The organism is Streptomyces sp. NPDC048481 (genome assembly GCF_043200075.1).
Taxonomy (GTDB): domain Bacteria; phylum Actinomycetota; class Actinomycetes; order Streptomycetales; family Streptomycetaceae; genus Streptomyces.
The window spans coordinates 740568-795425 of record NZ_JBICXC010000002.1 but is presented as its reverse complement, the minus strand read 5'-3'; the positions used below and the strand labels follow the sequence as shown (position 1 = coordinate 795425).

Below are 54858 nucleotides of genomic sequence, written 5' to 3'. Positions count from 1 at the left end.
GAGATCATCCGCACCGGCAAGGGCCAGAAGAAGACCCGCGCGCTCAAGCGCCTCAAGGTCGTCTCCGCGTTCCTGCAGACCAGCAACAGCCCCAAGGGCATGGTGCTCGACTGCGTGCCGGTCATCCCGCCGGACCTCCGCCCGATGGTGCAGCTGGACGGTGGCCGCTTCGCGACCTCCGACCTGAACGACCTGTACCGCCGTGTGATCAACCGCAACAACCGCCTGAAGCGGCTTCTCGACCTCGGCGCGCCCGAGATCATCGTGAACAACGAGAAGCGCATGCTCCAGGAGGCCGTCGACGCGCTCTTCGACAACGGCCGTCGCGGCCGCCCGGTCACGGGCCCCGGCAACCGTCCGCTGAAGTCGCTGTCCGACATGCTCAAGGGCAAGCAGGGCCGCTTCCGTCAGAACCTGCTCGGCAAGCGTGTGGACTACTCCGCGCGTTCCGTGATCGTCGTCGGTCCGCAGCTGAAGCTGCACCAGTGCGGTCTGCCGAAGGCGATGGCGCTGGAGCTGTTCAAGCCGTTCGTGATGAAGCGCCTGGTCGACCTGAACCACGCGCAGAACATCAAGAGCGCCAAGCGCATGGTGGAGCGCGGCCGCACCGTCGTGTACGACGTCCTCGAAGAGGTCATCGCCGAGCACCCGGTGCTGCTGAACCGTGCTCCCACGCTGCACCGCCTCGGCATCCAGGCCTTCGAGCCGCAGCTGGTCGAGGGCAAGGCCATCCAGATCCACCCGCTCGTCTGCACCGCGTTCAACGCGGACTTCGACGGTGACCAGATGGCCGTCCACCTGCCGCTCTCCGCGGAGGCGCAGGCCGAGGCCCGCATCCTGATGCTGTCCTCGAACAACATCCTCAAGCCCGCCGACGGCCGTCCGGTGACGATGCCGACCCAGGACATGGTCCTCGGTCTGTTCTTCCTCACCACCGACGGCGAGCTGCGTGACACCAAGGGCGAGGGCCGGTCCTTCGGCTCCACGGCCGAGGCGATCATGGCGTTCGACGCCGGTGAGCTGGCGCTTCAGTCGCCGATCGACATCCGCTTCCCGGTGGGCACCATCCCGCCGCGTGGCTGGATGCCGCCGGCGCGCGAGGAGGGCGAGCCCGAGTGGCAGCAGGGTGACACCTTCCGGCTGCGCACGACCCTGGGCCGCGCGCTCTTCAACGAGCTGCTGCCCGAGGACTACCCGTTCGTCGACTACTCGGTGGGCAAGAAGCAGCTCTCCGAGATCGTCAACGACCTGGCCGAGCGCTACCCCAAGGTCATCGTGGCGGCGACGCTCGACAACCTGAAGGCGGCCGGCTTCTACTGGGCGACCCGTTCCGGCGTCACCGTGGCCATCTCCGACGTCGTCGTTCCCGAGGCGAAGAAGGAGATCGTCAAGGGCTACGAGGCGCAGGACGAGAAGGTCCAGAAGCAGTACGAGCGCGGTCTGATCACCAAGGAAGAGCGCACGCAGGAGCTCATCGCGATCTGGACCAAGGCGACCAACGAGGTCGCCGAGGCGATGAACGCGAACTTCCCCAAGACCAACCCCATCTTCATGATGGTCGACTCGGGCGCCCGAGGAAACATGATGCAGATGCGGCAGATCGCGGGTATGCGCGGTCTGGTGTCGAACGCGAAGAACGAGACCATCCCGCGTCCGATCAAGGCGTCCTTCCGTGAGGGCCTGTCCGTGCTGGAGTACTTCATCTCCACGCACGGCGCCCGTAAGGGTCTGGCGGACACCGCCCTGCGTACCGCCGACTCGGGTTACCTGACCCGTCGTCTGGTGGACGTCTCGCAGGACGTCATCATCCGCGAGGAGGACTGCGGCACCGAGCGCGGTCTGAAGCTGAAGATCGCCGTCCGCGGCGAGGACGGCGCCCTGCGCAAGACGGACGACGTCGAGACCAGCGTCTACGCCCGCATGCTCGCCGAGGACGTCGTCATCGACGGCAAGGTGATCGCGCCGGCCAACGTGGACCTGGGCGACGTGCTCATCGACCAGCTCGTGCGCCACGGCGTCGAGGAGGTCAAGACCCGCTCGATCCTGACCTGTGAGTCGCAGGTCGGCACGTGCGCCATGTGCTACGGCCGCTCGCTGGCCACCGGCAAGCTGGTCGACATCGGTGAGGCGGTCGGCATCATCGCCGCCCAGTCCATCGGTGAGCCCGGCACCCAGCTGACGATGCGTACCTTCCACACCGGTGGTGTGGCCGGTGACGACATCACGCAGGGTCTGCCGCGTGTCGTCGAGCTCTTCGAGGCCCGTACCCCGAAGGGTGTCGCCCCGATCTCCGAGGCCTCCGGCCGCGTGCGGATCGAGGAGACCGAGAAGACGAAGAAGATCGTCATCACGCCGGACGACGGCAGCGACGAGACGGCGTTCCCGATCTCGAAGCGCGCCCGTCTGCTGGTCAGCGAGGGCGAGCACGTCGAGGTGGGCCAGAAGCTCACCGTGGGCGCCACCAACCCGCACGACGTGCTGCGCATCCTGGGTCAGCGTGCCGTCCAGGTCCACCTGGTCGGCGAGGTCCAGAAGGTCTACAACTCGCAGGGCGTGTCGATCCACGACAAGCACATCGAGATCATCATCCGGCAGATGCTGCGCCGTGTGACGATCATCGAGTCCGGCGACGCCGAGCTGCTGCCCGGCGAGCTCGTCGAGCGCTCGAAGTTCGAGGTCGAGAACCGTCGTGTGGTCCAGGAGGGCGGTCACCCGGCCTCCGGTCGTCCGCAGCTGATGGGTATCACCAAGGCCTCGCTGGCGACGGAATCCTGGCTGTCGGCCGCCTCCTTCCAGGAGACGACCCGAGTCCTGACGGACGCGGCGATCAACGCCAAGTCCGACAGCCTCATCGGCCTGAAGGAGAACGTCATCATCGGTAAGCTCATCCCGGCCGGTACGGGCCTGTCCCGCTACCGCAACATCCGGGTCGAGCCGACCGAGGAGGCCAAGGCCGCGATGTACTCGGCCGTCGGCTACGACGACATCGACTACTCGCCGTTCGGCACGGGCTCCGGCCAGGCCGTTCCGCTGGAGGACTACGACTACGGTCCGTACAACCAGTAAGGCGCAGGTCTGAACCACTGAAGGGCGGTCACCCCGTTGAGCACGGGGTGACCGCCCTTCGGCGTGCCCGGGACGCCCCCTGCCCGGCTCGCTGCGGGACCACGGCCCCGTACCCGCCGCAGAACCCGCGCGCGTGCCCCGGCGGCTACGGGATGCCCAGTTCGAAGATGACGAAGTGGGCGTACCAGCCCGAGGCGACGGCCGCCGTGGCGAAGAACACCGTCAGGCTCGGCCACTTCAGGCGGCTCATCGCCGCGGCCGGGGCCAGGAGGAGGGGGAACACGGGGAGCAGGTAGCGGCCGGTGTTGCCGAACATCTGCTGGGTCCCCAGGACGGCGACGACGCTCGCCAGGGTGTACGCGACCAGCACCAACGGCGGCTTCCTGCGCAGCATCAGGGCGATCAGGAAGGGCAGCGCCAGGACGAGCTGGACGGCCAGCAGGTCGGGCACGGAGAACGCGAACAGGTAGTCGTTGTGCCCGATCGCCGTGTTGCCCAGCACGTCCAGGGTGTAGGCGCCGAAGTCGAAGTAGTGCGCCCAGCCCTCGCGCTGGAGGGTGAAGTAGGCGGTGAGGTCGCCCGCCTTGAGGCCGACCCAGGCGACGTAGGTGAGCAGGCCCAGCGGTGCGGCGATCATGGCGTACACGGGTCCGGCGACCCCGTGCTCGCGTCTGCTCTGCGGCCGGGCGAGCGTGACGATCGCGGCCAGCCCGACCGCGCCGATGAGGGCCGCGGACGTCGGCCGGTTGAGGCCGGCGAGGAAGGCCAGCAGCCCCGCGGCCACCCAGTGCCGCTTCATCACGCAGTAGCAGCACCAGGCGGCGATGGCGACGAACACCGACTCCGAGTAGACCGCCCACTCCACGCCGGCGCCGGGTGCCAGCGCCCACAGACCGGCCGCGATCGTGCCCGCCCGTGCGCCGGCCAGCGTCGAGACCACCGCGTACACGCCCGCGGCCGCGACGAACGAGGCCAGGACCGAGACCGTGATCGCCGATCCGTACAGGCCGAGGCCGGTGATCTCCGACACGCCCCGGATCAGGCCCGGGTAGAGGGGGAAGAACGCCACGGAGTTCTGCTTGACGGTGAACAGCCCGCCGGGAGCCAGCTTCACCAGCGGACCGGGCTCGTACCCCTTCTCGGCGACCTGGAGGTACCACCAGCCGTCCCAGGTGGCGAGGACGTCCCACCAGTGCGCGCCGCCCCCGAAGCGCGGGTTCTTCTTCTGGTACTCGTCCGCCGCCGCCAGCAGCCGCACGAAGACGATCAGTCCGACGAGCTTCGTCACACCGTAGAGGAGCAGCGGGGCGAGGTACGGTCGTACCCCGTCGGGCAGAGCGAGGCGGCGCTGTCGCCGCGACGTCCGTGCCGGCCCGTCCGGCACGGCGGGATCCGTCGCCGTGTCGCTGGAAGCCGTGCTCATGGGCGGGATCCCCCCTCGGCCGATCGCCGGACGGCCAGGGGCGGTGCCGTGTCCGGATGATCGTGACGTTTGGTCATAAGAGTGCGGTCATAAGATCGCAACAGAGTCGCACATGTGCGCCACAGGTGGGGGGAGGACGGGTGTCCGAAGCGCCGACGACCACGGCCGCGGCGACCGTCTTGTCGGTCGTCATACCCATGTACAACGAGGAAGAGGTCCTTCCCGCGCTGGTCAGCCGCCTGCGCCCGGTTCTGGCCGGCCTCGGCGTCCCGTACGAGGTCGTCGCCGTGGACGACGGCTCCACGGACCGCACGGCCGCGCTCCTGGACGCCTTCCGGCTCGGCTGGCCGGAACTGCGCGTGATCGGGCTGCGCCGCAACTCCGGACACCAGGCAGCTCTCACCGCGGGCCTCGACCGTGCCGCGGGCGCCTATGTGGTCAGTATCGACGCCGACCTCCAGGACCCGCCCGAGAAGATCCCCGACATGCTCGCGCTGGCCCGCGCCGAGAACCTCGACATCGTCTACGGCATCCGGGCCGACCGGGCCAGCGACACCGGCTTCAAGCGGTGGACGGCGGGCCTGTACTACCGCCTGGTGCGCCGTCTCGCGGGACCGTCGGTGCCGGCCCAGGCGGGAGACTTCCGGCTGCTCAGCAGGGCCGCGGTGGACGCCCTGAAGGCGTTGCCGGACCAGCAGCGCGTCTACCGTCTCCTCGTGCCCTGGCTGGGCTTCCCCAGCGGCGAGGTCGCCTACGAGCGCGCCCCGCGGCCGGCGGGCCAGAGCAAGTACCCCCTGGGCCGGATGATCCGGCTGGCCGTGGACAGCGTCACCGGCTTCTCGGCAGCGCCCCTGCGCATCGCCACCTGGCTGGGCGGCTTCGCCTTCCTGGTCTGCCTCGGCCTGATGGTCTACACGCTGAGCGCCCACGCCTTCCAGCACACCGTGCCCGGCTGGACGTCGCTGTTCATCGGCGTGCTGTTCATCGGGGCCGTCCAGCTGGTCTGCGTCGGGCTGCTCGGCGAGTACGTGGGCCGTATCTACACGGCCGTGCAGAACCGGCCGACGTACTTCGTGGGCCGTGACACGGCGGCCGCGGGGGAGCCGGGCGGGCCGTCCGCGGAGACCGTGCCGACGGGTGACGCGGACCGGGCGGCTCCGCCCGCGCAGCGGCTGGGGCAGCCTTCCTGAACCCCGGCGTGTCGGCGGCCGGGCTTTCTGTTTTGACCGAAGTCAGTGCGCTAGGTACGCTCAGACCTTGTGCCTGGGGTGTGCCCTGGCCCTCGTGCGTGTCTTCAGCCGCATGCGGGTCTCAAGCAGTGGCCACCGCGATCCGCGCCTTCTTCTGCCTAGCGGCGGAAGTCCGCGGGTCCGACACACCCGACCGCGTGGGTCGGCGAAGTTCCAGGTTAGCTTCACCATTCGGCACACAGAAACCGGAGAAGTAGTGCCTACGATCCAGCAGCTGGTCCGTAAGGGCCGGCAGGACAAGGTCGAGAAGAACAAGACGCCCGCACTCGAGGGTTCGCCTCAGCGTCGCGGCGTCTGCACGCGCGTGTTCACGACCACCCCGAAGAAGCCGAACTCGGCCCTGCGTAAGGTCGCGCGTGTGCGTCTGACCAGCGGGATCGAGGTCACCGCTTACATTCCGGGTGAGGGACACAACCTGCAGGAGCACTCCATCGTGCTCGTGCGTGGTGGCCGTGTGAAGGACCTGCCGGGTGTTCGCTACAAGATCATCCGCGGCTCCCTCGACACCCAGGGTGTCAAGAACCGCAAGCAGGCCCGCAGCCGCTACGGCGCCAAGAAGGAGAAGTAAACAATGCCTCGTAAGGGCCCTGCCCCGAAGCGCCCGGTCATCATCGACCCGGTCTACGGTTCTCCTCTTGTCACGTCGCTCATCAACAAGGTGCTGCTGAACGGCAAGCGCTCCACCGCCGAGCGCATCGTCTACGGCGCCATGGAGGGCCTCAAGGAGAAGACCGGCAACGACCCGGTCATCACCCTGAAGCGCGCTCTCGAGAACATCAAGCCGACCATCGAGGTCAAGTCCCGCCGTGTCGGTGGCGCGACCTACCAGGTCCCGGTCGAGGTCAAGCCCGGCCGCGCGAGCACCCTGGCGCTGCGCTGGCTCGTCGGCTACTCCCGCGCCCGTCGCGAGAAGACCATGACCGAGCGCCTGCTCAACGAGCTTCTCGACGCGTCCAACGGCCTCGGCGCCGCTGTGAAGAAGCGCGAGGACACCCACAAGATGGCCGAGTCCAACAAGGCCTTCGCGCACTACCGCTGGTAGTCGCTACCCACATCGAGACCGAGAGAAGACTGAAGCCTTATGGCTACCACTTCACTTGACCTGGCCAAGGTCCGCAACATCGGGATCATGGCCCACATCGACGCGGGCAAGACGACCACCACCGAGCGGATCCTGTTCTACACCGGTGTGTCTTACAAGATCGGTGAGGTCCACGACGGCGCTGCCACGATGGACTGGATGGAGCAGGAGCAGGAGCGTGGCATCACGATCACGTCTGCTGCCACCACCTGTCACTGGCCGCTGGCCGACGTCGACCACACCATCAACATCATCGACACCCCGGGCCACGTCGACTTCACCGTCGAGGTGGAGCGTTCCCTTCGTGTGCTCGACGGTGCCGTGACGGTGTTCGACGGCGTCGCCGGCGTCGAGCCCCAGTCCGAGACGGTCTGGCGTCAGGCGGACCGTTACGGCGTCCCGCGCATCTGCTTCGTCAACAAGCTCGACCGGACCGGTGCCGAGTTCCACCGCTGCGTCGACATGATCTCTGACCGCCTCGGCGCTCAGCCGATCGTCATGCAGCTCCCGATCGGTGCCGAGGCCGACTTCAAGGGCGTCGTCGACCTGGTCACGATGAAGGCGTTCGTGTGGTCCGCCGAGGCCACCAAGGGCGAGATGTACGACATCGTCGACATCCCGGCCACGCACACCGAGGCTGCCGAGGAGTACCGCGGCAAGCTCATCGAGGCCGTCGCCGAGAACGACGAAGAGATCATGGAGCTGTACCTGGAGGGCGAGGAGCCTTCCGAGGAGCAGCTGTACGCCGCGATCCGTCGTGTCACCATCGCGTCCGGCAAGTCCAAGGACACCACCGTCACCCCGGTGTTCTGCGGCACCGCGTTCAAGAACAAGGGCGTCCAGCCCCTGCTCGACGCGGTCGTGCGCTACCTCCCCTCCCCGCTCGACGTCGAGGCCATCGAGGGCCACGCCGTGAACGACCCGGAGGAGGTCGTCAAGCGCAAGCCGTCCGACGACGAGCCGCTGTCGGCGCTGGCGTTCAAGATCATGAGCGACCCGCACCTCGGCAAGCTCACCTTCGTCCGGGTCTACTCGGGCCGCCTGGAGTCCGGCACCGCGGTGCTGAACTCCGTCAAGGGCAAGAAGGAGCGCATCGGCAAGATCTACCGCATGCACGCGAACAAGCGTGAGGAGATCGCGGCGGTCGGCGCCGGCGACATCGTCGCCGTCATGGGTCTGAAGCAGACCACGACCGGCGAGACGCTGTGCGACGACAAGGCGCCCGTGATCCTGGAGTCCATGGACTTCCCGGCTCCGGTCATCCAGGTCGCCATCGAGCCCAAGTCGAAGGGCGACCAGGAGAAGCTGGGCATCGCGATCCAGCGCCTGGCCGAGGAGGACCCGTCGTTCCAGGTCCACTCGGACGAGGAGACCGGCCAGACCATCATCGGCGGCATGGGCGAACTGCACCTCGAGGTGCTGGTCGACCGCATGCGCCGTGAGTTCAAGGTCGAGGCCAACGTCGGCAAGCCGCAGGTCGCCTACCGCGAGACCATCCGCAAGGCGGTCGACCGGGTCGACTACACGCACAAGAAGCAGACCGGCGGTACCGGCCAGTTCGCCAAGGTGCAGATCGCGATCGAGCCGATCGAGGGCGGCGACGCCTCGTACGAGTTCGTGAACAAGGTGACCGGTGGTCGCATCCCGAAGGAGTACATCCCTTCGGTCGACGCCGGTGCGCAGGAGGCCATGCAGTTCGGCATCCTCGCCGGTTACGAGATGACCGGCGTGCGCGTCACCCTGCTCGACGGTGGCTACCACGAGGTGGACTCCTCCGAGCTCGCGTTCAAGATCGCCGGCTCGCAGGCCTTCAAGGAGGCCGCGCGCAAGGCCAGCCCCGTGCTGCTCGAGCCGATGATGGCCGTCGAGGTCACCACGCCCGAGGACTACATGGGCGAGGTCATCGGCGACATCAACTCCCGCCGTGGCCAGATCCAGGCCATGGAGGAGCGGGCCGGTGCCCGCGTCGTCAAGGGCCTGGTGCCCCTGTCGGAGATGTTCGGCTACGTCGGCGACCTCCGCAGCAAGACGTCGGGTCGCGCGAGCTACTCGATGCAGTTCGACTCCTACGCCGAGGTTCCCAGGAACGTCGCCGAGGAGATCATCGCGAAGGCCAAGGGCGAGTAACGCACCGCGTTCACACGCTTTAGGCTTGACTCCGGAGCCTCTGGGGCAACCACCCGCATTCGTCAAGGATCGTGGGTGTTTGCCCCGGGCCCGGGATTTGACAGCAAAGATCACCTGGCGCCGATGAAGCAAGGCGTTCCAGAACCACTCCCAGGAGGACCCCCGTGGCGAAGGCGAAGTTCGAGCGGACTAAGCCGCACGTCAACATCGGCACCATCGGTCACATCGACCACGGTAAGACGACCCTCACGGCCGCCATTACCAAGGTGCTGCACGACAAGTACCCGGACCTGAACGAGGCCTCGGCCTTCGACCAGATCGACAAGGCTCCCGAAGAGCGTCAGCGCGGTATCACCATCTCCATCGCGCACGTCGAGTACCAGACGGAGACGCGTCACTACGCGCACGTCGACTGCCCGGGTCACGCGGACTACATCAAGAACATGATCACCGGTGCGGCCCAGATGGACGGCGCCATCCTCGTGGTCGCCGCCACCGACGGCCCGATGCCGCAGACCAAGGAGCACGTGCTCCTGGCCCGCCAGGTCGGCGTTCCGTACATCGTCGTCGCCCTGAACAAGGCCGACATGGTGGACGACGAGGAGATCCTGGAGCTCGTCGAGCTCGAGGTGCGCGAGCTCCTCTCCGAGTACGAGTTCCCGGGCGACGACCTGCCGGTCGTCAAGGTCTCGGCGCTCAAGGCGCTCGAGGGCGACCCGGAGTGGGCGAACACGGTCCTGGAGCTCATGCAGGCCGTCGACGAGTCGATCCCGGAGCCGGAGCGCGACGTCGACAAGCCGTTCCTCATGCCGATCGAGGACGTCTTCACGATCACCGGTCGCGGTACGGTCGTCACCGGCCGTATCGAGCGTGGTGTCCTGAAGGTCAACGAGACCGTCGACATCATCGGCATCAAGACCGAGAAGACCACCACCACGGTCACCGGTATCGAGATGTTCCGCAAGCTGCTCGACGAGGGCCAGGCCGGTGAGAACGTCGGTCTGCTGCTCCGCGGCATCAAGCGCGAGGACGTCGAGCGCGGCCAGGTCATCATCAAGCCGGGCTCGGTCACCCCGCACACCGAGTTCGAGGCCCAGGCCTACATCCTGTCGAAGGACGAGGGTGGCCGTCACACCCCCTTCTTCAACAACTACCGTCCGCAGTTCTACTTCCGTACGACGGACGTGACCGGCGTCGTGACCCTCCCCGAGGGCACCGAGATGGTCATGCCGGGTGACAACACCGAGATGAAGGTGGAGCTCATCCAGCCCGTCGCCATGGAAGAGGGCCTGAAGTTCGCCATCCGTGAGGGTGGCCGGACGGTCGGCGCCGGCCAGGTCACCAAGATCAACAAGTAAGTCCTGTTGATCGGCCTGGTAGCTCCAGCCTGAGCTGAGCACCTGAGAGGGCCCGTACGACTCCGGTCGTACGGGCCCTTTCGCGTGCCGGGGCGGGGGCGAGGCGGGCATGCGTGCGGCAGAAGGAGAGGCGGAGCACCTCCTCCTCGTACGACCTGAACGCGACACACCCCCTACGACGGTGGGGCGGCCGGCCGGACACCTGCCGTCCCCTCCTCCGATCACCTCAACCGCGCGCGGCCGCCCGCACCTACGCGGTCAGGCGGAGACCATCGCGCCCAGCAGTACCAGGAGCCCCACGGGGAACAGCGTGACCAGCAGCGCCGCGCCGGCCGCCAGGATGCGGGGCGTCCGGAGCGAGAGACGGTGGGGCAGGACCCAGGCGAGGGCGTACAGGGCCACAGCCGTGCAGATCATGCCGCCGTACTGCCCCATGCCGTCGTGGTCGCGAACGGCGGCGTACTCCATGGCGAGCACCGGCAGTCCGAACCCGGAGGCCACGAATGGGGCTCTCCACCACGTCGTGTGGGCCTCGGGGAGGCGGGTCGGCAGGGACTCGCTCTGGATCTCGGTCATGGCTCCACTCCACCAGCGCCACGCGCCCGATGCATCCGAACACGTACGCCCGCGACGTAGGCACGGGTACTCAACCGGCTCTGCGAGGAACGCACTACAGGGCATGCCACTGGGACGTCATGGACCTCGCGACACTCAAGGTTCTCAAGCAGGCGGGGGCCGGGTGGCGCGCGGTGCCGCCGGCGCCGTTCCCCGGTGGGGTGGCGACGACCGTCCCCTTCGTCACGAACGAGCCTCCGGCCGCCTTGCCGCCCACGTAGTGGTCCATGTCGGCCACCCAACGAACACCCCGGTGGGCGAAGGTCTCCGGGTCGAGAAGTACCTACCTGTTGCGCTCCACCGAGCAGTCGCGGAATTTGCCGTCGACGCCGATCGCCAGGGCCTTCCGGCCCGCGCCGTCGGACGCCTCGACGGGCTGGGCCGCCCCTGCCAGACCCGGGTCGAGGATCAGCCGCAGCGCGTCGCCGGGGTCGTCGGGAAGGTCGGCGAACACGGCGTCGGCGGCCCGGGGCGCGAGGAAGTTCGCGCCGGGCCGGACCACTCGTGTACGCCCGTTGCCGTCGGAGTTCCCGACCTCCTGCCTCTTGCCGTCGTACCGGTTCCACACCTCGTCGGTCACGGAGCGGTCGGGCTCCTCGGCGCACGGGCCCGGTCCGGGACTCAAGTCGAACCCGCCGGGTTCGCCGAACGCCCCGCGAGGTCATGTGACCCCGGCACCGCCAGGTGTCGATACGGCTCTTCAGGTACACCCACTGGTGCGCCCCGGCCGGTGGCGCCGGCTTCGTCGGCGACGCGTGGTCCCCCCACAGCGTCTGCAGGGAGGGCAGGGCCGCGCAAACACCACGGCGGCTACCGCGCCTGGCGCCCTGACCTGCCAGCCGCCGTACCGGCGGCGGGACGGCGCGGTGATCCCGTCCAGCAGCCGCCGGCGGGCCGGGGCGAGCAGGGCGTGGTCGGGCACCGGGACGCCGGCACGCAGCTGCCTGAGCGCCGTCATCCCGTCCATCGCCTGTTCAGCCATGGCTGATCACCTCCGGGGCGTCGCGTACGAACGTGGGATCCACGTCACCGAGTGATAGGCGGACCTTCCTGCGGGCGCGGTTGCACCGGGAGCGCACCGTTCCCACCGGGATGGACAGCGCCTCGGTGACCTCCTGGTGGCCGAGGTCCGCCCAGGCGACCAACAGCAGGACGTCCCGGTCGCCGCGCGAGAGACCGGCCGGCGCGTCGGCCCGGTGGCCCTGGGCGGCCTGGGCGGCGATCCGGCTGTCGCTGCGGTCGGTCCAGGAGTCGGCGACGGGGGCGTGGCCGGTGCGGGCCAGGGCCCTGCGCGCCCGCACCTCGGCGCGGCGCTGCTTGCCGATGAGGTCGGCGGCGATGCCGTACAGCCAGGGCCGGGCGTCGGCGCGTGAGACGTCGTACGCCCCCGTGCGTGGGAACCAGTCGGTCGGTCGCACCCGCTGTCACCCGAAGACTTCGAACGGGTTGACGGCGATCGACCTCATGCCCGGCTCCGGACAGGCGCGCCACGACCGGCCCCGCGTTTGACCTGCGTCACGTCCGGGGTATTGTCTCCGGCTCGATTGGCCAGGTGCCTGCCCCATATGGCAGACTGTTGGGGTTGCTCGGTCGAGTGTTGATGCTGCGCGCCTCCCGCCGGGAGGACCGGAAGCGAGTCCCACAGTACTCGTCGCCCCAACTGCCTCTTGGCAGCGCTGGGGCGGACGTACGGGAATCTTTCGGGAAGTGTCAGTGCGGCGCCGACCAGGCACCCGGTGGACCTTTCGTCCTCGGCTTGCGGTTCCGGAAGGGCCGTGCTTTCCCAGCAGGGATGTTCGAACAAGGGGCATCTGTGTCGGTGACAGCGCGACACACCCGACCGCGTGGGTCGGAGGATCGAAGTGAACGGACCATCTGGTTCCAGAGCGTTAGAAGAGACAGGACTACTGAGTAGCCATGGCGGGACAGAAGATCCGCATCCGGCTCAAGGCCTACGACCACGAGGTCATCGACAGCTCGGCGAAGAAGATCGTCGAGACGGTGACGCGTACTGGTGCGTCGGTCGCGGGCCCGGTGCCGCTGCCCACTGAGAAGAACGTGTACTGCGTCATCAAGTCGCCGCACAAGTACAAGGACTCGCGCGAGCACTTCGAGATGCGCACGCACAAGCGCCTGATCGACATCCTCGACCCGACCCCCAAGACCGTTGACTCTCTGATGCGACTCGACCTTCCGGCCGGTGTCGACATCGAGATCAAGCTCTGAGGGCTGGTGATCTGAGAATGGCTAAGCAGATCAAGGGCATCCTGGGCGAGAAGCTCGGCATGACGCAGGTGTGGGACGAGAACAACCGTGTTGTTCCGGTCACCGTCGTCAAGGCCGGCCCCAACGTCGTGACCCAGGTCCGTACGAACGACAGTGACGGCTACGAGTCGGTCCAGATCGCCTTCGGCGAGATCGACCCGCGCAAGGTGAACAAGCCCCTCAAGGGCCACTTCGCCAAGGCCGACGTCACGCCCCGTCGCCACCTCGTCGAGATCCGGACGGCCGATGCCGCCGAGTACACGCTCGGTCAGGAAATCACCGCCGAGGTCTTCGAGGCCGGCGTGAAGGTCGACGTGACCGGCAAGAGCAAGGGCAAGGGCTTCGCCGGTGTCATGAAGCGTCACAACTTCAAGGGCCTCGGCGCCGGTCACGGCACCCAGCGCAAGCACCGCTCGCCCGGTTCCATCGGTGGCTGCGCCACCCCGGGCCGCGTGTTCAAGGGCCTCCGCATGGCGGGTCGCATGGGCAACGAGCGTGTCACCACCCAGAACCTGACCGTCCACGCCGTTGACGCGGAGAAGGGTCTGCTGCTCATCAAGGGCGCTGTCCCCGGTCCGAACGGCGGCCTCGTCCTGGTCCGCACCGCGGCCAAGGGGGCCTGAGGTAACCGATGAGCACTGTTGACATCCTTTCGCCTGCAGGCGAGAAGACCGGTAGCGTCGAGCTCCCCGCGGAGATCTTCGGCGTGGAGAAGATCAGCATCCCGCTGATCCACCAGGTCGTCGTCGCGCAGAACGCGGCTGCCCGTCAGGGCACGCACAAGACCAAGACCCGCGGCGAGGTTCGCGGTGGCGGTAAGAAGCCTTACCGCCAGAAGGGCACCGGCCGCGCGCGCCAGGGCTCGACCCGCGCGCCGCAGTTCGCCGGCGGTGGCGTCGTCCACGGCCCGCAGCCGCGTGACTACTCGCAGCGGACCCCGAAGAAGATGAAGGCTGCCGCTCTGCGCCACGCCCTCACCGACCGGGCCCGCCACAACCGCATTCACGTCGTCTCCGGCGTGATCGAGGGCGAGACCCCCTCCACGAAGGCCGCTCGCTCGTTGTTCGGCAAGATCTCGGAGCGCAAGAACCTGCTCCTGGTCGTCGACCGCGCCGACGAGGCCGCGTGGCTGTCCGCCCGCAACCTGCCCCAGGTGCACATCCTGGAGCCGGGCCAGCTGAACACGTACGACGTGATCGTCTCGGACGACGTGGTCTTCACCCAGGCCGCTCTTGAGTCCTTCGTGTCCGGCCCGAACAAGGCCAACGACACCGAAGGGAGTGACGCCTGATGGCTACGCGTCACCCGAGCATCGCCTCCAAGGCGGCCAAGGCCGCCAAGGCCGCGCGCGTCGCCAAGGCGAAGCGCCACGAGGCCGAGGGCAAGAACACCGTCGTCACCGCGCCCAGCAAGGCGTACACGGACCCCCGTGACGTCCTGCTGAAGCCGGTCGTGTCGGAGAAGAGCTACGCGCTCCTCGACGAGAACAAGTACACGTTCATCGTCGACCCGAACGCCAACAAGACCCAGATCAAGCAGGCCGTCCAGGCGGTCTTCTCGGTCAAGGTCACCGGGGTCAACACGATCAACCGCATCGGCAAGCGCAAGCGCACCAAGACCGGTTTCGGTCAGCGCGCCGGCACGAAGCGAGCGATCGTGACCCTTGCTGAGGGCGACCGTATCGACATCTTCGGCGGTCCGACCGCCTGAGGGCGGTCCGGATCGTCCGATATCGGACGAGGACTGAATAATGGGAATCCGCAAGTACAAGCCGACTACGCCGGGCCGTCGTGGCTCCAGCGTCGCCGACTTCGTCGAGGTCACGCGGTCCACGCCGGAGAAGTCGCTGGTCCGCCCGCTGCACAGCAAGGGCGGCCGTAACAACGCCGGTCGTGTGACCGTTCGCCACCAGGGTGGCGGACACAAGCGCGCCTACCGAGTGATCGACTTCCGTCGTCACGACAAGGACGGCGTGCCGGCGAAGGTCGCGCACATCGAGTACGACCCCAACCGCACCGCGCGCATCGCGCTGCTGCACTACGCGGACGGCGAGAAGCGCTACATCCTCGCCCCGCGCAACCTGCAGCAGGGCGACCGCGTCGAGAACGGTCCCGGGGCCGACATCAAGCCGGGCAACAACCTGGCGCTCCGCAACATCCCGGTCGGTACCACGATCCACGCGATCGAGCTCCGTCCCGGTGGCGGCGCCAAGTTCGCCCGCTCCGCCGGTGCCTCCGTGCAGCTGCTCGCGAAGGAGGGCTCGATGGCCCACCTCCGCATGCCGTCCGGTGAGATCCGCCTGGTCGACCAGCGCTGCCGCGCCACGGTCGGCGAGGTCGGCAACGCCGAGCAGAGCAACATCAACTGGGGCAAGGCCGGCCGCAAGCGCTGGCTGGGCGTCCGCCCGACCGTTCGCGGTGTGGCGATGAACCCGGTTGACCACCCCCACGGTGGTGGTGAGGGCAAGACCTCCGGTGGTCGCCACCCGGTCAGCCCCTGGGGTCAGAAGGAAGGTCGTACTCGTTCGCCGAAGAAGGCTTCGAACAAGTACATCGTCCGCCGCCGCAAGACGAACAAGAAGCGCTAGGAGCGGGTTTAGATGCCGCGCAGTCTCAAGAAGGGGCCCTTCGTCGACGGACACCTCGTAAAGAAGGTGGACGCCCAGAACGAAGCCGGTTCCAAGAACGTCATCAAGACCTGGTCCCGTCGCTCGATGATCATTCCCAGCATGCTGGGCCACACGATCGCGGTGCACAACGGCAAGACCCACATTCCGGTGTTTGTCACCGAGTCGATGGTCGGCCACAAGCTCGGCGAGTTCTCGCCGACGCGCACCTTCCGGGGTCACGTCAAGGACGACCGGAAGTCGAAGCGCCGCTAACGCGGGGTGGAATGACCATGACAGACACTGGAAGGACAACCATGGAAGCCAGGGCCCAGGCGCGGTACATCCGCGTCACGCCCATGAAGGCCCGCCGGGTGGTGGACCTTATCCGTGGCATGGACGCCACGGAGGCTCAGGCGGTCCTGCGTTTCGCCCCGCAGGCCGCGAGCGTGCCGGTCGGCAAGGTGCTTGACAGCGCCATCGCCAACGCCGCGCACAACTACGACCACACTGACGCCGACAGCCTCTTCGTCTCCGAGGCCTATGTCGACGAGGGCCCGACCCTGAAGCGGTTCCGTCCGCGCGCCCAGGGCCGCGCCTACCGGATCCGCAAGCGGACCAGCCACATCACCGTGGTCGTCAGCAGCAAGGAAGGGACCCGGTAATGGGCCAGAAGGTTAACCCGCATGGGTTCCGGCTCGGCATCACCACGGACTTCAAGTCCCGCTGGTACGCCGACAAGTCGTACAAGGAATACGTCAAGGAAGACGTCGCCATCCGTCGGATGATGACGTCCGGCATGGAGCGCGCCGGCATCTCGAAGGTGGAGATCGAGCGCACCCGTGACCGTGTCCGCGTCGACATCCACACCGCGCGTCCGGGCATCGTCATCGGCCGCCGCGGCGCCGAGGCCGACCGTATCCGCGGCGACCTGGAGAAGCTGACCAAGAAGCAGGTCCAGCTGAACATCCTCGAGGTCAAGAACCCCGAGGTCGACGCTCAGCTGGTGGCCCAGGCCGTCGCCGAGCAGCTCTCCTCCCGCGTCTCCTTCCGTCGCGCCATGCGTAAGAGCATGCAGTCGGCGATGAAGGCGGGCGCCAAGGGCATCAAGATCCAGTGCGGTGGCCGCCTCGGTGGCGCCGAGATGTCCCGCTCGGAGTTCTACCGCGAGGGCCGTGTGCCCCTGCACACGCTCCGCGCGAACGTGGACTACGGCTTCTTCGAGGCCAAGACGACCTTCGGCCGCATCGGCGTGAAGGTCTGGATCTACAAGGGCGACGTCAAGAACATCGCCGAGGTCCGCGCCGAGAACGCTGCTGCCCGCGCGGGCAACCGCCCGGCCCGTGGCGGCGCCGACCGCCCGGCCGGCCGTGGTGGCCGCGGTGGCGAGCGTGGCGGTCGCGGTCGTAAGCCGCAGCAGGCTCCCGCCGCCGAGGCCCCCAAGGCCGAGGCTCCGGCGGCTGCCGCTCCGGCTGAGAGCACCGGAACGGAGGCCTGACCGACATGCTGATCCCCCGTAGGGTCAAGCACCGCAAGCAGCACCACCCGAAGCGCCGTGGTCAGGCCAAGGGCGGTACGACGGTCTCGTTCGGCGAGTACGGCATTCAGGCCCTCACGCCGGCATACGTGACCAACCGCCAGATCGAGGCGGCCCGTATCGCGATGACCCGCCACATCAAGCGTGGCGGCAAGGTCTGGATCAACATCTACCCGGACCGCCCGCTCACGAAGAAGCCTGCCGAGACCCGCATGGGTTCCGGTAAGGGTTCTCCCGAGTGGTGGATCGCGAACGTGCACCCGGGCCGGGTCATGTTCGAGCTGTCCTACCCCAACGAGAAGATCGCCCGTGAGGCCCTGACTCGCGCCGCTCACAAGCTGCCGATGAAGTGCCGGATCGTCAAGCGCGAGGCAGGTGAAGCGTGATGTCGGCCGGTACCAAGGCGTCCGAGCTGCGCGAACTGGGTGACGAGGAGCTTCTGGCGAAGCTCCGCGAAGCCAAGGAAGAGCTGTTCAACCTCCGCTTCCAGGCGGCGACGGGTCAGCTCGAGAACCACGGTCGGCTCAAGGCCGTCCGTAAGGACATCGCGCGGATCTACACCCTGATGCGTGAGCGCGAGCTGGGCATCGAGACGGTGGAGAGCGCCTGATGAGCGAGAGCAACGTGACCGAGAACACCACGACCGAGGCCCGCGGCTTCCGTAAGACCCGTGAGGGTCTGGTCGTCAGCGACAAGATGGACAAGACCGTCGTCGTCGCCGTCGAGGACCGTGTGAAGCACGCGCTGTACGGCAAGGTCATCCGCCGTACGAACAAGCTCAAGGCTCACGACGAGCAGAACGCCGCGGGTGTCGGCGACCGTGTCCTCCTCGCGGAGACCCGGCCGCTGTCCGCGACGAAGCGCTGGCGCGTCGTCGAGATCCTCGAGAAGGCCAAGTAATCCTCCTGCGGGCAAACTCGCAGGACAGTTCCGCCAGGCTCCGGGAGCCGCTCGCTGAGCGGCTCCCGGGGAACCGGCAGACAAACAGGAGATAGACGTGATCCAGCAGGAGTCGCGACTGCGTGTCGCCGACAACACTGGTGCGAAGGAAATCCTTTGCATCCGTGTGCTCGGTGGCTCCGGTCGCCGCTACGCGGGCATCGGTGACGTCATCGTCGCCACCGTCAAGGACGCGATCCCCGGTGGCAACGTGAAGAAGGGTGACGTCGTCAAGGCGGTCATCGTTCGCACCGTCAAGGAGCGCCGCCGTCCGGACGGCTCGTACATCCGCTTCGACGAGAACGCCGCCGTCATTCTGAAGAACGACGGCGACCCTCGCGGCACCCGCATCTTCGGCCCGGTCGGGCGCGAGCTGCGCGAGAAGAAGTTCATGAAGATCATCTCGCTGGCTCCGGAGGTGCTGTAAGCATGAAGATCAAGAAGGGCGACCTGGTCCAGGTCATCACCGGTAAGGACAAGGGCAAGCAGGGCAAGGTCATCGCGGCCTTCCCCCGTGAGGACCGCGTCCTGGTCGAGGGTGTCAACCGGGTCAAGAAGCACACGAAGGCCGGTCCGACCGCCAAGGGCTCGCAGGCCGGCGGCATCGTGACCACCGAGGCCCCGATCCACGTGTCCAACGTTCAGCTGGTCGTGGAGAAGGACGGCAACAAGGTCGTCACGCGCGTCGGTTACCGCTTCGACGACGAGGGCAACAAGATCCGCGTTGCCAAGCGGACGGGTGAGGACATCTGATGGCTACCACCACCACTCCGCGTCTGAAGACGAAGTACCGCGAGGAGATCGCGGGCAAGCTGCGTGAGGAGTTCTCCTACGAGAACGTCATGCAGATCCCCGGTCTCGTCAAGATCGTGGTCAACATGGGTGTGGGCGACGCCGCCCGCGACTCCAAGCTGATCGAGGGCGCCATCCGCGACCTCACCACGATCACCGGTCAGAAGCCGGCCGTCACCAAGGCCCGCAAGTCCATCGCGCAGTTCAAGCTGCGCGAGGGTCAGCCGATCGGCGCGCACGTCACGCTCCGTGGCGACCGCATGTGGGAGTTCCTGGACCGCACCCTGTCGCTCGCGCTCCCGCGCATCCGCGACTTCCGCGGTCTGTCCCCCAAGCAGTTCGACGGCCGTGGCAACTACACCTTCGGTCTCACGGAGCAGGTCATGTTCCACGAGATCGACCAGGACAAGATCGACCGTGTCCGGGGTATGGACATCACCGTGGTCACCACGGCGACCAACGACGCTGAGGGCCGCGCGCTCCTTCGTCACCTCGGCTTCCCCTTCAAGGAGGCGTGAGCGAGATGGCGAAGAAGGCTCTGATCGCAAAGGCTGCTCGCAAGCCCAAGTTCGCTGTGCGCGCTTACAACCGCTGCCAGCGCTGCGGTCGTCCGCACTCCGTGTACCGCAAGTTCGGCCTGTGCCGTGTGTGCCTTCGTGAGATGGCTCACCGCGGCGAGCTGCCGGGCGTGACCAAGAGCTCCTGGTAAACCCCCTAATCAGGGTTCCAGAGGCTCTCGGTAAGCAATGGGCGTGTCAGGTGCCCGTCCTCCCATGCCGTAGGCTGGGAGGGTTGGGCGCCTGACGCCCGTACGACTTACTACGCCGTAGGTCCACCGCGCCGCACCCGTCCCGTCTCGGATCGGGGAGAGGGATGGCGCACCAGGAAACCCCGGCGAGAGAGGCCACAGGCCAATTCATGACCATGACTGATCCGATCGCAGACATGCTTACGCGTCTGCGGAACGCGAACTCGGCGTACCACGACTCCGTGACGATGCCGGCATCGAAGATCAAGTCTCACATCGCGGAGATCCTCCAGCAGGAGGGCTTCATCACGGGCTGGAAGGTCGAGGACGCCGAGGTCGGCAAGAACCTCGTTCTCGAGCTGAAGTTCGGCCCGAACCGTGAGCGCTCCATCGCGGGCATCAAGCGGATCTCCAAGCCCGGTCTCCGGGTTTACGCGAAGTCCACCTCCCTGCCCAAGGTGCTCGGTGGCCTCGGCGTGGCGATCATCTCCACGTCGCACGGTCTCCTCACCGACAAGCAGGCCGGCAAGAAGGGCGTAGGCGGAGAAGTTCTCGCCTACGTCTGGTAGCGGAAGGGAACGGAGGAAACAGCTATGTCGCGCATTGGCAAGCTCCCCATCACGGTTCCCGCCGGCGTGGACGTCACCATCGACGGCCAGACGGTTTCGGTCAAGGGCCCCAAGGGCTCGCTGACCCACACCGTCGTAGCGCCGATCGAGATCGCCAAGGGTGAGGACGGCGTTCTGAACGTCACCCGCCCCAACGACGAGCGTCAGAGCAAGGCCCTGCACGGCCTGTCCCGCACGCTGGTGGCGAACATGATCACCGGCGTGACCCAGGGTTACGTGAAGAAGCTCGAGATCAGTGGTGTCGGTTACCGCGTGACCGCGAAGGGCTCGAACCTCGAGTTCGCGCTCGGTTACAGCCACCCGATCACCGTCGAGGCGCCCGAGGGAATCACCTTCAAGGTGGAGACCCCGACCCGCTTCCAGGTCGAGGGCATCGACAAGCAGAAGGTCGGCGAGGTTGCGGCCAACATCCGCAAGCTGCGCAAGCCCGACCCGTACAAGGCCAAGGGTGTCAAGTACGAGGGCGAAGTCATCCGCCGCAAGGTCGGAAAGGCGGGTAAGTAAGCCATGGCATACGGACAGAAGATCCTCAAGGGCGACGCTTACAAGCGTGCCGCGATCAAGCGTCGCCACATCCGGATCCGTAAGCACATCTCGGGTACGGCGGAGCGTCCGCGCCTGGTCGTGACGCGCTCCAACCGCCACATCGTGGCTCAGGTCATCGACGACATCAAGGGTCACACCCTGGCGTCGGCGTCGACCCTGGACACCACGATCCGCGGCGGTGAGGCCGACAAGTCCTCGCAGGCCAAGCAGGTCGGCGCCCTGGTCGCCGAGCGCGCCAAGGCCGCCGGTGTCGAGGCTGTCGTGTTCGACCGTGGTGGTAACCAGTACGCCGGGCGCATCGCCGCCCTGGCGGACGCCGCCCGCGAGGCCGGACTCAAGTTCTGAGTCGGTTCCGTAGCTAGCGGAAACAGAGAGAGGTAATTCCAATGGCTGGACCCCAGCGCCGCGGTGGCGGTGCCGGTGGCGGCGAGCGGCGGGACCGGAAGGGCCGTGACGGCGGCGCTGCTGCCGCCGAGAAGACCGCGTACGTTGAGCGCGTCGTCGCGATCAACCGTGTCGCCAAGGTTGTGAAGGGTGGTCGTCGCTTCAGCTTCACCGCGCTGGTCGTGGTGGGCGACGGTGACGGCACCGTGGGTGTCGGTTACGGCAAGGCCAAGGAGGTGCCGGCCGCCATCGCCAAGGGTGTTGAGGAGGCCAAGAAGCACTTCTTCAAGGTCCCCCGTATCCAGGGCACCATCCCGCACCCGATCACGGGCGAGAAGGCCGCGGGCGTCGTCCTGCTCAAGCCTGCTTCCCCCGGTACCGGCGTCATCGCCGGTGGCCCGGTGCGTGCGGTGCTCGAGTGCGCCGGCGTTCACGACATCCTGTCGAAGTCGCTCGGCTCGTCGAACGCGATCAACATCGTGCACGCGACCGTGGAGGCCCTGAAGGGCCTGCAGCGTCCCGAGGAGATCGCGGCCCGCCGCGGTCTGCCCCTCGAGGACGTCGCTCCCGCGGCTCTGCTTCGTGCGCGTGCCGGGGCTGGTGCTGCGTAATGGCACAGCTCAGGATCACGCAGACGAAGTCGTACATCGGCAGCAAGCAGAACCACCGTGACACCCTGCGTTCGCTCGGGCTCAAGCGCCTGAACGACGTGGTCGTCAAGGAGGACCGCCCCGAGTTCCGCGGAATGGTGCACACCGTCCGCCACCTCGTGACGGTCGAGGAGGTCGACTGATCATGGCGGAGAACAACCCGCTCAAGATCCACAACCTCCGTCCCGCCCCGGGCGCCAAGACCGCGAAGACCCGTGTGGGCCGTGGTGAGGCGTCGAAGGGTAAGACGGCCGGTCGTGGTACCAAGGGCACGAAGGCCCGTTACCAGGTTCCGGAGCGCTTCGAGGGTGGGCAGATGCCCCTCCACATGCGTCTCCCGAAGCTCAAGGGCTTCCGGAACCCGTTCAAGACCGAGTTCCAGGTCGTGAACCTCGACAAGCTGGGCGCGCTGTACCCGGAGGGTGGCGAGGTCACCGTCGAGGGGCTCGTCGCCAAGGGCGCCGTTCGCAAGAACAGCCTCGTCAAGGTCCTCGGCCAGGGCGAGATCTCCGTGGCGCTGCAGGTGACGGTCGACGCCGTCTCCGGCTCCGCCAAGGAGAAGATCACCGCCGCCGGCGGTACCGTCACCGAGCTCATCTGAACATCTCAGGTGTCTCGATGACTTGAGCGATCCCGACCGGGGATACCCCACAAATGGGGTATCCCCGGTTGGTCGTTCCTAGGGCAGGTGTGTCGCGGGTATGGTGACCAGCACTGCCCACTTTTCACAAGGTTCTCCCAAGGGGGCACCTTGAGCGGCAGTCGACCGTTACTCATGTCGTTGTCGTAAGTCGTTGTTTTTATTGGCCCCTCAAGACCGTCACCCTTGACGCAGATGCGCGGGGGTCGCAGGAGGCACCGTGCTCACCGCGTTCGCCCGGGCGTTCAGGACGCCCGACCTGCGCAAGAAGCTCCTCTTCACGCTCGGGATCATCGTGATCTACCGGGTCGGGACGCACATCCCGATCCCCGGTGTCGACTACACGTCCGTTCAGCGGTGTGTGGACGAGGCGTCCGGCAACCAGGGCCTCTTCGGTCTGGTGAACATGTTCAGCGGCGGTGCGCTGCTGCAGATCACCATCTTCGCGCTGGGCATCATGCCGTACATCACGGCGAGCATCATCCTTCAGCTGCTCACCGTGGTCATCCCGCGCCTGGAGGCCCTGAAGAAGGAGGGTCAGGCCGGTACCGCGAAGATCACGCAGTACACCCGTTACCTGACCGTGGCGCTCGCCATCCTGCAGGGCACCGGCCTGGTGGCCACCGCCCGCAGCGGCGCCCTGTTCTCCGGTTGCTCGGTCGCGTCCAGCATCGTCCCGGACCAGGCGATCTTCACGACCATCACCATGGTCATCTGCATGACCGCCGGCACGGCCATGGTCATGTGGCTCGGTGAGCTGATCACCGACCGCGGCATCGGCAACGGCATGTCGATCCTGATGTTCATCTCGATCGCCGCGACGTTCCCCTCCGCGCTGTGGGCCATCAAGAAGCAGGGCACGCTGGCGGACGGCTGGATCGAGTTCGGCACCGTCATCCTGGTGGGCCTCGTCATGGTCGGCCTGGTGGTCTTCGTCGAGCAGGCCCAGCGCCGGATCCCCGTGCAGTACGCGAAGCGCATGATCGGCCGCCGGTCCTACGGCGGCACCTCGACGTACATCCCGCTGAAGGTGAACCAGGCCGGTGTGATCCCGGTCATCTTCGCCTCGTCGCTGCTCTACATCCCCGCCCTGGTCGCCCAGTTCTCCAGCGGACAGTCCGGCTGGAAGACCTGGATCGAGACCAACCTGACCAAGGGCGACCACCCGATCTACATCAGCATGTACTTCCTGCTGATCGTTTTCTTCGCGTTCTTCTACGTGGCGATCTCCTTCAACCCCGAGGAAGTCGCCGACAACATGAAGAAGTATGGTGGCTTCATCCCGGGCATCCGGGCTGGCCGACCGACCGCTGAGTACCTGTCGTACGTGCTCAACCGGATCACCTGGCCGGGTTCGCTGTATCTGGGTCTTATCGCTCTTGTACCGACGATGGCGTTGGTTGGCTTCGGGGCAAGCCAGAACTTCCCGTTCGGTGGCACCAGCATCCTGATCATCGTGGGTGTCGGTCTCGAAACGGTGAAGCAGATCGAGAGCCAGCTCCAGCAGCGCAATTACGAAGGGTTCCTCCGCTGATGCGTATCGTCCTCGTCGGGCCGCCGGGCGCCGGAAAGGGAACGCAGGCCACGAAACTGGCCGAGAAGCTCCGCGTTCCGCACATCTCCACGGGCGACCTGTTCCGCGCCAACATCAGCCGGCAGACGGAACTCGGGAAGCTCGCGAAGTCCTACATGGACGCCGGCAACCTCGTCCCCGACGAGGTCACCATCGCCATGGCCAAGGACCGCATGGAGCAGCCGGACGCCGAGCGAGGCTTCCTGCTGGACGGCTTCCCGCGCAACGTCTCGCAGGCCGAGGCGCTCGACGAGCTCCTCACCACCGAGGGCATCAAGCTGGACGCGGTACTGGACCTGGAGGCCCCGGAGGAGGAGGTCGTCAAGCGGATCGCCGGCCGGCGCATCTGCCGCAACGACTCCGCGCACGTCTTCCACGTCTCGTACAAGAAGCCGGTCAAGGACGGCGTCTGCGACGTCTGCGGCGGCGAGCTGTACCAGCGGGACGACGACTCCGAGGAAACCGTCCGCACGCGGCTCGAGGTCTACCACACGCAGACCGAGCCGATCATCGACTACTACAAGGCGCAGGGCCTGGTCGTGACCATCGAGGCCATGGGCCCGGTGGACGAGGTCACCAGCCGTGCGCTGGCGGCGCTGAAGCGCGAGGGCGACGACCAGTAGTCGTCGCCCCGGATACGGCCGTGGAGTCCTCCGGGACGCCACGGCCGTACTGTTGTGTACGTACGTGACCGACCTGAGTGACGGAGAGCGCAGGCCCCCCATGGTGCAGATCAAGAGCCCCGAGCAGATCGCCAGGATGCGTGCGGCGGGGCTGGTCGTCGCCGCCATCCACGCGGCCACACGGGAAGCGGCCGTGCCGGGCGCGACGACGATGGACCTGGACCTCGTCGCGCGCAAGGTCCTCGCGGAGCACGGCGCGAAGTCGAACTTCCTGGGGTACGGCGGCTTCCCCGCGACGATCTGCACCTCGGTGAACGACGTGGTGGTCCACGGCATCCCCTCCGGTGAGGTCGTCCTGAAGGACGGCGACATCATCTCGATCGACTGCGGCGCGATCGTGGACGGCTGGCACGGCGACGCGGCGTACACCGCCTTCGTCGGCTCCGGTCACGCCCCGGAACTGATCGAGCTCTCCCGGGTCACGGAGGAGTCGATGTGGGCCGGCATCGCGGCCATGAAGCTCGGCAACCGGCTGGTGGACGTCTCGCGGGCCATCGAGACGTACATCCGCCGTCAGCCGAAGCCGGGCGGCGGCCGCTACGGGATCATCGAGGACTACGGCGGTCACGGCATCGGCACCGAGATGCACATGGACCCGCACCTGCTGAACTACGTCGACCGCCGTCGGGGCAAGGGTCCCAAGCTGGTCCCCGGCTTCTGCCTCGCCATCGAGCCGATGGTCTCGCTCGGCACTCCGCGGACCGAGGTCCTGGAGGACGACTGGACGGTCATCACGACCGACGGGACCTGGTCGTCGCACTGGGAGCACTCGGTGGCGCTGACCGAGGAGGGGCCGCTGGTGCTGACGTCTCCCGACGGCGGCAGGGCGAAGCTGGCCGAGCACGGCATCGAGGCGGCGCCGGACCCGCTGGCCTAGGTCCCGTCCTGGCGGGCGGGAACGCGGCCCTCGGCGGGGCTCGGTTAAGGATCTCCCCCGTGGGGCAGACTTCTCGATTCGTGTTTCGGTCAGGGCTGACGTAGACTGACTCGTCGGCTCTCGTGCACCCGCATGTCCGCATGCGCCCGTAAGGGAAAAGGCGGGGGAGCCGATCAAGGTAGTCGATTCGAAGGGCGAAGCGTGGCCAAGAAGCAAGGTGCCATCGAGATCGAGGGCACTGTCGTCGAGTCTCTGCCGAACGCCATGTTCAAGGTCGAGCTCCAGAACGGCCACCAGGTCCTGGCACACATCAGCGGCAAGATGCGTATGCACTACATCCGTATCCTCCCTGACGACCGGGTCGTGGTGGAGCTGTCTCCGTACGACCTGACGCGTGGCCGGATCGTCTACCGGTACAAGTAGATCTTGCCCGTACCTTCGTGCGCCCCTCACCGGGCGCACGGGGCTGTTGGCAACTGACCCGGAGAACCTCACCCAATGAAGGTCAAGCCGAGCGTCAAGAAGATCTGCGACAAGTGCAGGGTGATCCGCCGTCACGGCCGGGTCATGATCATTTGCGAGAACCCGCGCCACAAGCAGCGCCAGGGCTGATCGCACAAGGTCACACCCTCTGCACCGACATCGCAGAGACTTCGCGCGACGCGAGCTGAATTGTTCATACGCAGGACCCGGACGGGCATCCCGTCCGACACCCCCGGTTCGGAGGCCGGGGACCCAGTCCGTACCAAATCTTCTGCGCGTCAGAAGAGGACGGCGGCTGGGGGTCGGTGCTGCGGAAGACCTCCGAGGATCAACTGGAGCCATTGAATGGCACGCGTTTCCGGTGTCGACATCCCGCGCGAAAAGCGTGTGGAGGTCGCCCTCACCTACGTGTTCGGCATCGGCCGGACCCTTTCCCAGGAGACGCTGGCCGCGACCGGCGTCGACCCCAACACCCGCGTTCGCGACCTCTCCGAGGAGCAGCTCGTCGCGATCCGCGAGTACGTGGACGCCAACATCAAGACCGAGGGTGACCTTCGTCGCGAGATCCAGGCCGACATCCGCCGCAAGGTGGAGATCGGCTGCTACCAGGGTCTCCGTCACCGTCGTGGTCTGCCGGTCCGCGGTCAGCGCACCAGCACGAACGCCCGTACCCGCAAGGGCCCGCGTCGCGCCATCGCCGGCAAGAAGAAGCCGGGCAAGAAGTAGTCCTCAGCGGACAACGCTTCATCAGCGGTCTTCGCTGTAGGACCGACCACCTCCCCGTAGGAGTTTGTAGATGCCCCCCAAGGGTCGTCAGGGCGCTGCCAAGAAGGTGCGCCGCAAGGAAAAGAAGAACGTCGCGCACGGTCAGGCGCACATCAAGAGCACGTTCAACAACACGATCGTGTCCATCACGGACCCGGCCGGAAACGTGATCTCGTGGGCCTCCGCCGGCCACGTCGGTTTCAAGGGCTCGCGCAAGTCCACGCCGTTCGCCGCGCAGATGGCCGCCGAGTCGGCTGCCCGTCGCGCGCAGGAGCACGGCATGCGCAAGGTCGACGTCTTCGTCAAGGGCCCGGGCGCCGGTCGTGAGACCGCCATCCGTTCCCTGCAGGCCACCGGCCTCGAGGTCGGCTCGATCCAGGACGTCACGCCGACCCCGCACAACGGCTGCCGTCCGCCCAAGCGCCGCCGCGTCTGATCCGACGCACGGCTGCTTGGACTGAGGATTTCGGGCGGTACGGGCCTTCGGGGCCGTATCGCCCGTACCCTTGCAGGTACCACCATCAGGCTCCGCCTGGTGCATCAGGGCATCAAATAGTGGGTGCCCCTGACTGAAGGAATCTCCACATGCTGATCGCTCAGCGTCCCTCGTTGACCGAAGAGGTCGTCGACGAGTTCCGCTCCCGGTTCGTCATCGAGCCGCTGGAGCCGGGCTTCGGCTACACCCTCGGCAACTCCCTCCGCCGCACCCTCCTGTCGTCGATCCCCGGCGCTGCTGTCACCAGCATCCGCATCGACGGCGTCCTGCACGAGTTCACCACCGTGCCGGGCGTCAAGGAGGACGTCACCGACCTCATCCTCAACATCAAGCAGCTGGTCGTCTCCTCGGAGCACGACGAGCCGGTCGTGATGTACCTGCGCAAGCAGGGCCCGGGTCTGGTCACCGCCGCCGACATCGCGCCCCCGGCCGGTGTCGAGGTGCACAACCCCGACCTCGTCCTCGCCACGCTCAACGGCAAGGGCAAGCTGGAGATGGAGCTGACCGTCGAGCGCGGTCGCGGTTACGTCTCCGCCGTTCAGAACAAGCAGCTGGGCCAGGAGATCGGCCGTATCCCGGTCGACTCCATCTACTCGCCGGTTCTGAAGGTCACGTACAAGGTCGAGGCCACGCGTGTCGAGCAGCGCACCGACTTCGACAAGCTGATCGTCGACGTCGAGACCAAGCAGGCGATGCGTCCCCGTGACGCCATGGCCTCCGCGGGCAAGACGCTGGTCGAGCTGTTCGGTCTCGCCCGCGAGCTGAACATCGACGCCGAGGGCATCGACATGGGTCCGTCCCCGACGGACGCCGCCCTGGCCGCCGATCTGGCCCTGCCGATCGAGGAGCTGGAGCTCACCGTTCGGTCGTACAACTGCCTCAAGCGCGAGGGCATCCACTCCGTGGGTGAGCTCGTGGCGCGTTCCGAGGCCGACCTGCTCGACATCCGCAACTTCGGTGCGAAGTCGATCGACGAGGTCAAGGCGAAGCTGGCCGGCATGGGCCTGGCCCTCAAGGACAGCCCGCCCGGATTCGACCCGACCGCCGCCGCGGACGCCTTCGGCGCGGACGACGACGCGGACGCCGGGTTCGTCGAGACCGAGCAGTACTGAGCACTCCGTGAGGAGGCCGGTTCTGTGACTGCGGGTCCGCTTCGGCTGGTCGCGCAGTTCCCCGCGCCCCTTCGGGGGCGTGGATCCTCCGGGCGCCGAAAGGCGCCCGGATCTTCGACGGGCATCCGCCCGCTCGGATACTGACCCCGGTACCTGATACGGCCGGGGCAGACACCTAGGAGAAACACCATGCCGAAGCCCACCAAGGGTGCCCGTATGGGCGGCAGCGCCGCGCACGAGAAGATCATTCTCGCGAACCTCGCCAAGGCGCTGTTCGAGCACGGCCGCATCACCACCACCGAGGCGAAGGCGCGCAAGCTGCGCCCGTACGCCGAGCGTCTGGTCACCAAGGCGAAGAAGGGCGACCTTCACAACCGCCGTCAGGTGCTCCAGGTGATCACGGACAAGAGCATCGTGCACACGCTCTTCACCGAGATCGGCCCGCGCTACGAGAACCGTCCCGGTGGCTACACCCGCATCACCAAGATCGGTAACCGCCGTGGCGACAACGCGCCCATGGCCGTCATCGAGCTGGTCGAGGCGCTGACGGTCGCGCAGCAGGCGACCGGCGAGGCCGAGGCCGCGACGAAGCGTGCGGTCAAGGAGACCGAGGAGGCCAAGGTCGAGGAGACCAAGGCCGACGAGGCTCCCGCCGAGGAGTCGAAGGACGCGTAAGCGTTCTGCCGGGGGCTGTGCGTGTGCGGCTGCGTGTTCGTGGTGGCCCGTCGCGCGGCTCCCGCGCCCCCTGGGGCGATCGCGGGTCCGTTCCCTTCGGGGGGGCGGGCCCGCTTTGTGCTGCTGAGAGGATCCAGGAGTGAGTGACGAAGTACAGCCCGGGTTCGTCCGGGTGCGGCTGGACCTGTCCTACGACGGCGCGGAGTTCTCCGGGTGGGCCAAGCAGGCCGGGGGACGCCGGACCGTGCAGGGGGAGATCGAGGACGCACTGCGGACCGTCACGCGGTCCGGCGCGACGACGTACGAGCTGACCGTGGCCGGGCGCACCGACGCCGGGGTGCACGCGCGCGGCCAGGTGGCCCACGTCGATCTGCCGGAGGACGTCTGGCGCGAGCACCACGCGAAGCTGCTGAAGCGGCTCGCCGGGCGGCTGCCGCGCGATGTGCGGGTCTGGGCGCTGCGGGAGGCCCCCAAGGGTTTCAACGCACGGTTCTCGGCCGTGTGGCGGCGGTACGCCTACCGGGTCACCGACAACCCGGGCGGGGTCGATCCGCTGCTGCGGGGGCACGTGCTGTGGCACGACTGGCCGCTCGACGTGGACGCCATGAACGAGGCCGCCGAGCGGCTCCTCGGGGAGCACGACTTCGCCGCGTACTGCAAGAAGCGGGAGGGCGCGACCACCATCCGCACGCTCCAGGAGCTGAGTCTGGTCCGGGGCGCCGACGGGATCATCACGGCGACCGTCCGGGCGGACGCGTTCTGCCACAACATGGTGCGCTCGCTGATCGGGGCGCTGCTGTTCGTGGGGGACGGGCACCGCGGGTCCGAGTGGCCGGGGAAGGTGCTCGCGGCGGGTGTGCGGGACTCGGCGGTGCACGTCGTGCGCCCCCACGGGCTGACGCTGGAGGAGGTCGGCTACCCGGCCGACGAGCTGCTCGCCGCGCGCAGCAGGGAGGCGCGCAACAGGCGGACGCTGCCCGGGGCCGGGTGCTGCTGACCTCGTCGGTCCCGCGGCGGCGCGGGGGCCCGGGCGGTCAGCCGGCGGCGGCCGACGCCTGGGCCTCGCCGCGGCGGCGGATCTGCTGGAACGCGAACTTGGACAGGTCGTCGCCGGCGGTGAAGACGGCGGTGTCCTTGGTCGTCACGTTCTTGCCGTTGGTGAAGCCGGTGAGCGTGAAGTAGGCGTACCGGCCGTAGGAGTTGGTGGTGGAGCGGCAGATCGCGCCGTTGCAGAACGCCTTGACGCCTCCGCCGGAGAGGGCCTTGACGATGCTCTTGTTGTCGGCGGCCTGGCTCTTGACCTTCAGGGCCTGTGCCTCGGAGTCGAAGACGGCCACGCCGACCGTGACCGCGATGCCGTCCTTGGTGTAGGTGACGCGCATCACGCGGGTGCAGCCGTTGGAGGTGAGGATCTTGGGCAGTGTGCCCGCGGCGCCGGTGGCGCAGGTGGCGCTGTCGGCCTTGGGGCCCTTCTTGTACACGGCCGAGCCCATGGTCAGCTGGGTGCCGGGGAAGAGCAGGTCGGGGCCGTTGGGGGCGGTGTCCTTGGCCTTGCTGGAGATGAACTCCTTGGGGTCCAGCGGCGGCGGTGCGCTGGTGGGCGCGAAGGACGGGGTGCCCGACGCGCTCGGCAGTCCGGCGGTGCCGGGCAGTGAGGAGGTCGGCTTGTTCGCCTCGTCGCTGCCGTCGGCGGACACCACGGCCATGGCCACGGCGGTGCCCACGGCGACGGTGGCGAGCACGCCGCCGCCTATGAGCAGCAGCCTGCGGCGCCTGTTGCGCGTCTCGGACGCCTCGGCGAGCGCGGCCCAGTCCGGGGTCCGCCCGTCATCGCCGGTGGCCCACGGCTGCTGGGAGTTCGGTTTCCACGGATCCCACTGGGACTGAGGTCCCCCCTGCCCATAGCTCATGGGGCGCATCTTAGACGGGAGGCGGGGGGTGCTGTTCCGCCTCAACGGGCGGGAGAGGCCGCGGGATTCGGGGTGTGAGGGAGGGCAAAGGCGACATCTGTGGGTGGTTGGTACGGCGTTCTCCCAGGCGGACGCCCGGGATGTGGCGCGGGCCACTCCGAGGGAAGGTTTCCGGCCGTCTTCCCCTGGCGAGGCTGACATGTTCACGTGAGTGGTCGGCCCCGTTTTGACCCGGCACCCGGGGCACGGGTATTCTGCTTCTTCGTTGTGTATTGGCTTGCTCTTCTCACGGGACGGGCCCTTACACCGGTCCACCGGGCCGATGACCAGCGACCAGCACGCGGTTTGCGTCACCGCAGTGCGGTCAGGGCTGTCGTGATCGTCTTCGGTGACCTTGTCAGGACCAATTCACTGAAGAAGCGAAGGCTACGAACCGTGCGTACGTACAGCCCCAAGCCCGGCGATGTGACGCGCCAGTGGCACGTCATCGACGCTCAGGACATCGTCCTGGGCCGTCTCGCCACCACTGCCGCGTCCCTTCTGCGGGGCAAGCACAAGCCGATCTACGCGCCCCACGTCGACACCGGTGACTTCGTCATCATCATCAACGCCGACAAGGTGCACCTCTCCGGCAACAAGCGGACCCAGAAGATGGCCTACCGCCACTCCGGGTACCCGGGCGGTCTGCGCTCCGTGCGCTACGACGACCTCCTCGCGAACAACCCGGAGAAGGCCGTCGAGAAGGCCGTCAAGGGCATGCTCCCCAAGAACACGCTCGGCCGTCAGATGCTCTCGAAGCTGAAGGTCTACAAGGGTGACGTGCACCCGCACGCGGCGCAGCAGCCCGTGCCGTTCGAAATCACCCAGGTCGCGCAGTAAGTCCGGCCACACCACCCCAAGCTGAAGAGAATCTGAGGAGAACCGTGGCCGAGACCACTGCCGAGCAGCCGCTCGAAGAGACCGAGCTCGTCGACATCGACAGCTACACCACCGAGTCCGAGGTCCCCGTCGAGGGCGAGTACACCTCGGAGTCCCTGGCGTCCCGCTTCGGCGAGGCCCAGCCCGCGGCCGGCCTGGGCCGCCGCAAGAACGCCATCGCCCGCGTCCGGATCGTTCCGGGCTCCGGGAAGTGGAAGATCAACGGTCGCACCCTCGAGGACTACTTCCCGAACAAGGTGCACCAGCAGGAAGTCAACGAGCCCTTCAAGGTGCTCGAGCTCGACAACCGCTACGACGTCATCGCCCGCATCTCGGGTGGCGGCGTCTCCGGTCAGGCCGGTGCGCTCCGTCTCGGTGTCGCCCGCGCGCTGAACGAGGCCGACGTCGACAACAACCGCGGCGCCCTCAAGAAGGCCGGCTTCCTCACGCGTGACGACCGCGCGGTCGAGCGCAAGAAGGCCGGTCTCAAGAAGGCCCGCAAGGCCCCGCAGTACAGCAAGCGCTAAGCTTCGCTGCCTGCTCGTACGTATCCCGGGTCGGGCCGGGTCTCCGGTCCGCCCGCACGTACTCCGAACGCCCCGGCGGCACGCCACAGTGTCGCCGGGGCGTTCGTTTTCTCGCAGCTCTGGGCGTATAACGGCACAAGGTGCTCAAAGGCTTGTGTGATCGGATGTGCAGGGCATCAAATGCCTGCATGCGGTGCCGTGACGCGGCTCCCGGACACGGCGCCCGAAGCGCGGCGCCGTCCCGCGGGAGCCCGTGGACCGGCCGGCCCGTCCGGCGCGCCCGCAAGGCTTTCGCAACTGACGCTTCCTCAGGAGGACAAGTGGGACGACTCTTCGGCACGGACGGCGTGCGCGGTGTCGCCAACGCGGATCTGACGGCGGAGATGGCCCTCGGCCTCTCGGTCGCGGCCGCGCACGTGCTGGCCGAGGCGGGGACGTTCGAGGGGCACCGACCGGTGGCCGTCGTCGGACGGGACCCGCGTGCGTCCGGGGAGTTCCTGGAGGCCGCCGTGGTGGCCGGTCTGGCGAGCGCGGGCGTGGACGTGCTGAAGGTCGGCGTGCTGCCGACGCCCGCCGTCGCGTACCTCACCGGTGTGCTCGGCGCGGACCTCGGCGTGATGCTCTCCGCCAGCCACAACGCCATGCCCGACAACGGCGTCAAGTTCTTCGCCCGCGGCGGCCACAAGCTCGCCGATCAGCTGGAGGACCGGATCGAGTCCGTCTACGAGGAGCACCGCACCGGCGCTCCCTGGGACCGTCCGACCGGCAGCGGCGTCGGTCGCGTGCGTTCGTACAGCGAGGGCTTCGACCGCTACGTCGCCCACCTCATCGCCGTCCTGCCGAACCGGCTCGACGGGCTGAAGATCGTCCTGGACGAGGCGCACGGCGCGGCCGCGCGGGTCTCGCCCGAGGCGTTCACGCGGGCCGGCGCCGAGATCGTGACCATCGGGGCCGAGCCGGACGGGCTCAACATCAACGACGGGTGCGGCTCGACCCACCTGGACAAGCTCAAGGCCGCCGTCATCGAGCACGGGGCCGACCTCGGCATCGCGCACGACGGGGACGCGGACCGGTGCCTCGCCGTGGACCACACGGGCGAGGAGATCGACGGCGACCAGATCCTCGCCGTGCTGGCCCTGTCGATGCGGGAGCGGGGCGTGCTGCGCTCGGACACCGTTGTCGCGACCGTCATGTCCAACCTGGGCTTCAAGCTCGCCATGGAGCGCGAGGGGATCCAGCTGGTGCAGGCCGCCGTCGGCGACCGGTACGTCCTGGAGGAGATGAAGCAGCACGGCTACGCGCTGGGCGGCGAGCAGTCCGGGCACGTGATCATCCTCGACCACGCGACGACCGGCGACGGCACGCTGACCGGGCTGATGCTGGCGGCCCGCGTCGCCCAGAGCGGGCGCTCGCTGCGGGATCTGGCCTCGGTGATGGAGCGGCTGCCGCAGGTGCTGATCAACGTTCCGGACGTCGACAGGTCCCGGGTCGGGCAGTCGGCCGAGCTGGCGGCCGCCGTCGGCGAGGCGGAGCGGGAGCTGGGGTCCACCGGCCGGGTGCTGCTGCGGCCCTCCGGGACCGAGCCGCTGGTGCGGGTGATGGTCGAGGCGGCCGACATCGACCAGGCCCGCACCGTCGCCGGCCGGCTCGCGGACGCCGTGAAGTCGGCGCTGGGCTAGGGCGGAGGCCGGGTTCGGGGTGGGGGTGCTGTGCGTCGCGGGCCGCGGGTTCGTCGTGGCTTGTCGCGCAGGTCCCCGCGCCCCTAGGGCCAGTTGCCTTGTCCGGCGTCGTCAGGACGCCCTGGTCAGCGGGCCTCGTCGCGACCAGAGCCATTTCTGGGCCAGCAGGGTCAGGGTGCCCGCCAGGACGATGCCCAGGAGGTTCAGCAGAAGCTGTTGCGTGGAGCCCCAGGTCTGGCGGGTGTCGCCGTAGCTGAGGGCCACGGCCGCGTTCGCCGCCGCCGGGACCGTCGTCACCGAGATGGCGACGCCCACCAGCGCGCCGGACTTCGCCGACGTCAGGGAGAGGGTGCCGGCGACGCCCGCCAGCAGGGCGACGATGAAGGAGAAGGCGTCCGGCGCGTAGACGAAGCCGGTCTGGGGGCGGTCGCCGTCCAGCTGAGCCCTGCTGAACAGATCGATCGCGTCCATGAACAGGCTGAAGCCGACGGTCACCGCCATCGCCGCCGCGAAGCCGACCAGCAGGGCGATCAGCGAGCGCAGGGCCAGCCGGGGCGTCCGCTGCACGATCGATGTGGAGATGCCGGCCAGCGGGCCGAACTCCGGACCCACCGCCATCGCCCCCACGATGAGGACCGCGTTGTCGAGGACCACACCGCAGGCCGCGATCATCGTGGCCAGCGTGATGAACATGAGGTAGGTGACGGAGAGCGTCGACTCCTCGTGGGTGGCGTCCGTCAGGTGCTCCCACAGGACCGCGTCCGCGCCCTCGCCCGGCGCCTCCTTCTCGGCCTTGTCGGCGCGCAGGGAGAGCGACAGGTCGATGTTCTCCACGGCGATCGAGCCGGTCTTGTCCAGGCCCATCTCCTGGAGGGCGCTGAGGAGTTCGTCCCCCGCCTCGCGTGCCACGTCGCACAGGACGACGTCGCCCGCCGGGTTGCGGGCCGCCCCCGGAAGCACGACGACGTGCGCGGTGCCGACGGTCTTCTCGATCAGCCGGACCGCGGACTCGGTGGTGTCCGACGGGGTGATCAGGCGCAGGTGAAGCATGGGGGCAGGGTAGCCGTCAGAGTTTGCGCAGGCTCAGGCGCCGTACCTTGTGGTCCTGGCCCTTGCGCACCACGAGGGTGGCGCGGCCGCGGGTGGGGGCGATGTTCTCCACCAGGTTGGGCTTGTTGATGGTGCGCCAGAGGCCGCGGGCGTAGTCGACGGCCTCCTCCTCGGAGACCTGGGTGTACTTCCTGAAGTACGAGTCCGGGTTCTGGAAGGCGGTCCGGCGCAGCTTGCGGAACCGGTTGAGGTACCAGCTCTCGATGTCCTCGGCGCTCGCGTCGACGTACACGCTGAAGTCGAAGTAGTCGGCGAGGCCGACGCGGGTGCGGCCGTCCTTGCCGGGGAGCGCGGGCTGAAGGACGTTCAGGCCCTCGACGATGAGGATGTCGGGACGGCGGACGGTGAGTCTGCGGTCCGGCACGATGTCGTAGATCAGGTGGGAGTACACGGGAGCCGTGACCTCGGCCTTGCCCGCCTTGATGTCGGCGACGAAACGGGTCAGGGCGCGCCGGTCGTAGGACTCGGGGAAGCCCTTGCGGGACATCAGCCCGCGGGCCTCCAGTTCCCGGGTCGGGAGCAGGAAGCCGTCCGTGGTGACCAGCTCCACGCGCGGGTGCTCGGGCCAGCGGGAGAGCAGCGCCTGGAGGAGGCGGGCGACGGTCGACTTGCCCACGGCCACGGATCCCGCGACGCCTATCACGAACGGGGTGCCGGACTGCGAGCCCTGTTCGCCGAGGAAGGTGTTGAGCGCGCCGCGCAGGCCGTCCGTCGCGCCGACGTAGAGGTTGAGCAGGCGGGACAGCGGGAGGTAGATGTCACGCACCTCGTCGAGGTCGATGACGTCGCCGAGGCCGCGCAGCTTCTCGACCTCCTCGGCCGTCAGCGGCAGCGGGGTCTTCTCGCGCAGCGCGCTCCACTCGCTTCGGGTGAGGTCGAGGTAGGGAGTCGCCTCCGGCCTGTGCCGGTGGGCGCTCCGGGGCATCGGGGGGACCGGGGAGATCACACTCCATTGTTAACGGAGTTCGAACGGGGCGGCAGGTGGGGTCCGTCACGCTCTCCCCCCCCCCGGCCGGACACCGGTCCGTTCCGGTCCCACCGCGGTCGTCGCCGCCGTTCCGGTCCGTTTCGGTCGACCTCCCGCGGCCTCGCTTCTCGGGCCGCGTGTTCGGTTCTCACGCGCCCGGGTCCTCCGTTTGGCCCTGAGGATTTCCGAAATCGGGCACGTGGAGGCTCTTTCCGTCCGTCTTTTCGCCGTACGCTGCCGATCATGTGCGGAATCGTGGGATACGTGGGGTCTCAGTCGGCGCTCGACGTCGTCATGGCCGGACTGAAGCGACTGGAGTACCGGGGGTACGACTCGGCGGGCGTCGCCGTGGCGGCCGACGGAGGGCTCGCCGCTGCGAAGAGGGCGGGCAAGCTCGTCAACCTGGAGAAGGAGCTGACGGAGCGGCCGCTGCCGGCCGGGACGACCGGCATCGGCCACACCCGGTGGGCCACGCACGGCGCGCCGACGGACGGCAACGCCCATCCTCATCTCGACAACGCCGGCCGGGTCGCAGTCGTGCACAACGGGATCATCGAGAACTTCGCCGTGCTGCGGGCCGAACTCGCCGGGCGGGGACACGCGTTGGCGTCCGAGACCGACACCGAGGTGGTGGCGCATCTGCTCGCCGAGGAGTTCTCGGCCACCGCCGACCTCGCCGAGGCCATGCGGCTGGTGTGCCGGCGGCTGGAGGGAGCGTTCACGCTGGTCGCGGTGCACGCGGACGAGCCGGACGTGGTGGTCGGCGCGCGCCGCAACTCGCCGCTGGTGGTGGGCGTCGGCGAGGGCGAGGCCTTCCTCGCCTCGGACGTCGCCGCGTTCATCGCCCACACGCGCTCCGCGATCGAGCTGGGGCAGGACCAGGTCGTCGAGCTGCGCCGGGACGGTGTGACGGTCACCGGGTTCGACGGATCCGCGGCCGACGTGCACTCCTACCACATCGACTGGGTCGCCTCGGCCGCGGAGAAGGGCGGCTACGACTACTTCATGCTCAAGGAGATCGCCGAGCAGCCCAAGGCCGTGGCCGACACGCTGCTGGGCCGGGTCGACGAATCCGGCGCGCTGACCCTCGACGAGGTGCGGATCCCGGCCGCCGAGCTGCGGGAGGTGGACAAGGTCGTCATCGTCGCGTGCGGCACGGCCTTCCACGCGGGCCTCATCGCCAAGTACGCCATCGAGCACTGGGCACGCATCCCGTGCGAGGTGGAGCTGGCCAGCGAGTTCCGCTACCGCGACCCGATCCTGGACTCACGGTCGCTCGTCGTCGCCGTCTCGCAGTCCGGCGAGACCATGGACACCCTGATGGCGCTGCGGCACGCCCGCGAGCAGGGCTCCAAGGTGCTCGCCATCTGCAACACCAACGGCTCGACGATCCCCCGCGAGTCGGACGCCGTCCTCTACACGCACGCCGGGCCGGAGGTGGCCGTCGCGTCCACCAAGGCGTTCCTGACGCAGCTGGTGGCGTGCTACCTGGTCGCCCTCTACCTGGCGCAGGTCCGGGGCGCCAAGTGGGCGGACGAGATCCGGGCCGTCGTGCGGGACCTGGCGCGGATGCCCGGCGAGGTCGAGCGGGTGCTGGAGACGATGGAGCCGGTGCGGGAGCTGGCGCGCTCGCTCGCGGGGAAGGACACGGTGCTGTTCCTGGGGCGGCACGTGGGTCATCCCGTGGCGCTGGAGGGGGCGCTCAAGCTGAAGGAGCTGGCCTACATGCACGCGGAGGGGTTCGCGGCGGGGGAGCTGAAGCACGGGCCCATCGCGCTCATCGAGGAGGACCTGCCGGTCGTCGTGGTGGCGCCCTCGCCGCGCGGACGGTCCGTGCTGCACGACAAGATCGTGTCCAACATCCAGGAGATCCGGGCACGCGGCGCGCGGACCATCGTGATCGCCGAGGAGGGGGACGAGGAGGTCGTGCCGTATGCCGACCATCTGGTGCGTATCCCCGTCACGCCCGTGCTGCTGCAACCGCTGGTCGCCACGGTCCCGTTGCAGGTGTTCGCGTGCGAGCTGGCGACCGCCCGCGGCAACGAGGTCGACCAGCCGCGGAACCTGGCGAAGTCGGTCACCGTGGAGTAGCCGGTGGAGCAGGCCGGGAGGGGGCGGCCGGGAACAGGTGACGCGGGAGGGGCCCGTCCGCCGGTCCTTCCCGCGCCGCCCGCCGGACGCGTCAGCCGCGTCTGCGCGTCCTGCGGGCCGTGAACACCTTCCAGGCCGCGAAGACCAGCGGGAGTTCCATGATCCAGACGCCCGCGACCGCGTCCCACTCCGGGTTGGCGGCCCCGGCCTCGTCCGCCGTGATCACCGCGCAGAGCAGACCCCAGACCGCCGCCAGCAGGCCCACGAGCCACAGCGCGACGGTCCAGCCGGGAGTGGAGCGGCCGCTGCCGGACGCCGGTGCGGCGGCCCGCTTGCGCGGCTGGGGGATGCGGTCGGGCTCGCGGGCCGGCAGCGGCACCGTCGTCTGCCGGGGCACGGCCGCGTCGATCGCGGCGACGCGCTCCGGCGTCACGCCCCGGAAGAGCGTCGGCTCGACGGTGACCGAGAACCCGTCGTGACCGGTGAGGGCGCGGGAGCCGTCGGGCCGGGTGGTCATCGCCGCGCAGGCGTCGTACCGGACGGTGACCGGGCCCCTCGGGGTCAGCAGGCTCACGCCCTCCGCGCCGATGACCAGCGTGACGTCCTCGTCCTCCAGGGACTGGTGGCGGGTGCCGACGACCGCGGCCTCCGAGTGCTGCGGGGCGGCCGTCAGCCCCGCCCAGTCGAGGCCCCGGCCGGGCGCCTGCATGAGCGCGTTCCCCCACGCCTCCCGAGCGACCTCGTGCAGGTCCTGGACGGTCACGGCGTCCAGCTCCGCCCTGTGCTGCTCGGGGCTGAGGATGCGGTGCCCGAGGAGCAGGCCCAGCGCGTACGAGGGCAGGGTGGCGGCCCCCAGGTCGGGGATGTCGTACATCTTGCGGAGCTTGCCGCGGGCGGAGTCCAGCTCGGCCTGCTCGATGCGGCCCGCGCGCAGCCGGGCGAGCGTGTCGACGAACCCGCCGACGACCGCGTCCTGCTTCTGCGGGAGGGCGTCGGCGTACGCGGTGAGCGTGGCGAACCGGGCGTCGCGCGGGCTGTAGTCCGCCTCCGCCGAGTAGGAGTAGCCGCCCTCCTGGCGCAGGTCCCTGAAGAGGGCCCGGCCGAGCACCTCGGCGAAGACGGAGGCCGCCGTGGAGCGCCGCAGCACGGAGGTGAGGACGACATGGCCGTCGTCGCCGCCGATGTAGGCGGGCGTGGTGGGCAGGGCGCTGGTCGCGGCCGGCGCGGGGAGGCGGGAGCCTGCGGGGAGGGTGAGGTCCAGGCCGTCGGGGATGCGGTCGCTGGTGATCCACAGCACCGCGTTGTCCCTGGTGAAGCGGGTCTCGGCCCAGGAGCGGACCTGGTCGGGCGTCAGCCCCCAGGTGCCCAGCTCGCTGTAGCTGGACAGGCCGTAGCCCTGCGCGCCGTAACGCCACAGCGGCATCTGGTGGTGGGGACCGCCGCCGCGCCCGGCCGCCTCGGTGCGCAGGATCTCCTTCTCGGTCTCCAGCCGCTGCATCGGCAGGTCCCGCAGCCCGGCGCACACGCTGTTGAGGTACTCGACGACCTCCTCCTCGCTGCCGGTCACGTGGAAGAGGGTGTAGGCGTTCGCCGTCGCGCCGTTGTAGTGCAGGTCGGACAGGCCCAGCCGGTGCAGGGCGAGGTGCTCGACGAGGTGGGTGATGCCGGCGGTCGCCAGGGTCTCGTCGGCACGGCCCACCCGGAAGAACAGACCGGCGGTGATCTCGTTGCCGGAGGCGGGGGCGTGCAGGGCCGGTATGCCGTCGACGGTGGTGTGCGCGACCAGGCCGTCCAGAGCGGCGAGACCGTCGGCCGGGCCGGGGGTGCGGGCGTCGCCGGGGCCGGGCTTGTGCAGGTCCGTGGTCATCGGGCGCCTCCTCGGGTGTCCAGCGCGGCCTTGCGGCACTTGAGGAACGACGACTTCTTGTCGGGCAGGTAGTGCCAGGGGGACTCGGAGGCGCGGTCGCCGAGGAACGCGAAGTGCGGGGCCGCGTCCGCCCAGTGGTTGCCGAGCGAGAAGGCGAACGCGAACGCGTTGTGCGCGCCGATCGAGTTCCAGTCGGGCCGGTGGGCGGGGTGCAGCACGGACACCCGGGCGGCGTGCCGCAGGTCGTCGCGGACCGACTGGCCGCGCATGTAGGCCGCGTCCTCGCCGCCGTCCAGGTCCAGCCAGCGCTCGATGTGCGCGAGCGCGACCAGGGCGCCGGAGTTCGAGCCGTCGGGGGCGGCGGTCGCGCACTCGCGCGCGAAGCCGTGCGCCGCGTCCCAGGAGCCGCCCCACTTCGGGCACACCTGCTGGAGCAGCTGCGTCTGGGCGCGGAAGTGGTGCGGGTGGTGGGCCGACAGCCGGTCGTAGCGGCGGCGCGCCTCGGCCTGCCCCAGCTCCAGACCGCGGGCGGTCATCAGCCGGGCGGTCCACGCGGGCGCGTGGCCGGGGTGCTCGGCGCAGACGTCGATCAGCAGCTGCTCGGCCCGCCGCAGCCAGTCGTGGAACTGGTTGAACTGGTCCCGCGAGACGTGCTGCGCGCGGGCCCCGCTGCGGATGTTCCAGCCGATGTACACGTACCGCTCGGCGAGCAGGGCGCGCGGCAGCGGGTCGTCGGGGTGTTCCGCGGCCGCCCGCTCCAGGAAGTTCTCGGCGCCGGCGATGTCGGCGAGGAGGCTGGACGCGGTGGCCAGTTCGTCGGCCGAGCCGAGCCCCGCGAACCGGTCCCGCACGGCCGGCCAGTCCCCGGCCTGTGCGGCGGTGCGCATCGGGATCAGCTCGGGCAGGTTGTCGTACGGGTCGAACGTCGGCCCCCGCGAGCCGGGCGCCTCGCCGCTCGTCATGCCGTCGGTGATGCTGGTCATGCCTCCGCCCCCTGGCGTCGCTGTCCGCGGCGCGCGGGCTGGCCCCCCAGGGCGCGCGGCGGTGGAATCCTGCTCTCGACCTGATGTGATCAAGTCGCCGCAGGCTAGCAGCAGGCGGTGACAGCGCGGCCTTAGGGTGCTCGGCATGAGCATCATCGGGGTCGGTATCGACGTGGCCGAGATCGAGCGGTTCGCCGCGTCGCTGGAGCGGACGCCGGGGCTCGCCCGACGGCTCTTCCTGGACAGCGAGTTGCTGCTGCCCGGCGGCGGCCGCAGGGGGGCCGCCTCGCTGGCTGCGCGGTTCGCCGCGAAGGAGGCGCTCGCGAAGGCGCTGGGGGCTCCGCCCGGACTGCTGTGGACCGACGCCGAGGTGTACGTCGAGGAGAGCGGACGGCCGCGGCTGCGGGTGCGCGGGAGCGTCGCCGCCCGGGCGGCCGAACTGGGCGTCACCGGATGGCATGTGTCGCTGAGTCACGACGCGGGCGTCGCCTCCGCGGTGGTGGTGGCCGAGGGCTGAGCCGGCCGCGGCGGCCGGGCCGGCGGCCTCGACCGACCGCGTCTGCCGTGTCGGCCGCGTCTGCCGTGTCGGCCGCGTGCGGAGGCGGCACGGGCCGGGGCAGACTCGGCGTATGCGTACTGCCTACTGTGCCGAGACCGTCCGCCGTGCCGAACGGGAGCTGATGGCCCGGCTCCCGGAGGGGGCGCTCATGCAGCGGGCCGCCGCCGGGCTCGCCGCCGCCTGCGCCGACCTGCTGGGACGCGTCTACGGGCGCCGGGTCGTGCTGCTCGTCGGCAGCGGCGACAACGGGGGCGACGCCCTGTACGCGGGCGCCCGGCTCGCCCGGCGCGGTGCGGGCGTGACCGCGGTGCTGCTCGCGCCGGAGCGCACGCACGCCGGCGGGCTGACGGCCCTGCTGCGCGCCGGTGGACGCACGGTCGCGCCCGACAAGGCCGAGGGGGCCGTCCGGCGGGCGGACCTCGTGCTCGACGGCATCGTCGGGATCGGCGGCCGGGGCGGGCTGCGGCCGCCGGCGGCCGCGCTGGCCGCCCTCGTCGCCGCGTCGCGGGCCGCCGTCGTCGCCGTCGACCTGCCGAGCGGCGTCGGCGCCGACACCGGCGAGGTGCCCGGCGACGCGATCCGCGCCGACCTGACCGTCACCTTCGGCGCCCACAAGCCGGGGCTGCTCGTCGATCCCGGCCGGGAGCACGCCGGTTCGGTGCGGTTCGTCGACATCGGCCTTCGGGCCGCACTGCCCGAGCGGCCCGAACTGGAGGCCCTTCAGCACGCGGACGTGGCCGCCCTGCTGCCGACGCCGGGCGGCGAGAGCGACAAGTACCGGCGGGGCGTCGTCGGGATCGCCGCCGGGTCCGAGCGCTATCCGGGGGCCGCCGTGCTCGCCGTGTCGGGGGCGCTGCGCGGCGGGGCGGGGGCCGTGCGGTACGTCGGCCCGGCCGGGGACGCGGTCCTCGCACGGTTCCCCGAGACCCTCGTCTCCGACCGCGGGCCGAAGCAGGCCGGGCGGGTGCAGGCCTGGGTCGTCGGACCGGGCGCCGGGGACGACGCCGGGACGGTGGCGGAGGTGCTGGCGGCCGACGTGCCGGTGCTGGTCGACGCCGACGGGCTGCGGCTCGCCGACGCCGCAGCCGTGCGCGGCCGCACCGCGCCGACGCTGATGACCCCGCACGCCGGGGAGGCGGCCGCGCTGCTGGGCGTGGCGCGCGAGGAGGTGGAGCGGGCCCGGCTGGCGGCGGCGCGCGAACTGGCGGCGCGGTACCGGGCGACCGTCCTCCTGAAGGGCTCGACCACGCTGGTCGCGCAGGAGGGCGGCACGGGCGTGGTGCGGGTGAACGCCACGGGCACCGCCTGGCTGGCCACGGCCGGCAGCGGGGACGTCCTGTCGGGCCTCGCGGGCTCGCTGCTCGCGGCGGGGCTGAGCGCACTGGACGCGGGGAGCGTGGGCGCGTACCTGCACGGCCTCGCCGGACGCTTCGCGGCCCACGGCGCCCCGGTGGGTGCCCATGACGTGGCCGAAGCCGTCCCCGAGGCCTGGCGAGACGTGCGCGACCGCACCACACGCGACTGAGGCCGGGCCCGGGACCTGCGGGGCCGCACGGGGGCGCCTTGGGGCGGGCGGGGGCGGGCTTTGCGGGCCGGGCGCGCACGGGGCTGAGCCTTGCCAGCCGGGGGCCGGGGGCCGGGGGCCGGGGCGCGGCGGCGCGGAGGCGCGGAGGTCACGCCTTGCGGAGCCCGACGCCTGCGGGACCGGTCGGCGCGGGACCGGTGGGTCGGGGACGGTGCGTGCGGGTTCGGGTCCGGCGGGCCTCGGGGTCGCGCGGGCCCGCGCTCCGCGGGCCCGGGGGCTGAGGGGCCGGGCCCGGGGGCTGAGGGGCCGGGCCCTGCGGGTCCGTCCCTGCGGGTCCGCCCTCCGTCCGCCGCCCTGCCGGGTCGGACGCGGGGGAGCGGGCCGGGGTTCGTGAGGCCGGGCGGGGGGGCGGGGGTGCTCTTAAGAGGGACCTTCGCCGCGCGTCGGGGGCGGTGGGGGGTGGGGGCGCGTTTGGCTGATCGGATGATGAGCACACGAGTCGTCGCCGCGCTGCTGGCCGGCGCGTCCCTGCTGTCCCTGGCGAGCCCCGCCCGGGCCGCCCCCGCGCCGCCCGGCATCGAGACGTGGCTCGTGGCCGGGGCGCCGACGGGGACGTACCGGCCGTGGCAGCTCGACACGCCCGACCAGGCGCTGCCGCCCACGGTGTACGAGCCGAGCGCCGCCGAGGACGCCGTCGAGCCGCCGGACGCCGCGCCCGGGACCTATGCGCCGGTCGAGTACGTGCCGCCGGCCGACGTCGTCTCCCGCACGGCGTGCACGAAGCGGACCGGGCCGTATCAGCGGGCGGTCGAGCGATGGCTGAAGCGGCCGGCGGACGGCAGGCAGTCGGCCGCCGACTGCGAGGCGATCCGCGCCTTCCAGCGGGCGCAGGGGATCACGCCCGCGATCGGATTCGCGGGGCCCGTCACCTGGGCGCGGATGCAGCTGGTCGCCGCCCGTGGGAACCCGAACGCGGCGAAGAAGTGCCCGGTGCGCTCGTACCGGGTCGCGTGCGTCGACCTCGACCGCCAGCTCACCTGGGTCCAGAAGGGGACGAAGGTGGTCTTCGGGCCCGTCGAGATGCGCAGCGGGCGGGTCGCCCACCCGACCCGCAGGGGCTGGCACACCGTCTACTGGCGCCACAAGAACCACGTGTCCAGCCTGTACGGCACCCCCATGCCCTACGCCCAGTTCTTCGACGGGGGCGAGGCCTTCCACGCCGTCTACGACACCCTCCACACCCTCGTCGGCTCCATGGGCTGCGTCAACCTCACGCTCGGCGACGCGCGCAGGCTGTGGAACGTGCTGAAGAAGGGCGACCGCGTCTATGTGTGGGGGCGGCGGCCCGGTACCTGAGGGGCGGTCCGGGCGCTCTGAGACACTGGGCGCGATGAGTGAGACCACCGCCCCGAGCACCGCCCCGTCGCGCGCCCGCGCCGAGATCGACCTGGCCGCGCTGCGGGCCAACGTGCGGACCCTGCGCGCCACGGCGCCGGGCGCGGCGTTCATGGCCGTGGTGAAGGCCGACGGCTACGGCCACGGCGCCGTGGCGTGCGCCCGCGCGGCCGTCGAGGCCGGCGCCACCTGGGTGGGCGTCGCCACGCCCGAGGAGGCGCTGGCGCTGCGCGCGGACGGCGTCCTGCCGGCCGACGTCCGGATCATGTGCTGGCTGTGGACGCCGGGCGGTCCCTGGCGGGAGGCCGTCGACGCCGGCCTCGACGTGTCCGTGAGCGGGCTGTGGGCGCTGCGGGAGGTCGAGGAGGCGGCCCGCGCCGCGGGCCGGCCGGCCAGGGTCCAGCTCAAGGCCGACACCGGGCTCGGACGCAACGGCTGCCAGCCCGCGGACTGGGCGGAACTCGTGGCGCAGTCGCTGCGCGCCGAGCGCGAGGGCCTGGTGCGGATCACCGGCCTGTGGTCGCACTTCGCCTGCGCCGACGAGCCCGGGCATCCCTCCGTCGCCGCCCAGCTCGCCCTGTTCCACGAGATGAGGGCCCACGCCGAGCGGGCGGGCGTCCGGCCCGAGGTGCGGCACATCGCCAACTCCCCGGCCACGCTCACGCTTCCGCAGAGCCACCTCGACCTGGTCCGTCCGGGCATCGCGATGTACGGCCTCTCACCCGCCCCCGAGCTGGGCTCCTCCGCCGACCTCGGGCTGCGCCCGGTGATGACCCTCGCGGCCTCGCTGGCCCTGGTGAAGCACGCTCCGGGCGGCCACGGCGTGAGCTACGGCCACCACTACGTGACGCCGGGGGAGACGACGCTGGGGCTGGTGCCCCTCGGCTACGCCGACGGCGTTCCGCGGCACGCCTCCGGGACCGGCCCGGTGCTGGTCGGCGGCAAGTGGCGCACGGCCGCCGGGCGCATCGCGATGGACCAGTTCGTCGTCGACCTCGGCGGCGACGACCCCGGCCCCGGAGCGGAGGCCGTGCTGTTCGGTCCCGGCGACCGGGGCGAGCCCACGGCGCAGGACTGGGCGCAGGCGGCCGGAACCATCGGATACGAGATCGTCACACGCATCGGAGTGCGGGTTCCCCGCGTCTATGTGAATGAATGACGCGTCCGGGCCCCGGCTCAGGTGAATGCGCGACGGGACGGGTAACCGGCAGTCAGGTGACGGACATCGGCCGAAGAGGGAGCGGTACGTGAGCGAGAGCAGCGCGGAGGTGGTGACGTCCGGCGCGGAGGCGGTGGCGAGCGCCGCCACGGCGGTCGTCGCCGCCTCCGCCACGGGGGCGGCCGGGGGCTGGCGCCGGACGACCGGCGTCGCCGGCGCCGCGATAGGCGTGATCGCCGCGGGCGCCGCGGCCGGAGTCGCCCTGGAGCGGATGACCGTCGGGCGGGGCATGCGGGCGAAGGCCCGGCTGGCCCTGGACTCGGCGGGACCGTACGGCGGGCTGCGCGGCGCCCCGGGCAAGGCGGTCGCCGACGACGGCACCGAGCTGTACTACGAGGTCGACGAGGCCGAGCCGCAGGGCGGTCCGGCCGGCCGGCGGCGCAGGCTGTTCGGGCGCAAGGCCCCGCTCCCCGTCACCGTGGTCTTCAGTCACGGCTACTGCCTCAACCAGGACTCCTGGCACTACCAGCGGGCGGCCCTGCGGGGCGTCGTGCGGACCGTGTACTGGGACCAGCGCAGCCACGGCCGCTCCGGGCGGGGCCGGGCCCAGACGCGGGACGGCGTGCCGGTCACCATCGACCAGCTGGGGCGCGATCTGAAGGCCGTCCTCGGCGCGGCCGTGCCGGAGGGGCCGATCGTGCTGGTCGGCCACTCCATGGGCGGGATGACGGTCATGGCCCTGGCCGCCCTGTATCCCGAGCTGATCCGCGAGCGGGTCGTCGCCACCGCGTTCGTGGGGACGTCGTCCGGGCGGCTCGGCGAGGTCAACTTCGGGCTGCCGGTCGCCGGTGTGAACGCGGTGCGGCGGGTGCTGCCGGGGATACTGAAGGCGCTCGGGCAGCAGGCGGCCCTGGTGGAGAAGGGCCGGCGGGCCACGGCCGACCTGTTCGCCGGGATAATCAAGCGGTACTCGTTCGCCTCGCGGGACGTCGACCCGGCGGTGGCGCGGTTCGCCGAGCGGATGATCGAGGGCACGCCGATCGACGTGGTCGCCGAGTTCTACCCGGCGTTCACCGATCACGACAAGACCGAGGCGCTCGCCTCCTTCACGGACATGCCGGTGCTGGTACTGGCCGGGACCGGCGACCTGGTCACGCCGAGCGAGCACAGCGAGGCCATCGCCGACCTGCTGCCGGACGCGGAGCTGGTGCTCGTGCCGGACGCCGGGCACCTGGTGATGCTGGAGCACCCGGAAGTGGTCACCGACCGGCTCGCCGACCTGCTCACCCGTGCGGGCGCCGTGCCCGCAGGAGCTACCGTGAACGGTTATGGAAGCACCAGCAGCACCGCGCAGCCCGGTTGAGCCGGAGGCCGCGCAGAACGTCGTGGACATCGTGGTCGGCTCTCCCGGGGCGATGACGGACCTGGGCCGTCGTCTGGCCGGCCTGTTGCGCGCCGGCGACCTCGTGATGCTCAGCGGGGAACTGGGGGCGGGCAAGACGACGCTCACCCGCGGCCTCGGCGAGGGCCTCGGGGTCCGGGGCGCGGTCACCTCGCCGACCTTCGTGATCGCCCGGGTGCACCCCTCGCTCGCCGGAGGTCCGCCGCTCGTCCACGTCGACGCGTACCGGCTGGGCGGCGGGCTCGACGAGATGGAGGACCTGGACCTCGACGTCTCGCTGCCGGAGTCGGTGGTCGTCGTGGAGTGGGGCGAGGGCAAGGTCGAGGAGCTGACCGACGACCGGCTGCACGTCCGCATCCACCGGGCCGTCGGCGACACCTCCGACGAGGTGCGGCACGTGACGGTGACGGGGACCGGGTCGCGGTGGGCCGCGGCGGACCTCGGCACGCTGGCGGGCTGACCTCCGGGGACGAGGCCGTCCGGACCCTCGCGCGCCTGCTCGTGAATGTTCCGACAGGGTGTCGGCAAAATGTTGCGTGCGGCGTCTTCGCCGTGGTCACATGGTACCGAGCCCGTGGTTAGGTCTGCCTAACCACGCCCGCCCCCGAGCAGCAGGAGGCGTTCATGCCGGTCCCCGAGCCCACGCCCCGGTCCGCGCGGCCGTCCCCGCTCGCCCCCGTGTCGATGCGCGACCTGCTGGCGTCCTGCGCGGCCGCGGAGGCCGTCTCGACGCCGCCGCGGCTGCCCGACCCGTCGACGGTCGCGCACCCCCCGGCCGCCGGACGGCGCCGGCCCGCCGAGCGCCGCAGGGCCGCCTGAGCCGCCCTCCCCGAGCCCCGCGCTTCGAGCCCTGGGCTTCCGAGCCCTCCGAGGATCACTCCTACGGGTCACTCACCGGCGTCCGTCGGGGTCCTCTGCCGCGGTCCGCGGTCCCGCTGCCCGTGGTCCTTCTACGGGACGACGACGATCCCGCGTCCGATCGTCGCGAACGTCCACATCGCGGCGCCGTCCGCGACGGTCTCCCGGATGCCGCCCGTCCGCACCGTCGGGTCCGGCTCCGGCATCGAGCCGTCCAGCGCCGCGCTGAAGCCGATCGTCGCCCCCTGCGCGGTGGTGAAGCGCACGACGTGCTCGATGGGGGTGCCGTCGGTGCCGGTGACGGCGCCCGAGCGGGAGGTGACGACATACCTGCCCGGCAGCGGGTCCACGCTGCCCGGCGCGACCTCGAACGTGCGCGTGACCACGTCGTGCGGCCCGACCAGCCACACCCGGTCGCCGGCCAGCGAGTAGACCACCCGCTCGCCGGCGCCGGAGCCGGCGGGCAGCGCGGCCGGGTTCCGCCGGCTCTGGTGCGTCTCGTTCGCCGGGGCCCCGCCGCTCTGCCGCCCGTCCAGGTCGGCGGGCGCGTTAGCCGACGCCTGGTAACCGAGGAATCCGACCGCCGCGAGGGCCGCCGCGGTGAGCCCGGCCACGAAAGTCGAGCTGTTGCTTGGCATGGCCGACCGTCCCGTCTGTCCTGTACGTCACGTTTCGCGGCGACGTTAGCAGTGATCGGACGTTCGGCCGGTGCGGCCGTTTCCGGGGCACGGGAGCCGTAGGCTGTTTGCGTGCTCTTGCTCGCTCTGGATACCGCCACCCCCGCCGTCACCGTCGCGCTGCACGACGGCACGGACGTCGTCGCCTCCTCCGCCCAGGTGGACGCGCGCCGCCACGGTGAGCTGCTGCTGCCGGCCGTCGACCGGCTGCTCGCCGGCGCCGGGCTCCGGCTCGACGCCGTCACCGGGATCGTCGTCGGCGTCGGCCCCGGCCCCTACACCGGACTGCGCGTCGGCCTGATGACCGCCGACACCTTCGGACTCGCGCTCGGCGTCCCCGTGCACGGCCTGTGCACGCTCGACGGGCTCGCGTACGGGTCCGGCCTCGGACGCCCCTTCGTCGTGGCGACCGACGCCCGCCGCAAGGAGGTCTACTGGGCCCGCTACGCCGATTCCCGCACGCGGCTCTCGGATCCCGCCGTGGACCGGCCCGCCGACATCGCCGACGAGGTGGCCGGACTGCCCGCCGTCGGCGCGGGCGCGCTGCTCTACCCGGACACCTTCCCCGACGCGCACGAACCCGAGCACGTCAGCGCCGCGGCGCTCGCGGGCCTCGCCGCCGAACGGCTGGCCGCGGGCGAGGAACTCCCCGCCCCCCGTCCGCTGTACCTGCGCCGGCCGGACGCCCAGGTGCCGAAGAACTACAAGGTGGTCACCCCCAAGTGACCGACACCGTCAACCCGCCCGGACAGCCCGTGCTGCGCGAGATGCGCTGGTGGGACATCGAGCCCGTGCTGGAACTGGAGAAGGACCTCTTCCCCGAGGACGCCTGGTCGCGGGGCATGTTCTGGTCCGACCTGGCCCACGCCCGCGGCCCCGAGGCAACCCGGCGCTACCTCGTCGCCGTCGCCCCCGGCGGCAGCCGCGACGACGGGGCCGGGGGAGCCGCAGGGCGGATCGTCGGGTACGCGGGCCTGGCCGCCGCCGGGGACCTCGCCGACGTCCAGACCATCGCCGTCGCCCGCGACCACTGGGGCACCGGTCTCGGCGGCCGGCTGCTCACCGAACTGCTGCGGGCGGCGACCTCGTTCGAGTGCGCCGAGGTCATGCTGGAGTGCCGGATCGACAACATCCGCGCCCAGAAGCTCTATGAGCGCTTCGGCTTCGAGGCCATCGGCTTCCGCCGCGGCTACTACCAGCCGGGGAACGTGGACGCCCTGGTGATGCGCCTGACCGACCCGACGACATCCGTAGCCGGAACACAAGGAACCGAGACCCATGGCTGACGAACCCCTCGTACTGGGGATCGAGACCTCCTGCGACGAGACCGGCGTCGGCGTCGTGCGCGGCACGACCCTGCTGGCCGACGCGATCGCCTCCAGCGTCGACGAGCACGCCCGCTTCGGCGGGGTCGTGCCCGAGGTGGCCTCCCGGGCCCACCTGGAGGCGATGGTGCCGACCATCCACCGGGCGCTGAAGGAAGCGGGGGTGAGCCCGAACGACCTCGACGGCATCGCGGTCACGGCCGGCCCCGGACTCGCCGGCGCCCTGCTGGTCGGCGTCTCGGCGGCGAAGGCGTACGCCTACGCCCTCGGCAAGCCCCTCTACGGCGTGAACCACCTCGCCTCGCACATCTGCGTGGACCAGCTGGAGCACGGCGCGCTGCCCGAGCCGACGATGGCCCTGCTGGTCTCCGGCGGCCACTCCTCCCTGCTGCTGTCCACCGACATCACCTCCGACGTCCGTCCCCTGGGCGCGACCATCGACGACGCGGCGGGCGAGGCCTTCGACAAGATCGCCCGCGTGCTGAACCTGGGCTTCCCGGGCGGCCCGGTCATCGACCGCTACGCGCGCGAGGGCGACCCGTCGGCCATCGCGTTCCCACGCGGCCTCACCGGCCCGCGCGACCCCGCGTACGACTTCTCCTTCTCCGGGCTGAAGACGTCGGTGGCCCGCTGGATCGAGGCGAAGCGGGCGGCGGGCGAGGACGTGCCGGTGCGGGACGTGGCGGCCTCCTTCCAGGAGGCGGTCGTCGACGTCCTCACCCGCAAGGCCGTGCGGGCCTGCAAGGACGAGGGCGTCGACCACCTCATGATCGGCGGCGGCGTGGCCGCCAACTCCCGGCTGCGGGCCCTGGCCCAGGAGCGCTGCGAGGCCGCCGGCATCCGGCTGCGCGTGCCGCGCCCCAAGCTGTGCACCGACAACGGCGCGATGGTGGCGGCGCTCGGCGCGGAGATGGTGGCCCGGGGCCGGGCCGCGTCGGGCTGGGACCTGTCGGCGGACTCCTCGCTGCCGGTGACCGAGCCACACGTGCCGGGCAGCCCGCACGCGCACGACCACGACCACGTGCACGAGACGGCCAAGGACAACCTGTACTCATGAGGATCGCGTCATGAGCGTCGCGCTGATGTGGGAGGCCCGGGCGGCCGCCGGGCGGGGCGCGGAACTGCTGGCGTGGGCGCGGGCGCAGGAGTTGTCGCCGCCGCCGCTGCGCCGCGAGACCTTCCGGGCCCCGCAGGACCGGGTGCTGGTGATCACCTGGTGGGACGCCGGGTACGACGACGCCGGCCTCCCCGAACTGCCCGAGCCCGACGGGGAACTGGTGACCCGGACGGTGCACCGGTGGCGGTTCGAGCCGGTGGCCGACGAGCACTGACGACCACGGCCGGCTCCGCGGGTCTCCGGGGTGCCGCGGGTGGGCCGGGTGCCAGTGGCCGGGTGGCCGGGCTCGGCCGTTTCCGCCGGGGTGGCCGGGTGGCGGGGCTGCGGGTGCTGGAGGCGTCCTGGCGGCCGTCCCCGGTGGGCCGGTACGCGCGTGCCGCGGTCGTGGACCGGCGGCTGGAGCCGGCCGGGTTCGCGGGTCTCCGGGGTGCCGCGGGTGGGCCGGGTGCCAGTGGCCGGGTGGCCGGGCTCGGCCGTTTCCGCCGGGGTGGCCGGGTGGCGGGGCTGCGGGTGCTGGAGGCGTCCTGGCGGCCGTCCCCGGTGGGCCGGTACGCGCGTGCCGCGGTCGTGGACCGGCGGCTGGAGCCGCCGTCGGCCCGGCCGGTGCGGGAGCCGGTCCGGGCGGGCCGGCTCGGGCGTCCGGAGTCCGGCGGCCGCGGGGCCGGCGTCGCACGACCGCCGGCGTGGGCCGTGCGGCTTCCGGTGCGGGGCCAGGGCGTCGGGCGCGCCCGACGGGGGTGCCCAGGGCAGGCACGGGTGGACGGCCGCGGGGCCGGCGGAGTTCGGTCCGCCGGCGCCGGTGTGGCCGTGTCTCAGGCGGGCACGACCTCCACGTCGCAGTGCAGCCGCCGCTCCACGCCGACCTCGCGCACCGGCCCGGTCAGCCGCACCCGGGCCACCTCGCGCACGTCCGCGCTGGAGGCCGCCAGCCGCAGTTCCAGCTCCCCGGGTTCGACGATCCGCCGGCCGTCGCGGTCGGTGAACGCCGACAGGTCGGCGTGGAAGCGGAACACGACCCGCGCCGAGTCGCCCGCCGCCAGCTCCAGCCGGCGGTAGCCGATCAGCCGGACGTCGGGACGCGTCACGCTCGCCACCGGGTCGTGCAGGTACAGCTGCACGACCTCCGTGCCCGCCCGGCCGCCGGTGTTGCGGACGGTCACGGCGGCCTCGCAGGAGCCGTCGGTCCCGATCTCGGCCTCGGCGCCGGTGAAGTCCTCCCAGGCGAACTCCGTGTACGCGCGCCCGTGGCCGAAGGCGTACAGCGGGGTCGGGTCCAGGCTGCTGACCTCGCCCGCCAGACCCAGCGGCGGCTGGAGGTACGTCCAGGGCTGGCCGCCCGGCACGCGCGGCACGCTCACCGGGAGGCGGCCCGAGGGGTTCACCCGGCCCGACAGCACGCCCGCCACCGCGGGGCCGCCCTCCTCACCCGGGAAGAACGCCTGCACGACCGCACCGAGCCGCCCGTGCCAGCGGCCCAGCGCGTAGGGGCGGCCGGTGAGCAGGACGAGGACGACCGGGACGCCCGTGGCCACCAGCGCGTCCAGCAGCTCGCCCTGGACGCCCGGCAGGCTGAGGTCGGCCACGTCGCAGCCCTCGCCCGAGGTGCCCCGGCCGAAGAGGCCCGCGCGGTCGCCGAGGACGGCCACGCACACGTCCGCCTCCGCCGCGCGCGCGATGGCCTCGGTGAAGCCGGACGGGTCCGGGTCGGAGACCCCGCAGCCCTCGGTGAACGTCACCTTCGCGTCCGGCAGTTCGCTCCGCAGCGACTCCAGCAGGGTCGGGATCTCGATGCCCGTCTCCACCCCGGGGTGGTGCGGCAGGACATGGGAGGGGAACGAGTAGCAGCCGAGCATCGCCAGCGCGTCCGCCGCCCGCGGCCCGATCACCGCGACCCGGGTGTCGGGGGCGAGCGGAAGCAGCGCGTCGGGGTTGTCCAGCAGGACCACCGACTCCTCGGCCAGCCGGCGGGCCAGCACCCGGTTCCCGGTCGGGTCGAGGTCGACCGACTCGGAGGTCTCGGGCCGCCAGTCCTCGTCGAGCAGGCCCAGCTCGCACTTCTGGACGAGCACCCGGCGGGCCGCCCGGTCCACCAGCTCCTCCGCCACCTCGCCCGCGCGGACGGCCGCGACCAGCGAGGAGCCGTAGTACTTCACCGTGGGCAGTTCGACGTCGATGCCGGCGTTCAGGGCGAGGGCGGCGGTCTGCGCGTCGGTGCCGGCCACCCGGTGCAGGGTCTGGAGGAAGCCGATGCCGAAGTAGTCGGCGACGACCGTGCCGGTGAAGCCCCACTCCTCCCGCAGCAGCCGGGTCAGCAGTTCGGGGTCGGCGGAGGCCGGGACGCCGTCGCGTTCGGTGTAGGCCGCCATCACCGAGCGGGCGCCGCCCTCGCGCAGTGCCATCTCGAAGGGCGGCAGCGTCACGTCCGCGAACTCCCGGGTGCCCGCCCGCACCGGGGCCAGGTTGCGGGCCCCGGCCGAGGAGGCGTATCCGGCGAAGTGCTTGAGAGTGGCGACCACCCCGGCCGATTCGAGGCCGCGCACATAGGCCGTGCCGACCGTGCCCACCAGGTACGGATCCTCGCCGATCGTCTCCTCGACCCGTCCCCAGCGCGGGTCGCGGACGACGTCCAGGACGGGGGCCAGCCCCTGGTGGACACCCACCGCGCGCAGATCGCGGCCGATCGCGCGGCCCATCTCCTCCACGAGCGGCGGGTCGAAGGCGGCGCCCCAGGCCAGCGGCACCGGATAGGCGGTGGCCCGCCAGGCGGTGAAGCCCGCCAGGCACTCCTCGTGCGCGACCGCCGGGATGCCGAAGCGTCCCGCGGCCGCGATCTGCCGCTGGGCCTGGGCCAGGGCGCGGGCGCCGAGGCCGGGCTCCACGGGCGCGGTGCCGAAGGAACGGGTCAGCTGGCCGAGCCCGCGGGCGATCAGCTCGTCGTAGTCCTCGGCGGGATCGGCGATCATGTCGTGCTGGTGGGGGGCGACTCCGTCGCCGTCCGTCGCGGCGCCCACCCACACGCCGTACAGCTGGGCGGTCTTCTCCTCCAGGGTCATCCGGGAGAGGAGGTCGTCCACGCGGGCGGCGGCGGGCAGGGCGGGGTCACGCCAGGGGGCGGTGGTCATGAAACTCCTGTCAGAGGTCGGTGAGCCACCAGAGGGCCAGCGAATCCGGGGATCCTGTACCAGCTCGTATAAGCTTGTACGAATGTTTCGAGCTGTACTTCGAATGTTCCGGGAACCTATGGCGTCCTACCAGGTTCGTCAAGAGGTCGCGTGGCGATACGATCGCCGCCATGACACCCTCGGAGCCCGCGGAAACGCGGACAGAAGCGCGGCCGACGCAGACCGCGACCCTCGCGGAGATCGCCCGTGAGGCCGGCGTATCGGCACCGACTGTTTCGAAGGTCCTCAACGGCCGGGCGGACGTCGCTCCCGGCACCCGCACCCGCGTCGAGGAACTGCTGCGCGCCC

The 54858-nt window shown here is 70.3% G+C and carries 63 protein-coding genes and 1 pseudogene (2 of these 64 running past the window's edge); 53 read left to right on the top strand and 11 right to left on the bottom strand.

Annotated features, from left to right (window positions below):
• Positions 1-3066 carry the 3' portion of a DNA-directed RNA polymerase subunit beta' gene (locus ACGFSH_RS09735; protein WP_393346621.1) on the top strand. The gene continues 834 nt to the left of window position 1, outside the view, so the window shows 3066 of its 3900 coding nt (coding positions 835-3900); its start codon lies off the left edge, out of view; its stop codon occupies positions 3064-3066.
• Positions 3067-3211: 145 nt separating this feature from the next.
• On the opposite strand, the gene ACGFSH_RS09730 is transcribed toward ACGFSH_RS09735, so the two are convergent.
• Positions 3212-4489 (bottom strand): hypothetical protein, encoded by a 1278-nt coding sequence (locus ACGFSH_RS09730; protein ID WP_393346619.1) that lies wholly within the window; start codon positions 4487-4489, stop codon positions 3212-3214.
• 140 nt (positions 4490-4629) lie between these two features.
• On the opposite strand from ACGFSH_RS09730, the gene ACGFSH_RS09725 reads away from it, so the two are divergent.
• The 5 genes from ACGFSH_RS09725 to tuf all read left to right on the top strand — a co-directional run bounded on the left by ACGFSH_RS09725 (position 4630) and on the right by tuf (position 10305).
• Complete coding sequence (locus ACGFSH_RS09725; RefSeq protein ID WP_393346617.1) at positions 4630-5679, top strand: glycosyltransferase family 2 protein; 1050 nt, start codon at positions 4630-4632, stop codon at positions 5677-5679.
• Between the two features lie 256 nt (positions 5680-5935).
• Entirely contained in the window at positions 5936-6307 is a 372-nt protein-coding gene (gene rpsL, locus ACGFSH_RS09720; RefSeq protein WP_003948652.1) for a 30S ribosomal protein S12, read from the top strand.
• 3 nt (positions 6308-6310) lie between these two features.
• Positions 6311-6781 (top strand): 30S ribosomal protein S7, encoded by a 471-nt coding sequence (gene rpsG, locus ACGFSH_RS09715; protein ID WP_189712345.1) that lies wholly within the window; start codon positions 6311-6313, stop codon positions 6779-6781.
• A 39-nt stretch (positions 6782-6820) separates the two neighbouring features.
• Entirely contained in the window at positions 6821-8947 is a 2127-nt protein-coding gene (gene fusA, locus ACGFSH_RS09710) for an elongation factor G (protein ID WP_079660424.1), read from the top strand.
• 164 nt (positions 8948-9111) lie between these two features.
• A complete protein-coding gene (gene tuf / locus ACGFSH_RS09705; RefSeq protein WP_256916737.1) occupies positions 9112-10305 on the top strand; it encodes an elongation factor Tu in 1194 nt (397 codons plus the stop codon).
• Positions 10306-10563: 258 nt separating this feature from the next.
• Here the strand turns inward: tuf and ACGFSH_RS09700 are convergent, their stop codons facing one another.
• The 3 genes and pseudogenes from ACGFSH_RS09700 to ACGFSH_RS09690 form a co-directional block, all read right to left on the bottom strand.
• Entirely contained in the window at positions 10564-10881 is a 318-nt protein-coding gene (locus ACGFSH_RS09700; RefSeq protein WP_393346614.1) for a hypothetical protein, read from the bottom strand.
• Between the two features lie 322 nt (positions 10882-11203).
• Positions 11204-11500 carry a hypothetical protein gene (locus ACGFSH_RS09695; RefSeq protein WP_393346612.1) on the bottom strand — a complete coding sequence of 99 codons (297 nt, stop codon included), beginning with the start codon at positions 11498-11500 and terminating at the stop codon, positions 11204-11206.
• Positions 11501-11894: 394 nt separating this feature from the next.
• Positions 11895-12320, bottom strand: a pseudogene (locus ACGFSH_RS09690) (RNA polymerase sigma factor); the annotation flags it as partial.
• Between the two features lie 517 nt (positions 12321-12837).
• On the opposite strand from ACGFSH_RS09690, the gene rpsJ reads away from it, so the two are divergent.
• The 31 genes from rpsJ to truA all read left to right on the top strand — a co-directional run bounded on the left by rpsJ (position 12838) and on the right by truA (position 30316).
• Positions 12838-13146: a 30S ribosomal protein S10 gene (gene rpsJ / locus ACGFSH_RS09685; protein ID WP_003948644.1), complete on the top strand. Its 309-nt coding sequence runs from the start codon at positions 12838-12840 to the stop codon at positions 13144-13146.
• Positions 13147-13163: 17 nt separating this feature from the next.
• Positions 13164-13808, top strand: a complete 645-nt coding sequence (gene rplC / locus ACGFSH_RS09680) for a 50S ribosomal protein L3 (RefSeq protein ID WP_069770402.1) — start codon at positions 13164-13166, stop codon at positions 13806-13808.
• 8 nt (positions 13809-13816) lie between these two features.
• Positions 13817-14476, top strand: a complete 660-nt coding sequence (gene rplD / locus ACGFSH_RS09675) for a 50S ribosomal protein L4 (RefSeq protein ID WP_069770401.1) — start codon at positions 13817-13819, stop codon at positions 14474-14476.
• Positions 14476-14895, top strand: a complete 420-nt coding sequence (gene rplW / locus ACGFSH_RS09670) for a 50S ribosomal protein L23 (protein ID WP_057584678.1) — start codon at positions 14476-14478, stop codon at positions 14893-14895. The genes rplD and rplW overlap by 1 nt, the downstream gene beginning before the upstream one ends.
• Before the next feature lie 40 nt (positions 14896-14935).
• A complete protein-coding gene (gene rplB, locus ACGFSH_RS09665) occupies positions 14936-15772 on the top strand; it encodes a 50S ribosomal protein L2 (RefSeq protein ID WP_007494772.1) in 837 nt (278 codons plus the stop codon).
• Positions 15773-15784: 12 nt separating this feature from the next.
• A complete protein-coding gene (gene rpsS, locus ACGFSH_RS09660; RefSeq protein WP_018528354.1) occupies positions 15785-16066 on the top strand; it encodes a 30S ribosomal protein S19 in 282 nt (93 codons plus the stop codon).
• 41 nt (positions 16067-16107) lie between these two features.
• Entirely contained in the window at positions 16108-16455 is a 348-nt protein-coding gene (rplV, locus tag ACGFSH_RS09655; RefSeq protein WP_023547379.1) for a 50S ribosomal protein L22, read from the top strand.
• Entirely contained in the window at positions 16455-17288 is an 834-nt protein-coding gene (gene rpsC, locus ACGFSH_RS09650; RefSeq protein ID WP_351351642.1) for a 30S ribosomal protein S3, read from the top strand. The genes rplV and rpsC overlap by 1 nt, the downstream gene beginning before the upstream one ends.
• 5 nt (positions 17289-17293) lie before the next feature.
• Positions 17294-17713 (top strand): 50S ribosomal protein L16, encoded by a 420-nt coding sequence (rplP, locus tag ACGFSH_RS09645; protein WP_006140905.1) that lies wholly within the window; start codon positions 17294-17296, stop codon positions 17711-17713.
• Complete coding sequence (rpmC, locus tag ACGFSH_RS09640) at positions 17713-17937, top strand: 50S ribosomal protein L29 (protein WP_003998824.1); 225 nt, start codon at positions 17713-17715, stop codon at positions 17935-17937. Before rplP ends, rpmC begins: the two co-directional genes overlap by 1 nt.
• A complete protein-coding gene (gene rpsQ, locus ACGFSH_RS09635; protein WP_069770397.1) occupies positions 17937-18227 on the top strand; it encodes a 30S ribosomal protein S17 in 291 nt (96 codons plus the stop codon). The genes rpmC and rpsQ overlap by 1 nt, the downstream gene beginning before the upstream one ends.
• Before the next feature lie 97 nt (positions 18228-18324).
• Positions 18325-18693: a 50S ribosomal protein L14 gene (gene rplN / locus ACGFSH_RS09630; RefSeq protein ID WP_003998823.1), complete on the top strand. Its 369-nt coding sequence runs from the start codon at positions 18325-18327 to the stop codon at positions 18691-18693.
• A 2-nt stretch (positions 18694-18695) separates the two neighbouring features.
• A complete protein-coding gene (gene rplX / locus ACGFSH_RS09625; protein WP_030039760.1) occupies positions 18696-19019 on the top strand; it encodes a 50S ribosomal protein L24 in 324 nt (107 codons plus the stop codon).
• Positions 19019-19576 (top strand): 50S ribosomal protein L5, encoded by a 558-nt coding sequence (gene rplE / locus ACGFSH_RS09620; RefSeq protein ID WP_030788262.1) that lies wholly within the window; start codon positions 19019-19021, stop codon positions 19574-19576. The genes rplX and rplE overlap by 1 nt, the downstream gene beginning before the upstream one ends.
• 5 nt (positions 19577-19581) lie before the next feature.
• Positions 19582-19767 carry a type Z 30S ribosomal protein S14 gene (locus ACGFSH_RS09615; protein WP_030890724.1) on the top strand — a complete coding sequence of 62 codons (186 nt, stop codon included), beginning with the start codon at positions 19582-19584 and terminating at the stop codon, positions 19765-19767.
• A 209-nt stretch (positions 19768-19976) separates the two neighbouring features.
• Positions 19977-20375 (top strand): 30S ribosomal protein S8, encoded by a 399-nt coding sequence (gene rpsH / locus ACGFSH_RS09610; protein WP_013001411.1) that lies wholly within the window; start codon positions 19977-19979, stop codon positions 20373-20375.
• Between the two features lie 24 nt (positions 20376-20399).
• Positions 20400-20939: a 50S ribosomal protein L6 gene (gene rplF / locus ACGFSH_RS09605; RefSeq protein ID WP_099969705.1), complete on the top strand. Its 540-nt coding sequence runs from the start codon at positions 20400-20402 to the stop codon at positions 20937-20939.
• 3 nt (positions 20940-20942) lie between these two features.
• The gene (rplR, locus tag ACGFSH_RS09600; RefSeq protein ID WP_057584673.1) at positions 20943-21326 is read left to right on the top strand and encodes a 50S ribosomal protein L18; all 384 of its coding nucleotides are present in this window, start codon (positions 20943-20945) and stop codon (positions 21324-21326) included.
• Positions 21327-21367: 41 nt separating this feature from the next.
• Positions 21368-21976, top strand: coding sequence for a 30S ribosomal protein S5 (gene rpsE, locus ACGFSH_RS09595; protein WP_013001409.1), 609 nt, complete (start codon positions 21368-21370; stop codon positions 21974-21976).
• Positions 21976-22158, top strand: coding sequence for a 50S ribosomal protein L30 (rpmD, locus tag ACGFSH_RS09590; RefSeq protein WP_060901490.1), 183 nt, complete (start codon positions 21976-21978; stop codon positions 22156-22158). The genes rpsE and rpmD overlap by 1 nt, the downstream gene beginning before the upstream one ends.
• 2 nt (positions 22159-22160) lie before the next feature.
• Positions 22161-22616, top strand: a complete 456-nt coding sequence (rplO, locus tag ACGFSH_RS09585; protein ID WP_069770396.1) for a 50S ribosomal protein L15 — start codon at positions 22161-22163, stop codon at positions 22614-22616.
• Positions 22617-22875: 259 nt separating this feature from the next.
• Positions 22876-24189, top strand: coding sequence for a preprotein translocase subunit SecY (secY, locus tag ACGFSH_RS09580; RefSeq protein WP_389769762.1), 1314 nt, complete (start codon positions 22876-22878; stop codon positions 24187-24189).
• Complete coding sequence (locus ACGFSH_RS09575; protein ID WP_393346606.1) at positions 24189-24851, top strand: adenylate kinase; 663 nt, start codon at positions 24189-24191, stop codon at positions 24849-24851. The genes secY and ACGFSH_RS09575 overlap by 1 nt, the downstream gene beginning before the upstream one ends.
• A gap of 100 nt (positions 24852-24951) precedes the next feature.
• Positions 24952-25788 carry a type I methionyl aminopeptidase gene (gene map, locus ACGFSH_RS09570; RefSeq protein ID WP_393346986.1) on the top strand — a complete coding sequence of 279 codons (837 nt, stop codon included), beginning with the start codon at positions 24952-24954 and terminating at the stop codon, positions 25786-25788.
• A gap of 201 nt (positions 25789-25989) precedes the next feature.
• The gene (gene infA / locus ACGFSH_RS09565; RefSeq protein ID WP_003948620.1) at positions 25990-26211 is read left to right on the top strand and encodes a translation initiation factor IF-1; all 222 of its coding nucleotides are present in this window, start codon (positions 25990-25992) and stop codon (positions 26209-26211) included.
• Between the two features lie 75 nt (positions 26212-26286).
• The gene (gene rpmJ, locus ACGFSH_RS09560; RefSeq protein ID WP_004984509.1) at positions 26287-26400 is read left to right on the top strand and encodes a 50S ribosomal protein L36; all 114 of its coding nucleotides are present in this window, start codon (positions 26287-26289) and stop codon (positions 26398-26400) included.
• A gap of 216 nt (positions 26401-26616) precedes the next feature.
• Positions 26617-26997 (top strand): 30S ribosomal protein S13, encoded by a 381-nt coding sequence (gene rpsM / locus ACGFSH_RS09555; RefSeq protein WP_020132619.1) that lies wholly within the window; start codon positions 26617-26619, stop codon positions 26995-26997.
• Positions 26998-27067: 70 nt separating this feature from the next.
• Entirely contained in the window at positions 27068-27472 is a 405-nt protein-coding gene (gene rpsK / locus ACGFSH_RS09550) for a 30S ribosomal protein S11 (RefSeq protein ID WP_010354218.1), read from the top strand.
• Positions 27473-27621: 149 nt separating this feature from the next.
• Positions 27622-28644, top strand: a complete 1023-nt coding sequence (locus ACGFSH_RS09545) for a DNA-directed RNA polymerase subunit alpha (RefSeq protein ID WP_069171149.1) — start codon at positions 27622-27624, stop codon at positions 28642-28644.
• A 189-nt stretch (positions 28645-28833) separates the two neighbouring features.
• Entirely contained in the window at positions 28834-29319 is a 486-nt protein-coding gene (rplQ, locus tag ACGFSH_RS09540) for a 50S ribosomal protein L17 (protein ID WP_329412722.1), read from the top strand.
• A 139-nt stretch (positions 29320-29458) separates the two neighbouring features.
• The gene (gene truA, locus ACGFSH_RS09535) at positions 29459-30316 is read left to right on the top strand and encodes a tRNA pseudouridine(38-40) synthase TruA (RefSeq protein ID WP_393346603.1); all 858 of its coding nucleotides are present in this window, start codon (positions 29459-29461) and stop codon (positions 30314-30316) included.
• Between the two features lie 37 nt (positions 30317-30353).
• On the opposite strand, the gene ACGFSH_RS09530 is transcribed toward truA, so the two are convergent.
• Positions 30354-31229: a hypothetical protein gene (locus ACGFSH_RS09530; protein ID WP_393346601.1), complete on the bottom strand. Its 876-nt coding sequence runs from the start codon at positions 31227-31229 to the stop codon at positions 30354-30356.
• 435 nt (positions 31230-31664) lie between these two features.
• Here ACGFSH_RS09530 and rplM point away from each other — a divergent pair, with 435 nt between their 5' ends.
• The 3 genes from rplM to glmM all read left to right on the top strand — a co-directional run bounded on the left by rplM (position 31665) and on the right by glmM (position 34353).
• Positions 31665-32108: a 50S ribosomal protein L13 gene (gene rplM, locus ACGFSH_RS09525; RefSeq protein ID WP_020132189.1), complete on the top strand. Its 444-nt coding sequence runs from the start codon at positions 31665-31667 to the stop codon at positions 32106-32108.
• 44 nt (positions 32109-32152) lie between these two features.
• Positions 32153-32674, top strand: a complete 522-nt coding sequence (gene rpsI, locus ACGFSH_RS09520) for a 30S ribosomal protein S9 (protein ID WP_069770389.1) — start codon at positions 32153-32155, stop codon at positions 32672-32674.
• 320 nt (positions 32675-32994) lie between these two features.
• Positions 32995-34353 carry a phosphoglucosamine mutase gene (gene glmM / locus ACGFSH_RS09515; RefSeq protein WP_393346598.1) on the top strand — a complete coding sequence of 453 codons (1359 nt, stop codon included), beginning with the start codon at positions 32995-32997 and terminating at the stop codon, positions 34351-34353.
• A gap of 111 nt (positions 34354-34464) precedes the next feature.
• Here glmM and ACGFSH_RS09510 read toward each other — a convergent pair whose 3' ends face one another.
• The gene (locus tag ACGFSH_RS09510; protein WP_393346596.1) at positions 34465-35403 is read right to left on the bottom strand and encodes a DUF389 domain-containing protein; all 939 of its coding nucleotides are present in this window, start codon (positions 35401-35403) and stop codon (positions 34465-34467) included.
• Between the two features lie 16 nt (positions 35404-35419).
• Complete coding sequence (gene coaA, locus ACGFSH_RS09505) at positions 35420-36388, bottom strand: type I pantothenate kinase (protein ID WP_393346984.1); 969 nt, start codon at positions 36386-36388, stop codon at positions 35420-35422.
• A gap of 285 nt (positions 36389-36673) precedes the next feature.
• Here coaA and glmS point away from each other — a divergent pair, with 285 nt between their 5' ends.
• The gene (glmS, locus tag ACGFSH_RS09500; protein ID WP_393346594.1) at positions 36674-38521 is read left to right on the top strand and encodes a glutamine--fructose-6-phosphate transaminase (isomerizing); all 1848 of its coding nucleotides are present in this window, start codon (positions 36674-36676) and stop codon (positions 38519-38521) included.
• 91 nt (positions 38522-38612) lie between these two features.
• Here the strand turns inward: glmS and ACGFSH_RS09495 are convergent, their stop codons facing one another.
• Both ACGFSH_RS09495 and ACGFSH_RS09490 read right to left on the bottom strand, forming a co-directional pair.
• Positions 38613-40388: a M16 family metallopeptidase gene (locus ACGFSH_RS09495; RefSeq protein WP_393346592.1), complete on the bottom strand. Its 1776-nt coding sequence runs from the start codon at positions 40386-40388 to the stop codon at positions 38613-38615.
• Entirely contained in the window at positions 40385-41371 is a 987-nt protein-coding gene (locus tag ACGFSH_RS09490) for a hypothetical protein (RefSeq protein ID WP_393346590.1), read from the bottom strand. Before ACGFSH_RS09490 ends, ACGFSH_RS09495 begins: the two co-directional genes overlap by 4 nt.
• Before the next feature lie 145 nt (positions 41372-41516).
• On the opposite strand from ACGFSH_RS09490, the gene ACGFSH_RS09485 reads away from it, so the two are divergent.
• The 7 genes from ACGFSH_RS09485 (at position 41517) to ACGFSH_RS09455 (ending at position 48230) form a co-directional block, all read left to right on the top strand.
• Positions 41517-41888, top strand: a complete 372-nt coding sequence (locus tag ACGFSH_RS09485) for a holo-ACP synthase (RefSeq protein ID WP_069770382.1) — start codon at positions 41517-41519, stop codon at positions 41886-41888.
• Positions 41889-42000: 112 nt separating this feature from the next.
• On the top strand, positions 42001-43455 hold the full coding sequence (locus tag ACGFSH_RS09480; RefSeq protein ID WP_393346588.1) for an NAD(P)H-hydrate dehydratase: 1455 nt from the start codon (positions 42001-42003) through the stop codon (positions 43453-43455).
• A gap of 486 nt (positions 43456-43941) precedes the next feature.
• The gene (locus ACGFSH_RS09475; protein WP_393346982.1) at positions 43942-44811 is read left to right on the top strand and encodes a L,D-transpeptidase family protein; all 870 of its coding nucleotides are present in this window, start codon (positions 43942-43944) and stop codon (positions 44809-44811) included.
• A gap of 34 nt (positions 44812-44845) precedes the next feature.
• The gene (gene alr / locus ACGFSH_RS09470; RefSeq protein ID WP_393346586.1) at positions 44846-46009 is read left to right on the top strand and encodes an alanine racemase; all 1164 of its coding nucleotides are present in this window, start codon (positions 44846-44848) and stop codon (positions 46007-46009) included.
• An 88-nt stretch (positions 46010-46097) separates the two neighbouring features.
• A complete protein-coding gene (locus ACGFSH_RS09465) occupies positions 46098-47372 on the top strand; it encodes an alpha/beta fold hydrolase (RefSeq protein ID WP_393346584.1) in 1275 nt (424 codons plus the stop codon).
• On the top strand, positions 47338-47871 hold the full coding sequence (gene tsaE, locus ACGFSH_RS09460) for a tRNA (adenosine(37)-N6)-threonylcarbamoyltransferase complex ATPase subunit type 1 TsaE (protein ID WP_393346582.1): 534 nt from the start codon (positions 47338-47340) through the stop codon (positions 47869-47871). The genes ACGFSH_RS09465 and tsaE overlap by 35 nt, the downstream gene beginning before the upstream one ends.
• 164 nt (positions 47872-48035) lie before the next feature.
• Complete coding sequence (locus ACGFSH_RS09455) at positions 48036-48230, top strand: hypothetical protein (RefSeq protein ID WP_393346580.1); 195 nt, start codon at positions 48036-48038, stop codon at positions 48228-48230.
• Between the two features lie 131 nt (positions 48231-48361).
• On the opposite strand, the gene ACGFSH_RS09450 is transcribed toward ACGFSH_RS09455, so the two are convergent.
• A complete protein-coding gene (locus ACGFSH_RS09450; RefSeq protein ID WP_393346578.1) occupies positions 48362-48907 on the bottom strand; it encodes a hypothetical protein in 546 nt (181 codons plus the stop codon).
• Between the two features lie 111 nt (positions 48908-49018).
• On the opposite strand from ACGFSH_RS09450, the gene tsaB reads away from it, so the two are divergent.
• From tsaB to ACGFSH_RS09430, 4 genes are read left to right on the top strand one after another with little or no spacing between them, the layout of a single operon-like run.
• On the top strand, positions 49019-49672 hold the full coding sequence (tsaB, locus tag ACGFSH_RS09445) for a tRNA (adenosine(37)-N6)-threonylcarbamoyltransferase complex dimerization subunit type 1 TsaB (protein WP_393346576.1): 654 nt from the start codon (positions 49019-49021) through the stop codon (positions 49670-49672).
• 41 nt (positions 49673-49713) lie between these two features.
• Positions 49714-50232 (top strand): GNAT family N-acetyltransferase, encoded by a 519-nt coding sequence (locus ACGFSH_RS09440; RefSeq protein ID WP_393346980.1) that lies wholly within the window; start codon positions 49714-49716, stop codon positions 50230-50232.
• Positions 50225-51328, top strand: coding sequence for a tRNA (adenosine(37)-N6)-threonylcarbamoyltransferase complex transferase subunit TsaD (gene tsaD / locus ACGFSH_RS09435; protein WP_393346574.1), 1104 nt, complete (start codon positions 50225-50227; stop codon positions 51326-51328). Before ACGFSH_RS09440 ends, tsaD begins: the two co-directional genes overlap by 8 nt.
• Before the next feature lie 10 nt (positions 51329-51338).
• The gene (locus ACGFSH_RS09430; RefSeq protein ID WP_393346572.1) at positions 51339-51602 is read left to right on the top strand and encodes a hypothetical protein; all 264 of its coding nucleotides are present in this window, start codon (positions 51339-51341) and stop codon (positions 51600-51602) included.
• A gap of 598 nt (positions 51603-52200) precedes the next feature.
• Here the strand turns inward: ACGFSH_RS09430 and ACGFSH_RS09425 are convergent.
• On the bottom strand, positions 52201-54510 hold the full coding sequence (locus ACGFSH_RS09425) for a glycoside hydrolase family 3 N-terminal domain-containing protein (RefSeq protein WP_393346570.1): 2310 nt from the start codon (positions 54508-54510) through the stop codon (positions 52201-52203).
• Positions 54511-54680: 170 nt separating this feature from the next.
• Between ACGFSH_RS09425 and ACGFSH_RS09420 the strand changes: the two genes are divergently transcribed.
• Positions 54681-54858, top strand: the 5' portion of a protein-coding gene (locus ACGFSH_RS09420; protein WP_393346568.1) for a LacI family DNA-binding transcriptional regulator. It continues 881 nt past the right edge of the window; only the first 178 of its 1059 coding nucleotides appear in the window; its start codon is at positions 54681-54683; its stop codon lies off the right edge, out of view.

Coding starts and splice junctions, on each gene's coding strand:
- ACGFSH_RS09730 (WP_393346619.1), bottom strand. CDS start 4,489: ATGAGCACGGCTTCCAGCGACACGGCGACGGATCCCGCCGTGCCGGAC.
- rpsG (WP_189712345.1), top strand. CDS start 6,311: ATGCCTCGTAAGGGCCCTGCCCCGAAGCGCCCGGTCATCATCGACCCG.
- fusA (WP_079660424.1), top strand. CDS start 6,821: ATGGCTACCACTTCACTTGACCTGGCCAAGGTCCGCAACATCGGGATC.
- ACGFSH_RS09700 (WP_393346614.1), bottom strand. CDS start 10,881: ATGACCGAGATCCAGAGCGAGTCCCTGCCGACCCGCCTCCCCGAGGCC.
- rpsJ (WP_003948644.1), top strand. CDS start 12,838: ATGGCGGGACAGAAGATCCGCATCCGGCTCAAGGCCTACGACCACGAG.
- rplC (WP_069770402.1), top strand. CDS start 13,164: ATGGCTAAGCAGATCAAGGGCATCCTGGGCGAGAAGCTCGGCATGACG.
- rplD (WP_069770401.1), top strand. CDS start 13,817: ATGAGCACTGTTGACATCCTTTCGCCTGCAGGCGAGAAGACCGGTAGC.
- rplW (WP_057584678.1), top strand. CDS start 14,476: ATGGCTACGCGTCACCCGAGCATCGCCTCCAAGGCGGCCAAGGCCGCC.
- rplB (WP_007494772.1), top strand. CDS start 14,936: ATGGGAATCCGCAAGTACAAGCCGACTACGCCGGGCCGTCGTGGCTCC.
- rpsS (WP_018528354.1), top strand. CDS start 15,785: ATGCCGCGCAGTCTCAAGAAGGGGCCCTTCGTCGACGGACACCTCGTA.
- rplV (WP_023547379.1), top strand. CDS start 16,108: ATGGAAGCCAGGGCCCAGGCGCGGTACATCCGCGTCACGCCCATGAAG.
- rpsC (WP_351351642.1), top strand. CDS start 16,455: ATGGGCCAGAAGGTTAACCCGCATGGGTTCCGGCTCGGCATCACCACG.
- rplP (WP_006140905.1), top strand. CDS start 17,294: ATGCTGATCCCCCGTAGGGTCAAGCACCGCAAGCAGCACCACCCGAAG.
- rpmC (WP_003998824.1), top strand. CDS start 17,713: ATGTCGGCCGGTACCAAGGCGTCCGAGCTGCGCGAACTGGGTGACGAG.
- rpsQ (WP_069770397.1), top strand. CDS start 17,937: ATGAGCGAGAGCAACGTGACCGAGAACACCACGACCGAGGCCCGCGGC.
- rplX (WP_030039760.1), top strand. CDS start 18,696: ATGAAGATCAAGAAGGGCGACCTGGTCCAGGTCATCACCGGTAAGGAC.
- rplE (WP_030788262.1), top strand. CDS start 19,019: ATGGCTACCACCACCACTCCGCGTCTGAAGACGAAGTACCGCGAGGAG.
- ACGFSH_RS09615 (WP_030890724.1), top strand. CDS start 19,582: ATGGCGAAGAAGGCTCTGATCGCAAAGGCTGCTCGCAAGCCCAAGTTC.
- rpsH (WP_013001411.1), top strand. CDS start 19,977: ATGACCATGACTGATCCGATCGCAGACATGCTTACGCGTCTGCGGAAC.
- rplF (WP_099969705.1), top strand. CDS start 20,400: ATGTCGCGCATTGGCAAGCTCCCCATCACGGTTCCCGCCGGCGTGGAC.
- rplR (WP_057584673.1), top strand. CDS start 20,943: ATGGCATACGGACAGAAGATCCTCAAGGGCGACGCTTACAAGCGTGCC.
- rpsE (WP_013001409.1), top strand. CDS start 21,368: ATGGCTGGACCCCAGCGCCGCGGTGGCGGTGCCGGTGGCGGCGAGCGG.
- rpmD (WP_060901490.1), top strand. CDS start 21,976: ATGGCACAGCTCAGGATCACGCAGACGAAGTCGTACATCGGCAGCAAG.
- rplO (WP_069770396.1), top strand. CDS start 22,161: ATGGCGGAGAACAACCCGCTCAAGATCCACAACCTCCGTCCCGCCCCG.
- ACGFSH_RS09575 (WP_393346606.1), top strand. CDS start 24,189: ATGCGTATCGTCCTCGTCGGGCCGCCGGGCGCCGGAAAGGGAACGCAG.
- map (WP_393346986.1), top strand. CDS start 24,952: ATGGTGCAGATCAAGAGCCCCGAGCAGATCGCCAGGATGCGTGCGGCG.
- rpmJ (WP_004984509.1), top strand. CDS start 26,287: ATGAAGGTCAAGCCGAGCGTCAAGAAGATCTGCGACAAGTGCAGGGTG.
- rpsM (WP_020132619.1), top strand. CDS start 26,617: ATGGCACGCGTTTCCGGTGTCGACATCCCGCGCGAAAAGCGTGTGGAG.
- rpsK (WP_010354218.1), top strand. CDS start 27,068: ATGCCCCCCAAGGGTCGTCAGGGCGCTGCCAAGAAGGTGCGCCGCAAG.
- ACGFSH_RS09545 (WP_069171149.1), top strand. CDS start 27,622: ATGCTGATCGCTCAGCGTCCCTCGTTGACCGAAGAGGTCGTCGACGAG.
- rplQ (WP_329412722.1), top strand. CDS start 28,834: ATGCCGAAGCCCACCAAGGGTGCCCGTATGGGCGGCAGCGCCGCGCAC.
- ACGFSH_RS09530 (WP_393346601.1), bottom strand. CDS start 31,229: ATGAGCTATGGGCAGGGGGGACCTCAGTCCCAGTGGGATCCGTGGAAA.
- ACGFSH_RS09510 (WP_393346596.1), bottom strand. CDS start 35,403: ATGCTTCACCTGCGCCTGATCACCCCGTCGGACACCACCGAGTCCGCG.
- coaA (WP_393346984.1), bottom strand. CDS start 36,388: ATGCCCCGGAGCGCCCACCGGCACAGGCCGGAGGCGACTCCCTACCTC.
- glmS (WP_393346594.1), top strand. CDS start 36,674: ATGTGCGGAATCGTGGGATACGTGGGGTCTCAGTCGGCGCTCGACGTC.
- ACGFSH_RS09495 (WP_393346592.1), bottom strand. CDS start 40,388: ATGACCACGGACCTGCACAAGCCCGGCCCCGGCGACGCCCGCACCCCC.
- ACGFSH_RS09490 (WP_393346590.1), bottom strand. CDS start 41,371: ATGACCAGCATCACCGACGGCATGACGAGCGGCGAGGCGCCCGGCTCG.
- ACGFSH_RS09485 (WP_069770382.1), top strand. CDS start 41,517: ATGAGCATCATCGGGGTCGGTATCGACGTGGCCGAGATCGAGCGGTTC.
- ACGFSH_RS09480 (WP_393346588.1), top strand. CDS start 42,001: ATGCGTACTGCCTACTGTGCCGAGACCGTCCGCCGTGCCGAACGGGAG.
- ACGFSH_RS09475 (WP_393346982.1), top strand. CDS start 43,942: ATGAGCACACGAGTCGTCGCCGCGCTGCTGGCCGGCGCGTCCCTGCTG.
- alr (WP_393346586.1), top strand. CDS start 44,846: ATGAGTGAGACCACCGCCCCGAGCACCGCCCCGTCGCGCGCCCGCGCC.
- tsaE (WP_393346582.1), top strand. CDS start 47,338: ATGGAAGCACCAGCAGCACCGCGCAGCCCGGTTGAGCCGGAGGCCGCG.
- ACGFSH_RS09455 (WP_393346580.1), top strand. CDS start 48,036: ATGCCGGTCCCCGAGCCCACGCCCCGGTCCGCGCGGCCGTCCCCGCTC.
- ACGFSH_RS09450 (WP_393346578.1), bottom strand. CDS start 48,907: ATGCCAAGCAACAGCTCGACTTTCGTGGCCGGGCTCACCGCGGCGGCC.
- ACGFSH_RS09440 (WP_393346980.1), top strand. CDS start 49,714: ATGCGCTGGTGGGACATCGAGCCCGTGCTGGAACTGGAGAAGGACCTC.
- tsaD (WP_393346574.1), top strand. CDS start 50,225: ATGGCTGACGAACCCCTCGTACTGGGGATCGAGACCTCCTGCGACGAG.
- ACGFSH_RS09430 (WP_393346572.1), top strand. CDS start 51,339: ATGAGCGTCGCGCTGATGTGGGAGGCCCGGGCGGCCGCCGGGCGGGGC.
- ACGFSH_RS09425 (WP_393346570.1), bottom strand. CDS start 54,510: ATGACCACCGCCCCCTGGCGTGACCCCGCCCTGCCCGCCGCCGCCCGC.